Origin of the sequence: Paenalcaligenes hominis (genome assembly GCF_011927625.1) — a bacterium.
Classification (GTDB): domain Bacteria; phylum Pseudomonadota; class Gammaproteobacteria; order Burkholderiales; family Burkholderiaceae_B; genus Paenalcaligenes; species Paenalcaligenes hominis.
The window spans coordinates 515,491-572,295 of record NZ_JAATIZ010000002.1 but is presented as its reverse complement, the minus strand read 5'-3'; the positions used below and the strand labels follow the sequence as shown (position 1 = coordinate 572,295).

Below are 56,805 nucleotides of genomic sequence, written 5' to 3'. Positions count from 1 at the left end.
TTTCAGGGTAGGACTGAGGGCGCTGCCTAAAGCGGTGACGGCTAAATGCTGTTGATGCCATGTCACCCTTGGCAACGCAGCAAAAACTAAAATACCGAGCAAAAGCTCGTTACTTTCATAGGCACCATGCACAGGAGCATGTAATACATAGCGTCCCACCACGTCTACCGTGGTGATCACCGTCATTAACACAAGAAGGGTGGCACATAGGGCATCAAGCAGAGTCTCGACAAGGCGTATGAGGCCACCTTGGGAGCGTTTTAACTGCATACCGATTAAGTCGTTGTCCATGTGGTCTCCGTACGAGGACATCAGGGTTGTTTTTATGATAAAGAAGGCGTGTACTTACACGCCTTTTCATTGAGATGTTTTGTTTTAAATAGTTTAAGACTTAATAAATTCAAGTGAATAGAAAAAAACCCTTAAATCGCTTAGATTTTTAATGTACCAATGCTGGCACCGCCGCATACATACAGGGTTTGCCCAGTAACAAAGCTATTGTCTGGATCAGCAAAAAAATGGACAGCACGCCGGATGTCATCGACTCGACCTAAGCGTTTCACGGGGATAGCTTGGGCCAGTTGTTGTTCGCGTTCACTGCCGGCGTCCACGACGTCATGGAACATGGGGGTTTGAATCGGACCGGGCGCGACCACGTTCACGGTGATGCCTTGGTCAGCGAGCTCTAGCGCCCACGTGCGTGCCATGCCTATCATGCCAGCTTTGGTGGCGGAGTAAGCGCTGCGGGTTTCTAGCCCCAATGCGCCGCGAGAGGACATAAACACCACACGCCCAAATTGACGACTACGCATGTGTGGCACGAAGGCTTGCATCAGTTGAATCGCCGCGCCTAAGTGGATTTGCGTGAGCCCTTGGAGCTCGCTAAGACTGACGTCTTCGAGCAAGTTAGGCCAAATCACCCCAGCATTATGAATGAAGTGAGTCACCTGATGATGGGCCGCAATGGTAGTGGCAGCGGCGGCAGTAGCGGCCTCGTCTAATAAGTCCACTTGCATTTGCACAAGGCGTTCGTGTTCCCAATCTAGGGTTTTACGAGCCAGAGAAATGACGGTATAACCCGCCTCAATGTAATGGTGACAGAGATCAGCACCAATGCCAGTGCTGCCGCCAGTAATGACAACGGTATAGTCAGTTTGCATAATTATCCTTGATGGAGAGACGGTGCATAAGCCACCAGCACACCCACGTTTGCGGCGTCAAGTTCTAAACGCAGTTGGGTCGGGTCGCCGGTTTGCAACGCGTCTTTTAAATGAGCAATCACAACGGGGCCACAGTCCAAATGCACGGTACCAATACGCCAAGGTAGTTGGTCTTGAAAGTACGGCTCATTGCTATGATGCAACGTACTGGAAGCCACCACTACACCGTGGTTAGCAACGGTTTGCCACGGCAAGTCATCGTGCAAGCAGTGCCCACACACATCACGCGGAGGGTACTGCACCGTGTGGCAGGCTGAGCAGACTTGCAGAGCAAAGTCGCCGGCCTGAGCGGCTTGGGTTAGACCAGCGGCGGCAGGGCTACGGGCGTGGGGAGGAAGTGAGGAACTCATGCTTGACCTCGTTTTAGAATCGTGGCGGCTGTGCAAATACCGCGGTCGTAATTAATCATGCCAAAGCCGGACACCATACCGATGGTGGCATTTGGCACTTGGGTGTCAGCCGCGCTTAGCGTGAGCTGACGTAAGGCTTGAACTAAGCCCAAATAACCGCCAGCAGCTCCGGCTTGCCCCACAGAAAGCTGCCCTCCCGAGGTATTAAAGGGAAAACTGCCCTCGATGGTAAAACTGTGATCGCGGACAAACTGTGGGCCTTCGCCTTTTTTACAAAAACCTAAGTCCTCAAACTGCATGACATTAATCACCGGATAATCGTCATAGGTTTCTAAAAAATCAATATGTTCGGGCCGTACGTGGGCCATATCGTAGAGTTCGTCGATATCCATGGCCCAGCCACCTCGATATTGCACCGGGTCATCCACAAATGCATTATGACGCTCGATAGTGGATAAGATTTCCACATAAGGTAGCTGTAGGGTTTGAGCCTGTTCGCGTCGCATCACCAAATACCCCTCGGCACCGGCACAAGGCATCACACAATCAAACAGGTGGATCGGCTCGGCAATAGGCCGTGCCTCAAGGTATTGTTCTAGGGTTAAGGGCTTTTTCATCAGCGCATGCGGATTACGCAAGGCATTGTCACGCTGAGCCACGCACAGTTTGCCAAAATCAGCACGGGTGGCTCCGTAGTGCTGCATGTAATAGTCCGTCAGTAGAGCAAAACTCCCATTAGGGCCAGCAGCGCCATACGGGTACACGGCGTCTTGGGAAAACCGTGAAAAACCACTTACGGTATTTTTAAATGAATTGCGGTGATTGGTATCGCCTGCCAAACACGCTACAACGTTGGCGTCACCGCATTGCACGGCACGGGCGGCACGACGTAAGGCCACAATGCCGCTGGCGCCTCCCATTGGGATATGTTCTAAAAACCGTGGGCTCATTTGAAAGTGCTGCATCACACCCACGGCCGTGTCAGATCCTAAGGTAAAGCTCGACACACACACGCCATCGACGTCCTGCTTTGAGAGACCGCTTTGTTGTAATAGCTGCTTTAATGCGGTGCCAAGCCATTGGTGTGCGCTTTTTTCAGAAAAACGCTCGTAAGCCACCGTGACAGGGCACACAAGCACCACATCGGTATAGGGGATACGCTTCATGCGATTTCCTGTCTTTTCTTTAATGCATTGGTATTAATGCACTCAGGGTGCTCAACCAGCTCTAGGGCAAGCGTTTTGAGTTCACCACGTTGGATCTTATTGGTAGACGTTAAGGGCAAGTTTTCAATGAACATCACGTAGCCCGGCACTTTAAAATAAGCCAACTGGGTCAGGCCCCAAGTAACAATATCATGAGCCAGCTGTTGTTTTTGCTCGAAGCTAACCGGCGTTTGATGAGGCACAATAAGAGCCATCACTTCGTCACCACGGATGGCGTCTGGCACGGCAGCTACCGCAATGGAACGAATGGCGGGGTGCTGTTGCATTACGTTTTCTACCTCAACGGCAGCAATGTTTTCACCGCTACGGCGAATCACATTGCGTTTGCGGTCAATAAAATGCAAATAGCCGTTCGCATCGCGCTGTACGATGTCGCCAGTGTGAAACCAGCCATCAGCCCAGGCTTCGTCAGTGGCGGGCTGGTCTTTCCAATAGCCAGCAAAAAAACCGCGGCGTGGATTCGGGCCAGCGTGGCGTACTAATAGCTCGCCGCTTTCCCCGGGGCCTACGTCTTGGCCGGCATCGTCTACCAAACGAATAGCTACGTCTGGGCTTTCTTTACCAAAGCAGTTCGTGCCAATAAAACGCGGTTCTGTGTTGGCAATGACACAGGCTCCCGAGCCAGTTTCGGTCATGGCCCACGCTTCGAGTAGTGGGAAACCAAAGCGTTGCTCGAAAGGCTGATGCAGGCTGCCATCTACCCCTGCGCCAAAACCAAAGCGCACGCTATGCTCTAGGTCAGCAGAGCTGGCTTCAAGTTTCATTAAAATCGCAGGCATCACCCCTAGATAATGCACCACGGTTGCTTGGGAAAGGCGTACTGAATCCCACCATGTGCGAGGGTGGAAGCGATCTAACACGATTAAACAGCCGCCTGTTTTGATCATAGCCATGGCGGAAAAAGCCAATGCATTCATATGAAACAAGGGCAGCGGCGTGAGCATGCGCTCGGTGCCCTCGTGCAATATGGCTAGGCCGCCAATGCTAGCGTACCAATCGCCGGCATCATGAAAGTATTCATTCGGTAGCATGCAGCCTTTAGGGCGTCCAGTGGTGCCAGAGGTATACATCAGGGCGCATTCTGTTGCCAAGCTAAGCGTCTGCCCCGCACAGCGTGGTGCTTGGCTTGCTAGTGGTGGGGTTTGGTCGGGCGTGATTAACGCCAGGGGTTGCTGTGCCTGAGCGGCCGCTGCGGCCAAGTCCGCATGGCGATTTGGTGTTGCCACGGCCAATAGCATCTCAGAATGCCCAATGAGGTATTCAAGCTCTGCTGCCCGTAGGTCGGGGTTGATTGGAACAATGGAGACGCCCAGACGATTAAGTGCGAGCCAATGCAAGAAAAACACAGGGCGGTTTTCTAATAGCATGCCGACACGATGACCATGCCCATACCCGGCTTGCTCGTATAAGGCAGACAAGCGGTCTATTTCGAGCAACGCTTGGGCATAGCTAAGCGTGGTGGCTTCAATGCCGTAGACGGCAGCCGTTTCTGGCAACACCATCATAAAGTCATGGGTAGGCCAGCGTGTGGCGGTCTGTTTGAAGGCACTGTAAATCGTTGAACCCATCTAAATCTCCTACATGAACAGCTGAATATTGCCTAAAGGGGCATCGCAATTAAGTAGATCCACACGCTTTAAGCGCTGGCGTAATTGCCCGTTTTCTACGACTAGATGATGGGTGCTCCAGCCCACATACATGGTTTGTTTATCACCTCGGGTTTCTGTGTAATGAAAGGCGGTGCGAACCTGATGCTCTGAGGCATTTGCATCAAAGTTGATAACATGCGGCTGTTGCAGTAAGTGATGGCAACGACTTTTGGGCTGTTGAGAAAAAGTACGTTGACCTGCTAAACGCTCGATACGTACTTGTAGCAATAGCTTGTCCTCGTACATTAAAGAGGCCTCAAGGATGGGGTCCGTTTGATTATGTGTCAGCGGCATCCAGTAGTAACCGTCTTCAGTAAAAAGAGCTAACCACTGTTCAAAATCAAGCTCATCAAGAAGACGTGCCTCGTGGTAAACAAAGTCAACGAGGTCTTGTGCAGTAATGGCAGTCATAATGAATCCTGTATAGACAAAGGGTGGCCCTAGGCCTCGATACTCATGTATTTCAACCAAGCCCGGAATTGAGCACGCATCTGCATCTCACTGGTGCCATTTACCACGACATTTTTTTGGTCTTTTTCGGCAGGGTCATAAAGGCGACCGACATTCATCCAATCGCGACCACGACTATGCAAGGCTTCTTGGGCGCGCTCGTACATTTCTAAATCGTCGTGCCCCACGACAGAGGTGGGCGCGTTAATCAGACGGTTGTACATCAGCGTGCGCTCTAAGAGTTTGTCTGGCGCACCGACTAAGCGGAAAGTCCATGATTCCACTAAGGTTTTATCGGCGGCAATGGGTTTGAATAAACGCAGAGTTTGAATCGGCCCTTTGATCATGATGTTAGGGAAGTAGACCGTGTTGTGGCGCACATCACCGAGAATTTCTTTGGTGCGTTCCTCGCCATAGGCGGCGACCATTTGATCCCAGTAGCCATCAATATCGGAGTATTCCGCATGAATGGAGTCCGAGACGCCCGTATGACCGTGGCCATTTTCCCAAACACGAATGCCCATGTTTTCAAAAAACTCGTAGGGCGACATAAAAGGAGCGAAAAGCTCGACGGCCATGGGCTTAGGTGTGCCCTCGGGCGCATCTTCCCATACTTTAATGGCGGTGCCGGCTGAGGACTCGTGTGCCACCATGGGGTGACAGGTGTCGGTTTGGTTATCTACCAGCATTTTCCAGTTGCAGTGATGCATGTAGCGCATGACACCACCGGCGACTTCCAGCTTGCCTTCGGGAGAGCGGTCTACCATGTTGTCGATAGTGCTTAGCGATTCACCGAAAAAATCGCTAAAGCTTTCCCCTTCGGGGCTGAGACGACAAAATACAAAATCGCGATAGACTTCCACATTTTCTACCGGAGCCATGCCTTGGCTGGCTTCAGAGCATTCAAAACCGGTGTCTTCGTAGCCTTTTTTCAGTGGAATAGCTAAAAGACGCCCATCGGTACGGAAAGTCCAGGCATGATAGGGACAACGGAAAAACTTACCTGTATTGCCACAGGTTTCCCCCGCTACTTTCACGCCTTTATGGGGGCAGCGATTATAAAGGACTTTAATACTGTTGTCGGTATGGCGCACCATAATGACAGCTTCGGTGCCTATGGTGGTGGTGTAGTAGTCGCCCTTATTGGGAATTTGGCTGGCGTGGCCAACGTAAACCCATGTATTAGCAAATAGCTGTTCCATTTCCAGTTGGAACACCTCTTCATCAATATAGAGGTCTTTGTGGATTTCCGTCTCGCGTACTAGTTGGCGCAGAGCCGTGGGGTTATTCCGATAGTGATTCATAATGGCGTCCCTTATTACATATCAAGCACGAGTTTTGGGGATTTAGAGCGGGAGATACAGATTTGAATAACCTTGCCGCTTTGCTTTTCTTTGTCTGTTAAAAAGTAGTCACGGTGGTCAGGGGTGCCTTCGAGCACATCGACCGTACACACGCCACATTCGCCGCGTAAACAGTCGTACATGGGGTCTTCACCGGCTTCCTCTAGGACTTGCACAATGGTTTTGTCGGCAGGGACGGTAAAGCTGAGCCCGGATTGACGTAGTTCTACTTCAAACGGTTGATCGCCTTCCAAAGGGGCCGCGGTAATGAACAGCTCGAAATGAACGTGTTCGCGCTCCCATCCTTTTTCTTTGGCTAACGCGATGACGGCGTCAATCATGCCCTGAGGGCCACATACATACAGAGGTTGATTGGGGGTAAGGGTCTGGAACAGCTGAGTCAGATCAAAGTTATTTTGATCGTTGGTATAGCAAACGAGCTGTGAGTTAAGTAGAGCACCGAGCTCGTCGGCAAAAGCCAGTTGATCTTTGGTGCGTGCGCTGTAATGCAGACTAAACGCACGACCTTGCTGTTGAAGCTGCTGTGCCATGCTAGCAATAGGTGTAATACCAATCCCGCCTGCAATCAGAACCAGTTCAGGTTCGTTGGGCTGCGCGTCGTGCAAGGGAAAATCATTAACAGGGCCTTCTACATGCAGAACATCACCTGTTTGCAGCTGATGCATAAATTGGGAGCCACCTTGGCCGTCTTCTTCAAGACGTATGCCTAAGCGATACTGGTTAGGAGCCTGAGCCCAGTCATAGTCAGAGTCAGTCACGATTAAGGAATAGCAGCGATGATCGTTGAGCTCGGGAATATGGACCTTTACATGTGAACCTGCCGTAAAAGCGGGTAATGCCGCGGCCTTAGGTGCCTCTAGGATTAGCTCACGAATCAATGGGGAAACGAGCTTTGTTTCACGGACGATGAGTTCAAAAGGTTGCATAATTTGCCTCGTGTATGCGTGTAATGAACACAGACTGATCCGTCAACATAGACAAAGCGCTTGAACCCATGAGGGATTATGGGGGTAACGCTCTAGCGGGTCTTCGCCTTGGGATGAAAGTGAGCGCGTTCAGTGTGGTCATCACAAAATAGTTCTTAATATGTGAGTTATTCTATTGATGAATAGTTTAGTAATCAATATATTCCCAGGAATATAATGGAAAACCATTAGGACGAATGCACACGTTATAGGCAAGCCAATAGCAAGAAAAGTTGGATGCGGTTTGGTTTTGATCGACAAAAAAAAGAACCCCTAGTTAGGGGTTCTGTTAAATGACGCGATGTGATTTAGGCGGTGACTAAGGCCAAAACCCGTAAAGGGCTGCCAGAGCCGTCTTCAATTTTTAACGGGGCCGAGAGAATCAGAGCACCCGTAGCCGGTAATTGATCCAGGTTTTTTAAACACTGCAAGCCGTAGCGGTTGGCGCCATGCATTAATGAGTGACACGGATAAGGTAAGGGCCAGGCATAGGACTGACCCGCGTCGGTATTAATGGTTTCCACACCAAAGCCATGCACATCTCTTTCATTAATGAGCCATTCGACGGCTTCTTGAGATGGGCCGGGGGTGTTAGGACCGTTTTCTTTCATGTTGACATAGGCTTCCGCGCTTTGCTCTAAGCGCTTGGACCAATCGGTACGTAACAACACCCAGGAACGCGCAGGAATTTTGCCATGCTTGGCTTCCCACGCTTGGAGAAACTCGGGCGTGAGAATCCAGTTGTCGTCTTGCGCCACTTCTGCACTGGCGTCAATGACGACGGCAGGGCGAATAAAGTGTTCGGCTGGAATCGTATCTACGGTGTTTTCTGCATGCTCACGCCCAGAAATCCAGTGGGCCGGTGCATCAAAGTGCGTACCGGTATGCTCACCACAGGTGAAATTGTTCCAGTACCAACCTGGACCTTGCTCATCGTAATGGCTGATGCGCTGCTTGGAAAAACCGACGGTTTGACCAAATTGCTCGGGCAATTGCAAAGCCGGAAACGACTCGTTAAGTGTGTGGGTAAGGTCAATGACTTTAACTTCTTGGTTGTCTAGGGCTTGGGTAATTAGGTGTAAAACGTTGCTCATGGAGTCTCCTCGTCATGTTAGATGCAGGGAAAGAGGGGCGCGTACATCGCACGCCCTTTATTTTTAGTTAGACGTCAGTGTCACGACCAAAGGTAGGATCTGCGTCGTCGGGGTTGAGCTCATCGGCACAAAACTGATCGTTGGTAAACGTCGCTGCGCTAAGCGCACGGCGATTGACCTTTAAGTCAAACACATCAAATCGGTTGTAGTGACCGGTGATGTCATGCATTTGACGCGGTTGAATACAACGGTTTAGGTCGATGTCGGCATAGGCAATGCCTTCGTCGTCAATTAATGCTTCGCCTACGGTACGACCATCAGGGCCAATCGTGCCAGAAAACGCACTGTTTTTGCGTGCAAGTAGCTCGCGCGCTTCGGGGTGCGTCGCACTCATGAGCTCTACAATTTCTTCGGAAATGGTAGAACAAGACACGACCGTAAAGACTTTGCCCTCAAAACAATGCGCTGCTGCACGTAAACGAATGGCTTCGGCCATGTCGTAGTCTTTAGGGGCTACAGGAAGGGCAATATAGTTAGCGGTGTGGATCATTTCACCCTGAGCTAACAAACTAAACCGCGCCAAGGTGTTGGTGTTTTCACCACAAGCTAAGGAACCCAAGGGGCCAATATTGGTCTTGTGTACCCGCATCGAGGAGGCATCACCGGGCGCCCAAGTTAGCTTTTCTGCCCAGGTAGGCACTAGCTTGCGATGGCGGCCAATAATACGACCCTCGTGGTTAATCGTGACCAGCGTGTTATAGATGGTGGCAAAGCTGTTGGGATTGCGTTCGTTCACACCAATGACCACGTTGACACCACGTTGACGTGCTGTTTGTGCGACTTTTTGAATTTCAGGGCCCGGCACTTCGATGGCGGAAAGCACCAGTTTTTCAAACCAAGGGCTGGCCTCGACTGGGTTCATGACCCAGCTCCAGTAGGGGTACGCTGATACGAATACCTCGGGGAAGGCAACCAGCTGAGCCCCGTTGTCGGCAGCTTCATGAATAAAGCGGCATGCTTTTTCAATGGTGGCGTCGGTGTCTAAAAACACCGGCGCAGTTTGAACCGCGGCCGCTTTGAATTTAGGTAATTCAAGCACGCATTGCTCCTTATTTAGCAGGGGTAACGTCAACGATCGGGTTGCGTAGCGTACCAATGCCTTCGACAGTGGCTTCTACGACATCGCCTGGCCACATCCATTCTTGGGGATCGCGACCTGCGCCTACACCCTCGGGGGTACCGGTGGCAATGATGTCACCTGGTTCTAAGGTAATACCTGCACTGATGTCGGCCACTAACTCGTTCACATTAAATAGCATGTGTTTTGTGTTGGAGCTTTGCTTGGTCACGCCATTCAGTGTGAGGCTGAGGTTAAGGTTATGGGGATCAACGAGCTCGTCGGCGGTGACAATCACGGGACCAAAGGGGGCGTAAGTGTCTTGACCTTTAGAGTAAATCCACTGACCCGCACGACGGCAGTCGCGGGCGCTTACGTCTAGCATGACGCTATAGCCGAAAACGTAGTTGAGGGCGTCCTCTTTTTTCACGCGTTTAGCACGTGTGCCCATAATGACAGCCAATTCGACTTCCCAGTCCATTTGCTGAGTGATATTTTTGTTGTGCTCAATGGCATCATCGGGGCCTACTACAGTGGTAGGAGGCTTAGAGAAGATAACCGGCTGTTTGGGTAGCTCTTTAGAGGTATCTAGAGTGCGGCTGGATTCAGCTACGTGCTCTACGTAGTTCAAACCAATACCGAAGATGTTTTTGCGTGGACGGGGGATAGGTGCGAGTAGCTTCACGTTTGCTACGGGTACGGCTACGCCTAAAGGTAGCTCGTCAGCATACTCTTTCAGAAGTTGGCTGGTGGTTGCAACGGCACCTGGACCCATGTCGATAAAGTCCAACATGTTGTCGGGCAGAGGCTGACCAATAGCAAGACCAAATTCAAATAGATCAACAACGAGGTCGTCGACAAGAGCACCTAAACGAGCTGGAGCAGTCACATCGCTGCGGAAAGTAACAAGACGCATTTTTATCTCCGTTAGTACATGGCGCGCTGTTGCGGCAGCGCGTTAGATTCAGTAGTTATTCAGTAATGATTTGGTGACCATTGTTATCGACAAGCGCTTCTTCGAAATACAAATTAAGCGCGCGCATCACAGGCAGGTCATGGAATGAGAACAAGCAAGCGTCTTCGCTGCTAGAACCGTTGACGTGCTCGTGGAACATCCATGAGGGCACGCAGAAAATATCTCGCTCGCGCCAATCAAAGCGTTTGCCATTGATGATGGAGTAGCCTTCGCCCTTGGCCACTTGGTACATAATGCTACCTGTGTGACGGTGGGCTTTAGTGTGCTCGCCAGGACGCAGCATTTGCATGCTAGCCCCAATGGTGGCCATGACTGGTCCGCCGGTTAAGGGGTTGGTGTAGTCCATGATAATGCCATCAAACGGGCTGCCATCAGTGACTTTAGAGTAACGCAACAGGGCTTCGTAGGTAGGTTCCCACTCGTATTTCAAAAGCGGTGAGTAGGGCTTCTGCCAGTCGTGCAAGGTAGGCTTTAACCCCGGCCCGCCCCAGATATGGGACGCGTCATTGACGGGGTAGGTCACTGCCTGCGATAGATCTGGGTGCACGGCATAAAAACCGGCCTCCATGGCGTTTACCAAGGGAATATCCAAACCGTCTTGCCAAATGCAGGTGCTGCCTTCGGCGCTAACGCCATGTTCGTGCCATGCCCCATTGGGAGTCAATACAAAGTCATTGGCACCCAAGGTCATTTTATGGCCGTCGACCACAGTGTAAGCACCAGAGCCTTCCATAATGAAGCGCAAGGCAGAAGAAGAGTGAGAGTGGGCGGAAGCGGCCTCGCCAGGATGCATCACTTGTAAGCCCGAGTACAACCAGCCCACTGCGGCAGACACATCCTGACGGCCTGGGTTGTTTAAATAAATAACGCGACGACCTGCTTGTTCAGGGGTGACTAAATCGACGGAACGCAGTACGTAGTCACGTAAATCTCTGTAGCGCCATAGCACAGGCACTGACTGGGATTTGGGCTCCCACGGTTCAATTTTGTTGGCAACGTTCCATAACGCGCCGGCCTCAAATTGCTCGAGGTCTTTGTAATACTGCACCAGTTCGGGCGTATCGGTTACGTTAGCGCGGCCGATCACGTCTTCTTTATAGATGTCATAACGATCTTGAGTCATTACTTGTCTCCTTAGCCTTGTAATACAGGGCGATTTTCTTGTCTTTCGAGCCAGTCTTGACCCCATTGATATTGTGCTGGCCACTGGATGTCGTGATAGCCGAGCTTAGCAGCCTCGTGTAAGGGCCAGTTGGGGTTGGCTAAAAAGGCGCGGGATAACGCACACAAATCGGCGCGTCCTGCTGCAATAATACTGTTGGCATGGTCGGCCTCTAAGATAGCACCGACAGCCATACTTGCTATACCCACTTCGTTGCGAACGCGGTCTGCAAACGGGGTCTGATACATACGACCATAAATGGGTTTTTGTTCGCTGACAACTTCACCGCTAGAGACGTCCACGACATCAGCACCGGCCGCTTTAAAGCAGCGTGCAATCTCTACTGCCTCGTCGACGCTCGTGCCGCCTTCGGCCCAATCCGTAGCAGAAATACGCACAAACAACGGTTTGTGAGCTGGCCACACGGCCCGCATGGCGTTAAAGACCTCAAGGGGGTAAGCCAAACGGTTGCTTAGGCTACCGCCGTACTCATCACTACGCTGATTCGTTAAGGGAGAAATAAAGCTCGATAACAAATAACCATGCGCTGCTTGGAGCTCTAGGCAGTCAAAACCGGCGGCATCCGCCCGTTGAGTGGCCGCCACAAAAGCATCGCGAATGGTATCCATTTGGGCGCGCGTGATTTCAGTAGGACAAGCGCTGTTAGCGTCGTACGGTAAGGCCGAAGCAGACACCAGATCCCAATTGCCACTGGCTAAGGGTCGATTGGCTTGTTCCCAACCGACTTGGGTGGAACCTCTACGACCGGCGTGGCCCAGTTGAATTCCCGCTAAGGCTTGACCTGAGTGAATCGCCTTGACCACGTCAGACCACGCTGTGGTATGGTCGTCATTCCACAAGCCGGCGCAGCCTGGGGTAACACGCCCGTCGGGGGTCACCGCGGTCATCTCCGCCATCACTAACGCCGCTCCGCCCAAGGCGCGCGCGCCATAATGCACTTCATGGAAATCATTAACTACGCCATCTTTAGCGCTGTAAGTTAAAGTCGGTGAAAACACAATGCGATTTTTCAGTGTCAGATCACGCAGTTTAAAGGGCGTGAACATAGGGGGCGGTGGGGTTTGATCCGCGCCGAGCTGCATACCGGCTTGGGTAGCAAACCAACGCTCAAATTCGGTAATGCCTGCGGGGTCGCGCAAACGCAAGTTTTCATGAGAAATGCGTTGGGAGCGAGTCAGCATGGAATAGGTGAACTGCTCGGGCGCCATATTGGCATACCGTGCCACGTTTTCAAACCATTCCGTGGAGTTGCGCGCTGCATTTTGAATACGTAATACATCAATGCTGCGTTCTGCACTGTACTGTTCTAGCGCCTGCTCTAAGGACTCGTCTTGCTTGAGGTGATTGGCTAAGGTGATTGCGTCTTCAAGAGCGAGCTTGGTGCCAGAGCCAATGGAAAAGTGTGCAGTATGGGCGGCGTCACCCATCAAAACAAAGGGCACATTCTTGCCATCTATGTTTTCCCAATGCACCCAGTTGTTGCAGATGACGCGGGGGAAACGAATCCAAATGGCTGAACCACGTAAATGCGTGGCGTTACTGACTAATGGGTTGCCATCTAGGTAGGGGGCAAAGAGGTCTTCGCAGTATTTAATACCTTCCTCTTGGCTCATGTTTTCAATGCCGGCCTTGGCCCAGGTTTCATGCGGGGTTTCAACAATAAAGGTCGACATGCCGTCCTCAAAGCGATAAGCATGCGCTTGAAACCAGCCGTGTTCGTTTTCTACAAAAATGAAATTAAACGCATCAAAGACCTTTTTAGTCCCTAGCCATACAAAGCGACAGTGACGCTCGTCAATATCGGGTTTGAAGCTTTCGGGGTGTTTGTTGCGAATGCGACTGTTAATACCATCGGAGGCAATCACAAGATCGGCTTGATAGCGGCGAGCTATGTCTTGTTCGTCTTCCACATTGGTTTCAAAGACGAGCTCAACGCCCACTTCTTCGCAACGTGCTTGCAAAATGTTCAGTAGCTTTTTACGACCAATGCCAATAAAACCATGGCCTTTGCTGCGAATAGCGCGCCCTTTGAAATGGGTTTCAATATCGTCCCAATGGTTGAATGCATCGCCAATGGTTTGCGCTGAAACCGGATCGGCTTCACGCAAGTTTTCCATCGTGGCATCAGAGAACACCACGCCCCAACCAAAGGTGTCATAAGGGCGATTGCGCTCTACCACCACAATGTGGTTATCAGGATTTTGTAATTTCATCAGCAAGCCAAAATACAGACCTGCTGGGCCTCCACCTATACATACGATTTTCATAACTGTTCCGTATGGTTATGACACTTAGCTAATCAAATTCAGCTAAGTATATTTATTAATAAATAGTATACAGGTAAACTAATTGCGTAAATAAAAACCACAAAAAATATACCTGTTCTCCTGAATTAAGCCTGACATGAGTCCGCAGTTGCGGCGACCTGAGGTAGCAAGAAAGCTTGCATAGGCTCGCGTAAAAACTCGGGCACAGGGGCGGCTTGGTGGGTGATAAGGGAGGTCGTCACAATGACTTGGTTGACCTCCATGCGCAATACACCGTCATGACCAACACACTGCAAATGCAAATGCAATGAACGACTGCCAATTTTTTTAACGCCTAGGCTTAGGGTGACATCGTCGCCCATTTGGCTAATAGAACGAAAGTTGGCCTCTAGGTGCACAGTAGGCATGCCGATTTTGTGTTTAGCAATTAAGCCATTAAACCCACCAGGAATCATCGTATCGACCCACTGTTCCATTAGGTTGTTAAACATAACGAAATACTGAGGGTAGAACACAATGCCTGCTGGATCGCACTCAGAAAACCGAATGCGATGTTCTTTGGTATACAGCTTTGATCCCATGCTTGTCCCTTCGTAACAAGATGTGCGTGTCGCACTGTGAGTTAATCAAGGTTTGGGTTAAACAGACGGGATGCGCAAACCCAAACCAAAGCTTTATCATGAATTAGAGGGTGTCTTATTTGATTAAAGACAATAAATGCACACGTAACTGCGCCAGTTGCTGATGGATGTGTTCAACGGCATCGTGGTCCAGACCTTCGAAGAGCTCGGTAACCCATTGATTGTGCTGTTTCGCCATTTGCTCAAAGGTGCTTTTACCCTTTGGGGTAAGTCGCAATAACCAAGCCCGCCTGTCGGTAGGGCTGCTTTCGCGAGACACCAGCCCCTCGCGAGCGAGCTCATCGGTCAGACCGGTAACGTTGCCGCCTGTGACCATTAAATAGCGAGATAACTCACCCATTTTTAAGCCATCTGGATAGCGGTAGAGCTGAGCCATGTAGTCAAAGCGCGCTAAAGAGATGTCGAAGTTGACGCGTAAGCGACGACGAATTTCATCTTCTATTTGTTTGGTGCATGTCATGAGACGTAGCCACAAACGTAGACTAGCCGGGTCTTTAGGCCCTAAGCGGCCTTCGTAGCCACTGTCGTGATTTTGTTCTAAGACCTCGTCGTAGTGCGCTGCATTTTGCTTCATGGTTAAGTGTTCCTCTGCATCAACAGGCCATGTGGGCGATCTGTGACGGTTAACTGTAGTGACGGAATCATTCCGTTTCGCTGATCAATGCTGAAAGTTTAAAAAGTATTCTACTATAAATAGTTTAGTAGTGAAGCAATTAAACCCCTATCGTTAACCATAAGAAATCGCCTTTTGCTTAGATTAATGCATAAGCATTCAGCTGCTTCTCTAAGGCTTTGCCGTGCTCATCAGCCAATGCCGCATCACGTAAGGTTTCTAAGATTTGAGGTGAAACCCGGCTTTGATGCTGGTCTAGGGCCGTCATGACGGTGTGGAAGTTTTTCAGCCCACGTAAGTGCGTGTCGCCATAGCCTTTCACTAAACGCTGGGTACGTGCAATTTCGAGTGCTAACGCGGGGTGAGCAGTGGCATGCTGTTCAATGCGCTGTAACCACTGGCTGATACGCTCTTGTTCTACTTGGTATCGCAGCGATTTACGACGCCAGCGTCGTAGGCCGCCCAAGGTATTTAAAAGCAGAAACCCACGTAAGGAACTGGTCTGTATGACCCGGCCTTCTTGGGTGAACTTGCGCAGCAGCTTATGTCCCCACGATTTTGAGTTAAGTAGCCAACGACCTAGACGCACATTAGGAATAATTTCGCTAATCTCCTCGACACGAGGATGCATGTATTCATTGATGGTGAGGATTTGACCCTCATTCAAGCGGACTTCCTTTTGCACCCGCTCAAAGCGACTGGCTCGGGTTTTTAGTTCGGCTACGCGCACCGCGTCTTCAAATGACATCCACAAGGCCAAATAGCGCGCCGTTTCTTGCATGAGCTTGTGATCATCGGCATGGGCTTTTTGTTGGACGCTAAGAAGGCGGTCGACGTAGAGCTCGGCGTAGGCGATATCTTGGAAATCAATTAAACGTCGTACCCCTTCGGCCACAAAGGGCTGTACGGTTGGGGCAAAGTGCTGGCGTACTCGATCAATCAACGCCGCGACTTGAGGGTGTTTGGGCTGAATCGTCGCCATATTAGGCAAGGCATTGTCTTCGACGCTATCGGCTTGGTCACGATTACCTACATGCGCATAGGCGTTGCCAAAAGCACGTAGGCTGGGCTTTACCCCTACACCACCTCGCTCGATGGTTTGCTCGAACTGTTCGCGGCTAAAAGGCAAAACGCCCGATGCCGAGAGCGAGCCAAATAGGACCGCACTAATCACACTACCCGAGTCTTCTGCCACCTGAGCCATGTCAAAATGGATAAATTGTTTTGCCGCTGCACGGGTGTGATGGATGAGGCTATCGCTATCGACACGCCCATCACCCATCGCCATCTTTTCAGCAATAGAGTAGACACGGTGGGTAGAGGTGATCAGAGTGGTGCGATCTGGGGTGACTAGACCACGCTGAACCGCACGGCCGGCCTCCATAAGCTCGGAAGCTAAGACCACATCGACATCACCCGGCATCGGCATCAGCGCCAAGACGGGAGCCTTTTGGGTATTGGCCAAACTTTTAGGGAAAAGCTCTACATAGTAAATAGTAGCGCCCGTGCGTTGCGCGACACCCGGCACGGACGTGGTTTGCGCAATATAGCCATTGTTTTCCCCTAGGCTAACAATCCAGTTGGCGAGTACGCCCCCGCCTTCGCCACCCATGGCGAGAATAGCAATTTTGATGGGTTTAACTTGCATGATGCATCCTTTAGCGATTTAAAAAGCGTATTGGTCGCGCTTAGCGGCACTACGGCGCTGGAACCAGCTGATAATACGGCGACGCCATTTCTCTCGGAAGGAATCCATAGAGGTGGGATTGCTGATAATCTGCGCTCTGTAAAAAGACGGACATAAGATGGCGGCATGCGAGACTTCCCCACAGAGCCCACAGCCTACACAGCTATTCATTACTGTTGCCACGGGATCGGTACGTAAAGGATCGGGGTTAGGGCGAATAGACAAAGAAGGACAACCCGATAAACGAATACAAGAGTGATCGCCAGTACAGGTATCGGGATCCACACCAAAACGCTCACGTACGACGCGCTCACCGGCTGCCACCGCTTTGCGGACTTGGCCGCGCTCGCGACGTTGACGGTTCAACATACATTCACTTTGGGCAATCACTACCTTGGGGCCTTTAACCGAAGTGGTTAGGGCTTCTCGGAGTGTGTTGGTCATGGCTTTAAGGTCGTAGGTGCGTTTCACCGTTTGCAACCAATTGACCCCCACCCCACGAGCCGCTTTTTCAATTAAGTGGCCCGTGCTACGCGTTTCATTTTTAGCCTTAGAGGACAAAATATCTTGACCACCTGTGGCCGCGGTGTAACTGTTGTCCACCACAATCGTTAAGTTGTCGCTTTGATTAAAGACCGAGTTTGCAATGCCGCTGGTTAAGCCGTTATGCCAAAAACCGCCATCGCCCATGACAGAGATCGCCCGTTTTTTACTGCTAGTCGTATTTAATGCGGACGCTGCGGCCCCACCTAAGCCATAGCCCATCGTGGTGTTGCCTAGATTAAACGGAGGCAAAATAGAAAAGAGATGACAACCAATATCGGCACTGACGTGATGCTCGCCAAGCTCGCGCTCTACTAGCTTCATGGCCGTAAAGATGGGGCGTTCAGGGCAACCTGTACAAAACCCAGGCGGACGTGCATGCACGTTTTCATCGAGCGAACCCATCGGTTTGACTTCAGCGGCTTCAACCACGTCATTCAGCTGGGCTACCTCTACCTTAACGGTGCTACCAGTGTCTTCGGTGCGAGGCACGACACGCGGTTTGGGTGCAGGGATTGGTTCAATTCGGCCGTAATGCTCTAAGAAAGCACGAATCCCTTTCAACATGGTTTGGGTGTTGTATTCGCCAGCCATGGGCAAAAAGTCTTTACCGTGTAGCGCTACCTCTAAATCGGTGCGATTTAAAATCGCCGCAATATTTTGCTCGACGAAGTTAGGTTGGCCTTCTTCGAGGACCAACACGGCGCGTTTGCCCTCACAGAAGCGAATGAGCTCGGAGTCAATCAGCGGATACGCCACATTCATGACGTAAAGGGGGATTTTGGACTCGCCAAACACATCGGCCAGGTCCAGGTGCTCTAGGGCGCGAATAGCGCTGTTGTAGCCACCACCTTGAATAATTAAGCCGACGTCATCGTGTTCATCGCCAAAAAATTCGTTGAGCTGACGCTCTTCAATGAACTTAATCGCAGCAGGCCAACGTTGCTCGACTTTTTCTTTTTCGTGTAGGAAGCTTGCCGGAGGCAACACAATACGATCTACATCGCGTTCGGGGTGCTCCATGGCTTCTTTAAGGGAGAATTTCGCTGCTTTATTGTCGGAGGCCACAAACTGCCCATGAACGTGACAAGCGCGAATGCGTAGTTGCAACATAACGGGAGTGTTGCTAGCTTCGGATAAATCGAAACCATCTTTAACTGCTTGCACAATGCAAGGCAGGTTAGGGCGCGGATCCAGCATCCACATTTGGGATTTCATGGCAAAAGCATGGCTGCGCTCTTGCATGATGGAGGACCCCTCGCCGTAGTCTTCACCGACGATGATCAAAGCGCCGCCTTTAACGCCGCCCGAAGCCAAGTTGGCTAAAGCATCAGAAGCCACGTTGGTGCCTACTGTGGCCTTAAAGGTGACCGCACCACGCAAGGGGTAGTTGACCGAGGCCGCCAACGAGGCTGCTGCCGTGGCTTCGGATGCGCTGTTTTCAAAGCGAATACCGTGCTCGGTCAAGATATCTTGGGCGTCTGCCAACACATCCATAAGATGAGAAATGGGCGCACCTTGATAGCCAGCCACATACGATACGCCTGACTCTAATAAGGCTTTGGTCACCGCCAAAATGCCTTCACCACTAAAGACTTCGCCATCGCCTAGGCGCAGTTTTTTGACTTCCTCGACAAATGATCTTTCAGCCATGTTGTCCTCCTCATAATGCTTCTGATTCGATACCTATTATTTTCATATGAATATGTTTAGTTCTCAACATATGAATAGTAATGGTTTTCCCTAGGCGCATCGTTTTGTTTAAAAAAGAGCGAAATAGGCGTAGCTTAGGTATAGTGAACCCAATTTACAGTTATGCATAAGCAATTTTTAGATAGTTAGGGTGCGTGTGAATACCGAAGCGATTTTTGTAGATAATTACTTGCCAGCGTTACTGGCCCAAGCCAGTCAAATCATTTCGACTGAGTTTCATCAAGTGGTGCAGAAAAACGGATTATCGATTACCGAATGGCGTGTGCTATCCATTTTGTCTGGGGCAGGGGTGGTCAGCGTAGGCCAATTAGCCCGTATTGCCACAAGCAAGCAGCCAACGGTGACGCGAGTAGTAGATAAAATGGTAAATGCAGGTTATGTGCACCGTGTGGCACATAATGGGGATAGGCGCGTGTCATTAGTGGAAATTACAGAGCCTGGACGGGTGCTGATTTCAGGCTTGATAGAACAAGCTAAAAAACACGAATCCGAAGTTATAGAACGCCTCCAACCGTTAGATGTGGAGGCGCTAAAAGCGACATTGCGTCGATTGATTTTAGAAAATCGCGTCGACGAATAACTAGACCTTGAGTTGATGGTATTTGCGGCCGAACTCAACCGTAGCTTGAAAAAAGCCCTCTTTGCTCCCGCAATCGTAGCGCGTACCGTTGTAGTTGAAGCCAAACACCGGTTGTTCTTTTAGCAGGCTCGCAATCGCATCGGTTAATTGAATTTCGCCACCTACGCCGGGTGTGGTTTGGCGTAAATGTTCAAAAATTTCTGGTTCTAATACATAGCGTCCCACCACTGCCGAGCGGCTTGGTGCGACCTCGGGTGCTGGTTTTTCAACAATGCCATTCAAACGCATGGTCTGTCCGTTTACCGCTTGGCCTGACACAATCCCGTACTTGTCGGTGTGCTCTAAAGCCACTTGTTGTACCGCAATCACACTGCCATTGTTTTGATGTGCGGCCTCGACCATTTGCAACGAAACACAGGGCTCGGCGTCGATTAAATCATCGGCTAATAATACCAAAAAAGGTTCGTTGCCGACGATGGGGGCAGCGCATAAAACGGCGTGGCCTAAGCCTTTAGGTGTGGCTTGGCGTGTATAAATACAGCTAATGTGAGGCGGAAGTACGTTACGAACGATATCAAGCAGGGCGTGCTTTTGCTTGGCAGCGAGCTCGGCTTCCAATTCTGGCATACGGTCAAAATGGTCTTCAATTGCGCGTTTATTGCGACCTGTCACAAAAATCAACTCAGTGACACCGGCGGCAATGGCTTCTTCGACCGCGTATTGAATCAAGGGCTTATCCACGATGGGCAGCATTTCCTTGGGCATGGCTTTGGTAGCAGGAAGAAAGCGGGTGCCTAAACCAGCAACGGGGAAAACAGCTTTGCGAATAGGTTTCATACGAAAAGACCGAGTTAAGGTTGAGAGGAGCCAATATGAATGTTGGCATGATTAAAAAAAGGCTTAGGTGATGGGCTACGGCCTAATTCACTAGGCGCAACACCAAAAAAACCTTGACCATAAGCCAGTAAAAACAGGTTAACGATGACTAAAAATAGGGCAAAAGTACGCATACGAGATCCTTTTTAGCACTGCGTTGTCATATAGGCTAAACCATCTAAGACCGGAGTGGGTTGGTAGCGCAGCGCTTCGGGTGCCAGTTGCAGTTGGCGTTGGCGTTGCTGGTACGCTTGTTCCATTTCTGTTTGGATAAGCGCCCAACCGCCCCCGCTGCACACCAATAACGGTACACCAAGACCTAAGTCTAAGGCGAGTTGCCATTGCCGTAGCACGGCACCCGCTTGAGCGGCGGCAATTCCTGTGCTGATAGCGGCTCGGGTATGGGTCGGAAAATCTAACAGCCCCCCTGAGCCTTGCCCCAGTTTAGCTGTTTTTGTGGCCAGTGCCTCGTACATGAGCTGTGGGCCTGGCAAGATGAGACCGCCTTGGAAAAGAGCGGACTCGGTCGAAGTGGCGGCACGAATGGTATCTACTGTTGTGGCCGTACCAAAGCTGGCATGTACGATGGGGCGCGCTAAAGCATGATGATGTACGAGGACACCAATCAGTGATAGCCACCGATCGGCACCAAGCTGGCTAGGCTGATCGTAGCCATTGCGTAAGCGATCACAGGGCTGGGTGGCATCCAGCCAAATTATGTCGCACCCTATGCCCTGCAGCACCTGAAGCACTTGTTGTTCCACATCGGCTTTGGCGACAGAAATTAATAGGGCGCGCTTGGGTTGTAAGCCGTGGTGTTGCAGCCAAGGCACAAATTGATCTAGGTCTTGGGGAATGACGGCTAGGGTATGCTGTACACAGCGTTCCCCAGTAGCCAGTGCATAACCAAATTTAATGCGTGTGTTACCGATGTCTATCAATAAATTCATACCGTCGACTCAGGCTTAGTGGGGCGCACAGAAACCTCACCTACAGAAATCGCATGAGTTTGGCCCGAGCGCCGCAATAGCAACTGACCGTACTCGTTGATGCCTGCCCCCACCCCTTCGAGAAGAATTTGATCGTTATCGATAATGGACAAGGATTTGTCCCATAAGCCATCCACTTTCTTATAACGGGTGGGCAGATCCTTAAACCCATAGGCGGTGACATCATTCAGAGCTTGATACCAGCTTTTGGCAATCGAGGCCGCCAGTTCGGCGGCGCTGATGTCCTTTAGACTGGGGGATTCACTCACCACATCGGCCCAGTCTGCCACATGTCGATTCAATGCATGACTGAGCGCTTTGGCATCGTTAAGATTAACCCCAATGCCGATGATCACTACATGGTGATCCGCGCTTAATGGAGACGTACTCGCCCGGGTGACCTCGGTCAAAATGCCAGCGAGTTTGCCACCGCGCCACAAGATATCGTTAGGCCATTTCATGGTCAGTTTGTGTGCGTCTTGGATGGGTAGTAAAGCACGAAGTGCTTCGGTAGCAGCGACGCCAGCCAATGGTGATAAGGTGGCTAATTGCCGTGCAGGCAAGAAAATATCAAAGGCACAGGAAAACATGAGGTGCCCCCCACGGCGGTTTTCCCATGTGCGTCCGGCACGGCCTCGGCCGCGGTCTTGCAGATGGGCGCCAAGCAGCCAAGGGCGAATCAGTTGGCCCGAGCCAGCACGCGCTAGCTCTAAGAGATCTGCGTTGGTGGAATCAGTACGCTCGACCCAGCGTAGCGTAGGGAAAAAAGGAAGCAAGCTTTGAAGTTGTTGAATGATCATAGTGGGATCATCTAGACCAAGAGCGGCAGGGTAGGGCTTCGAGGGTAAACGGATGTTCACAGGCACGATACGTAGATTTAGTTAAAATAAAACACATTACTCCTATTATGGCATTTTAGACATGGAACGTATGCAGACTATTCAGTTCGAGGGCAAAGCAGGGCGCATTGATTGCGCAATGGACTGGCCCGAAACCCATCAACCTATTCGAGGTTGGGTTTTGTTATTGCATCCCCATCCTTTGCACGGGGGCGCACGGAATAATAAAGTCATTACCACCATGAGCCGCGCCGCTACGACTCAAGGCTTAGTTGTAGTACGGCCTGATTTCCGAGGGGTGGGCGCCTCTGAAGGCACCTTTGATCACGGTCATGGTGAAACGCTGGATATGTACGAGCTAGTCGTGCAGTTTCAAGCGCAATTTCCCGATATAGCACGCCACCCTTTCTTATTAGGTGGGTTTTCATTCGGAACCTCGGTAGCAGCACAGTTATATACTTTATTAAAACAGACAGGCTTAGCCACTCCACTGCATTTGGTTTTGGCTGGGTGTGCGGTAAAGCGTTTTCTGTTTGTGGATGCACTCGAGGTGCCGGCCCATACCTACCTAGTGCATGGGGCCGATGACGAGGTCGTACCAGTAGACGAAGCCATGGAGTTTGCCCAAACCCACGATTTAGCCGTCACTGTTATTCCTGCTGCCGGGCATTTTTTCCATGGCAAACTGATTTTGCTACGCGAATTAGTGGCGGCTCAATGGCAATTAGGTTTGATGCGTGCCGAGTCGTAGGGTTTTGTTACAAAACGTAGCGTACCAATTCCTCTTTAGCCATTCTTAGCACCGAATGCCGTGCCTATAATGGTACACACTTTCTTTTGCTCCTTATTAATGACGTCGAATTATGTTTAACAACGGTCGAATTTCCTTACGCCGCTACGTGGCGGCGCTAAGCCTAGCTTTTGTGCCTTTGCTCTCGGTAGCCCAAGAGCTAGCCTCAAACCCCACACTTGTCAGCGAGCTATCTACGATTCCTGCTCCCACCTTAGGCGCTAAGGCGTGGTTGAGCTTAGATGCAAATAGCGAGCAAATTATCGCGGCCCATAATATTGATGAGCGTATTGAGCCAGCCTCACTGACCAAGCTCATGACAGCCTATTTAGTCTTTGATGCGATCGAAGCCGGTCGATTAAGTCTAGATCAAGAAGTGACGGTATCTGAAAATGCGTGGCGTACTGAAGGGTCACGTATGTTTTTAAATCCTAATACACAAGTCACTGTCAACGAGCTATTGCAAGGGATGATTGTGCAGTCGGGTAACGACGCCACGGTGGTGTTAGCAGAAACCATTTCTGGTAGCGAGGAAGCCTTTGCTGCATTGATGAACGAGGAGGCTAAGCGCCAAGGGTTAAGCAACACGCATTTTGAAAATGGCAGTGGTTTACCGCACCCTGATCACCTCACCTCAGTGCGTGATTTAGGCATTTTGGCTAAAAATTTAGTCACCCGCTTTCCCCAGCATGTGCATTATTACAGCCAAAAAGAATACCTCTATAACAAAATCAATCAACCAAACCGCAATCGCTTGTTATGGTTAGATACCACTGTAGACGGCTTAAAGACCGGTCATACGAAATCAGCGGGGTATGGCTTAGTGACCACTGCCTTACGCGACGGTCGTCGAATTATTACGGTGGTGACGGGCACAGCCAATGATGCCGCTCGTACCGAAGACAGCTTAAAGCTTTTAAATTGGAGCTATCAGAACTTTGATACGGTAGAGCTTTACAAGCCTAACGAGCCGATTGTGAATGCTCGTATCTGGGAAGGCGAAACCGAAAACGTGGGTTTAGGTTTAAAACAGTCGGTATGGGTAACAGTCCCACGAGGTCGCTCTAATGACATCAAACCCACGGCACACTATGCTCAACCGTTAATGGCACCCGTCGCCCAAGACCAGCAAGTAGGCAATGTCACATTTAGCCTAGAGGATCACACACTAGCTAATGTGCCGTTATTGGCCTTAGAAAATGTGCCTCAAGCCGGCTTTGTGGGGCGTATGGTCGACAAGGTTCGCATGTGGTTTAACTAATTGACCGCTCTTTTCACTTTTTTATCATTGTTGTTACGAGGCAGACATGATTCCAAACGTAGATCCTGACACGATCGTCTACTTAAATGGCGATTACGTTCGTATTGCTGACGCCAAAATCTCTGTGCTGGATCGCGGTTTTATTTTTGGCGATGGTATTTACGATGTGGTGCCTGTGTATCAAGGCAAGCCGTTCCGTATTGAAGAGCATCTCGCGCGTTTAGAGCGCAGCTTAAAGTTGATTCAGCTTGACACTTCATTTACGCGCCAAGACTGGGAGCAATTAGTGCTTGATATGTTGGCGCGCGTGGGGCGAGGTCGCGACTGCCTCGTGTATTTGCACGTAACGCGTGGTGCGGCCAAACGCGATCATCCTTTCCCTGAAGGCAGTACACCTACTATCTTTTGTATGGTGAACCCTTTTGAGCGTCCTACCGAAGCACGTGAAAAGGGGTTGACGGCGGTAGCGACTCAGGATTTACGTTGGCTCATGTGCCACATTAAATCTATCTCGTTATTGGGTAATGTGCTGGCGCGTCAACAGGCCGTCGAAGCCGGTGTCGACGAGGTGATCCAGTTCCGAGACGGCTTTTTAACCGAGGGGTCTTCGACCAATATCTGGGTAGTTAAAGACGGCGTATTGCTTGCGCCACCACGCAATCACTTAATCCTTGAGGGCGTCCGCTATCGTTTGCTTGAAGAGCTTGCTGCCAGTGCCAATATTCCCTTTGAAGCACGCCCTATTTCAGAGGCAGAAGTGGCTGATGCCGATGAGCTTTTAATTACCTCTGCCACCAAAGAAGTGCTGCCTATTTTGCAGTACAACGGTAAAGCGGTTGGCAATGGGCAGCCCGGGCCTATTTACCAAGCGCTCAGAGCAGGGTACGATGAACGTATTGCGCAATTAGAAGGACACTAACATGGAAATCAAACCCGAAGATTCCCTAATTGAATACCCCTGTGTGTTTCCTATCAAGGTCATGGGTAAAGCCGTCCCTGAGTTCGAAGAGGTATTAATTGAGGTGGTCCTAGAACACGATCCTGATTACGACCGTGATACCTTAGTAAGCCGTCCTAGCGAAAAAGGCAATTACACCGGGCTCACCTTTCACATTAATGCGGTGTCACGCGAGCAGCTTGATGCGTTGTACAAAGCCTTGCATGGTCATCCTCTGGTGTCCATCGTGTTGTAATCAGGTAGGTGGTAGATGACGATGCAGTTGCGGTGGTTAAATGGCCAACCCGATTACACGCTGATTTGGCAGGCCATGCAGGACTACACCAATACACGGCATGCCGATAGCCCAGACGAAATCTGGTTACTCGAGCACCCTGCAGTCTATACGTTGGGTCAAGCTGGCAAAGCCGAACATATCCTCAATGCCCACGCTATTCCTATTGTTAATACAGACCGTGGTGGGCAGGTCACCTACCACGGGCCGGGTCAGCTTATTGCCTATTGTTTAATTGATTTACGCCGTCAAGGTCTATACGTACGCGAGTACGTGGCCAAACTGGAAACGGCCATTATTCAGACTTTGGCGCATTTCGGCATTGCTAGCGAACGTAAAGAAAATGCACCGGGGGTGTATGTACGTGGCGATTCCGTACGTAATACCCATTATGCTCCTGATGAATTCGTTAAGATTGCTGCCCTCGGTGTTAAAATACGAAATGGTCGCAGTTACCATGGTTTGTCTTTAAATGTCGATATGGACTTACGCCCCTTCGATGGTATCAATCCGTGTGGGTATGCGGGTCTAGGCACCACCGATATGCGCTCATGTGGCCAGACGGTCAGTCTGGAGCAGGTAGGTCAGGTCTTGTCTTTACAGCTAAAACACCAATTTAGCGCTACTACTGAAAAAGCTTATGAATAACGTGAATACTCCCAAACCGACAGTGCGTCCTCGTGAATACGACCCGATGCAAAAGCAGAAAGCAGAAGACAAAACCTCACGCTTGCCCATCAAGATCGTTCAAACCGAGCGTTTGAAGAAACCGGATTGGATTCGTGTTAAAGCTGCTGCGCCTAGCTCGCGTTTTTACGACATTAAAACCATTTTGCGCGAGCGCAATCTCTATACGGTGTGCGAGGAAGCCTCCTGCCCTAACATTGGCGAATGTTTCGGTAAAGGCACGGCTACCTTTATGATCATGGGCGATAAATGTACCCGTCGCTGTCCGTTTTGCGATGTGGGGCATGGTCGCCCCGACCCGCTCGATACCGACGAGCCCATTAATTTAGCCAAAGCCATCGGCGCGATGCGTTTGTCGTACGTTGTGGTTACCTCTGTAGACCGCGACGATTTGCGCGATGGCGGGGCGGCTCACTTTGTGGAGTGCATTGACAAGGTGCGCGAGCATTCACCTCATACGACTATCGAGGTCTTAGTGCCTGATTTCCGTGGTCGTTTAGATCGTGCCTTAGATATTTTCGAGCAAAGTCCGCCTGATGTCATGAATCACAACCTTGAAACCATTCCACGCCTATACAAGCAGGCGCGGCCTGGTGCAGACTACGAGCACTCATTAAAATTGCTTTCTCAATTTAAAGAGCGCTGCCCCACTGTGCCGACTAAATCTGGCTTAATGGTGGGTCTAGGTGAAACCAACGAGGAAATTCTCGAGGTCATGCGCGATCTACGAGCCCATAACGTCGATATGCTCACCATTGGTCAGTACTTGCAGCCTTCTGAACACCATTTACCGGTGTTGCGTTACGTCACGCCGGACGAGTTCAAAGAGCTAGAGCAAAAAGCCTATGAAATGGGTTTTACCCATGCTGCGATTGGTGCCATGGTGCGCTCGTCCTATCATGCCGATCAGCAGGCCGAGGCGGCTGGTGTGGCCTAGGCTCAAAGCCTCTACCCACTAAAAAAGGGCCATAGGCCCTTTTTTATTTTCTGTTGTTTCTAAGAGGGGGCAATCCATTGGATGGGGGTTTGACCATGAGCCTCGAGCCAAGCATTACATTGCTTAAATTGCCCACTGCCTATAAAGGGCGTAGGTTTTCGTTTAGCAGCTAAAGGCGAGGGGTGGTTTGAGCGTAGAATTTCAATTGGACCCGTTTTATGGGCGTTGATCAGCTCGATTTTGGCTTGCGCATGATTGCCCCACAGCATAAAGACTTTGGGTGTGTCTAAGGTGAGTAAATGCTGCAAGATGCCGTCGCTGATGTGCTCCCAGCCTTTGTTGGCATGCGACGCTGCCTTGCCGTCTTCGACGGTAAGCGAAGTATTTAAAAGCAGCACCCCTTGCTCTACCCAAGGGGTAAGGTCGTGGCGTGGCGGGTAATTGGCGTACTCGGGGTATTCCAAATGCAGTTCTTCGTAGATATTGCGCAAGCTAGGCGGACACGGTACATAGTCGGGCACCGAAAAGGCCAAGCCCTGAGCTTGGCCTGGGCCGTGGTAGGGGTCTTGGCCTAAGATAATGACCTTGATGTCAGCCGGCTGACACAAAGTTAAAGCATAAAAAGGATTGGATGGATAAATAACAGCCCCTGCTGAGAGCCGTTGTTTTAGCCAGTAATCAAGCAGTTGTAGTTTGGTTTGTAGAGGTTCTTGTTGAAGTACAGACTGCCATTCAGGAGACAATGCCGCAACCAAAGGCTGAAGAGAGCCAGTTAATTGATTAAGCGTTTCTGGCTGATCTAACAGCCCTAGTTGTTGCATGTGCATAAAAAATAGGTGTGTTTAGTTAAAAAACAGTTGCTCTAACGCCACCCCGGGGTCGGGCTGGCGCATAAACGCTTCGCCCACTAAAAATGCGTTTACCTGATGATCGCGCATCGTTTTCACATCATCAGCATTAAGAATACCACTTTCTGTGATGATCAGCTTGCCTTCGGGGATTAAATCAAGTAAATCAATGGTGTTTTGCAAGCTGGTTTCAAAGGTACGCAAGTTGCGGTTATTAATGCCAAGCAAAGAACTTTTGAGTTGTAAGGCGGTATCCAGCTCGTCTTTGTCATGAACCTCGACTAATACGTCCATGCCTAATTCGTGGGCTAGGGCTTCCAGTTCAAGTAACTGGTTAAGGCTAAGGGCGGCCACAATGAGCAAAATACAATCGGCGCCAATGGCGCGCGCATGGATAACCTGATAGGGGTCCACCATAAAGTCTTTGCGCAGCACAGGCAATGCGCAGGCCGCACGGGCTTGGCGGAGATGGTCGTAGGCCCCTTGAAAATACTGCATATCGGTTAATACCGATAAGCAGGCCGCGCCATGGGCTGCATAACTGGTGGCAATTTCAGTGGGGTTAAAGTTTTCGCGGATTACGCCTTTAGAGGGCGAGGCTTTTTTTACCTCAGCAATGACAGCGGGTTGCCCTTGGCTAGTTTTGTAGTTCAATGCACGCACAAAACCACGCACATCTTTACGACTTTTAGCTTCGCGTAATAAATCGGCTTCGCTGCGCAACTGACGCGCTGCGGCGACTTCTTCTTTTTTGGTTTGGAGAATTTTAGCGAGAATATCGTTCATGCTGTTAGTTTCCGAGTATACGTACAAAATTCATCAAGCTTAGCGCGTGCTGCGCCCGATGCAATCATATCAAATGCAATGCGCAAACCGCTTTCAATCGAGTCAGCGCCATTGCCAGCATAGATAGCTAGGCCCGCATTAAACGCCACAATGTCGCGAGCGGTGCCTTCGATGTTATCCAGGGCTTCTTTGATCATTAACGCGGACTCTTCTTTGGAGTCCACGCGAATTGAGCGGTTGGAGCTCATGGTCATACCGAAATCTTCGGGATGGATCTCGTACTCAAAGACTTGATCGTTTTTGAGTTCGCCTACTAAGGTAGAAGCCCCTGTCGAGGCCTCGTCCATTCCATCCTTGCCGTGCACAATTAAAACATGTTTTGCGCCAAGCCGTTGCATGGCTCGGACCTGAATGCCCACTAGGTCAGCATGAAACACGCCCATGAGCTGATTTGCGGCGCCGGCAGGGTTGGTTAGTGGCCCAAGTATATTAAATAGTGTGCGTACGCCCAACTCTTTACGAACAGCGGCAATGTTTTTCATGGCACTGTGATGGGCGGGGGCAAACATGAACCCTATGTTGATGTCCTCAATGCTTTGAGCGACTTGCTCGGGGTGCAAGTCTAAGTTTGCGCCCAATGCCTCTAAGACGTCCGCACTGCCTGACGAGGAAGACGCACTACGGCCACCGTGCTTTGCGACTTTGACGCCTGCGGCTGCCACCACGAACATGGCGGCGGTAGAGATATTAAAGGTGTTGCTGCCATCGCCTCCGGTGCCACACATATCAAGCAACTCGTCTGGGTTGTGAGTGATGACCGGAGTGGCAAACTCACGCATGACCTCAGCCGCAGCGGCAATTTCCCCTATGGTTTCTTTTTTTACCCGTAGCCCCATTAATAGCGCACTTGCCATGACGGGTGACATTTCGCCTCGCATTAACATGCGCATTAAATGCAGCATTTCATCATGGAAAATTTCACGGTGCTCAATGCAGCGTACAAGGGCCTCGCTAGGCGTAATGGTCATGCGTTCTTTTTTCATCGTTGTCTCTTAAGCTTCTAAAAAATTTTTTAATAGTTGGTGGCCATGTTCGCTCAGAATGGATTCAGGGTGAAACTGCACAGCGCTGATAGGCAACGTTTTATGGCGTAACCCCATAATTTCCCCATCCTCTGTTTGCGCTGTAATAGCAAGGCAGTCGGGAAGGCTGTCTGCTTCGACGGCTAAGGAGTGATAGCGCGTGACGTTCATTGGATTAGGTAGATCTTTAAACACATCGGATCCGTCATGACGAATGGCTGACACTTTGCCATGCATGATTTGCTTGGCATGCACAACCTTGCCGCCGAAAGCTTGAGCAATGGCTTGGTGCCCCAAACACACTCCTAGCAAAGGCACTTTGCCTGCAAAGTGTGTAATCACATCCAGACTAATGCCCGCATGGTCTGGGTTGCTAGGGCCAGGAGAAATACAAATATAGGACGGGTTGAGGGCTTCAATATCGGCGAGCGTGCACTGATCATTGCGGCGTACCTCAACGCTTTGACCAAGCTCTTGGAAATAATGCACCAAGTTATAGGTAAATGAATCGTAGTTGTCGAGCATAAATAACATGAGAGGTCCTTTAAAAAACAGAGCGCGTACAAATTAAAATAAAGTGCGACTAAATAGGTTCATCCAAACCAAATTGGACTTGTTCTGCAGCGCGCAACATGGCGCGCGCTTTGGCCTCTGTTTCTTGCCACTCGAGTTCGGGGACGGAGTCGGCCACGATTCCCGCAGCGGCTTGGACGTAGAGCTGGCCGTCTTGAATAACACCAGTACGAATGGCGATCGCTAAATCCATTTCACCACTGTAGCTGAGGTAGCCAGCGGCACCACCGTAAATACCACGCCGTACTGGCTCGAGTTCATCAATAATTTCCATTGCACGCACTTTGGGTGCACCCGTTAACGTACCGGCTGGAAAGCTGGCTTTCAATACATCCATACTGCTCATTTGCTCTTGAAGCTCACCACGCACGTTCGACACCAAATGCTGCACATGCGAATAGCGCTCAATGCTCATGGTGTCAGTGACTTCGACCGTACCGGCTTTAGTGATGCGTCCTAAGTCGTTGCGGGCTAAATCAATCAACATGACATGTTCTGCGCATTCTTTGGGGTCGGCTTTAAGCTCAGCAGCCAGTAGTTCGTCTTCCTCAGGCGTGGCACCACGGCGGCGTGTGCCCGCAAGAGGACGTATCGTGACATAGTGTTTGTCTTCACCGTGAACGGTTTGCTGCTCTTGGCGGACTAAAATTTCAGGTGATGATCCAACCACTTGGAAATCATCAAAGTTCCAGTAGTACATGTAAGGGGAGGGGTTTAGCGAACGTAGCGCACGGTATAACGAGAGAGGGGAATCTCGGAACGGCTTCGTGATGACCTGACCAATTTGTACCTGCATGATCTCGCCATCGGTAATGTATTGCTTGGCTTGTGCCACTGCCTCTAGGTAGTCCGCCTTAGCAAAGGTACGCTGCTCAAAGGTTTCCATGCTAGCGTAGGCGTAGGGAATCGTCACCGGGTGACGCAGTTTTTCTCGCAGTTCGCGCAAACGACGGCGTGCATGGGTAAAGCTTTCAGCGATATTTGGGTCGGCATAGACAATCAAGTACGTGCGACCTGCTAAATTGTCCACAATCACCAGCTCATCAATATGCAACAGCAGTAAATCGGGGGTGCCGGTTTGGCCTTCAGGAAAGGGGTTCACCGCTGGGCCTAAGCTGGTCTCAATATGGCGGACGGTATCATAGCCAAAGTAACCCGCCAAACCACCACAAAAACGGGGCATGCCTGGACGCAGGGCGACATGAAAACGTTTTTGATAGCTTTCTACAAAGTCGAGGGGGTTGCCTTCGTGGGTTTCAACGACTTTGCCTTCATGCACGACTTCCGTTGTGGTGCCTGTGGCACGAATAATCGTCTTTGCTGGCAAGCCAATAAAAGAATACCGTCCAAACTGCTCGCCACCGATAACCGACTCCATCAGGCAGCTATTGGCGCCGTGTGCGGTACTGGTGTGAGCCAGCTTCAGGTAGATGGAAAGAGGGGTGTCTAAGTCCGCATAGGTTTCTACAATCAGAGGAATGCGGTTAAATCCCTGTGCTGCAAGAGCTTTAAATTCAATTTCAGTCATGGTATGAGGCCTTTGATTCCATAAAGCGATCAAGGAGCCGGACTGATTGGGTAACTAAAAAGCCCGGCTCTGTGAAGAGTTCCGGGCTTTTAGTGCACGTCGTGTAAATGAAAACTATAAGTACAGTTACACGGCGGCCTTTAGTACAGACGACCCGGAACCCAAACGCCACCAGCGCCAATAGGCGCCATAGATGGAATAAGAATTGCGGTTCGTTTGCATGAATGTATGGGTATTAATGAGTCGTATTCGGTTGGGCTGCCCATTGAGCTGCCTCGACAATACTAAAAACTATACCATCACAATCTAAATCTTGCACATCTTTCCCTTCGTTATAACCGTAAGGTACGAGCAAGACATCAATTCCGGCCTGACGCGCAGCAATACTGTCATTACCCGAGTCGCCAATAACTAAGGCGTCTGCTGGGCTAACCCCCAGTTTTTCACACGCATACAGAAAAGGCATAGGGTGTGGTTTTTTTTCTGCACAGGTGTCGCCGCCCACCAGTAAATCAAAGTAATGATCTAGGTGCATAAGGCGCAGTAGGTCGGGTACAAATTGCATGGGTTTATTTGTGACCACGGCTAAGCGACAGCCAGCTTGCTGAAAGCGGTCTAACCCTTCAGTAACCCCAGGGAACACCTTGGAAATGCTGTGTTTAGTCTGATGGTCGTAATGGTGAGCAAATAAACGCCGTGCTTGCTGTTGAAGTGTGGGGTCAATGGAGGCTTGTTGGGTGACTTCTTTAAGGCAGAGATCAATCAGATGATGGGTGCCTTTACCTACAAACGTGCTGATTTGCTCGACAGATAAGGCAGCAAAGCCCAAATCGTGCAGCATTAAATTCGCCCCTTGGGCAATATCAGGGATGGAATCAACTAAGGTACCATCTAAGTCAAACAAAACCGCTTTATAACGCATTTAAGTGCTCCGGCTGAGTAAATAAGGCTAAGTGTAGCGTGAGAAATGAACGGTGTACGTCTTGTAATGAATGATACCTTTATGACAACAGTTGTTTAAATTGTCACAATCCTATATAAATGTAGACGATTCTTTTTCCTTTCACAAAACCTGCTGCTCCACAAAGTAAAATAATGATGAAGGCTGCTTTTGAAGATGTACTGCGCCACCAGCGGTTAACTCCTTTGTTTCAACCTATAGTAGACATACAAAACCAAAAATTAGTGGGGTATGAGGCGCTGATTCGTGGCCCTCAGGACAGTCATTTTGCTACGCCTTTGGTGTTGTTTAAGGTAGCACGAAAATTAAATAGGCAACGTGAATTAGAACAGTTATGTTGTCGCTTACAGATTGCTGAGTTTTGCCGTCAGGGGCTAGAGGGATGGTTATTTTTAAATCTCAGCCCGCAGCTTTTCATTGAGCTATCGCAATTGGAAGAGCATCAAAAGCCATGGTGTAGTGCTGGAACGCAGCAGCCTCGTGTGGTGATCGAACTCAGTGAGCAAGAGCTCAGTCGAGACTATGTGCAGTTGCGTATGGCGGCAGAGCGTTGCCGCCGTCAAAATGTGCGTTTTGCTATTGATGATTTAGGCGAAGGCTATGCATCGCTGCGCCTATGGTCAGAGCTGCAGCCAGAGTTTGTGAAATTGGACCGCTATTTTACGCAGCACCTACATCGGCATCCGTTTAAGCAAAAGCTGATCGAAGCCATTAGTCAGGTGGCCCAAGCGCATCAGACCTATGTGATTGCCGAAGGCGTAGAGCAAAAGCGTCAGCTTGATGTATTGCAAGCGCTTGGGGTAAGCCATGCTCAGGGGTATTACTTTGGATACCCACAGGCGACCCCCAAGCGCGAATGTGAAATGGGTTGGTCGGCCTAAGCGGATAAGCTATCAGCGGTGGCGATTTCGGCCCGCATTGCCTGAATTTCATTAGCATAATCGCTTTTACCAAAAATAGCGGACCCAGCCACAAACGCATCAGCCCCCGCAGCACGGATGCTTTGGATATTTTGGGCTGTCACCCCGCCATCGACTTGAAGATGGATAGGGTGGCCGCCTTGGTCTATCCAGCGATCAATGCGTGCGCGCGCATGGCGTAGCTTATCGAGTGTGCCCGGGATGAATTTTTGCCCCCCAAAACCGGGGTTAACCGACATTAATAGAATCAAGTCGATTTTATCCATGACGTAGTCGAGATAGCTAAGCGGTGTGCCAGGGTTAAACACCAACCCAGCCTTGCACCCGTGTTCCTTGATAAGACCTAACGTGCGGTCAATATGACGTGAGGCCTCGGGGTGAAAGCTAATAAAGTTGGCACCCGCTTTAGCAAAAGGCTCGATCAAGCTGTCTACCGGCTCGACCATCAAATGCACATCAATAGGCGCTTGGGTATGGGGGCGTAGCGCAGCACACACCATGGGGCCAAAGCTAAGGTTAGGGACATAATGATTGTCCATCACGTCAAAATGAATCCAGTCTGCGCCGGCCGCGATCACATCGCGTACTTCTTCGCCTAGACGGGCAAAATCAGCAGCCAAAATACTAGGGGCAATAAGAGCAGGTTGTTTGTGAGACATAACAATAAGAGCTAAGAATGGGGGGTACAATGCGCACAACAAGTGAGTAATTCTCAGTGCTGTGGTGTAATACATAATGGCATTGTAATCAGCTATTAGATCTGGAGCGAACTTATTTCTATGCAGTCTAACGATATGGTGGTGGTTGTTACACCTAGTTACCTTCCCGAACAGTCGGAACCAAATCAACACCGATATTTATTCTCCTACCACGTCCAAGTGCGTAATAATAGTGCCCAAGCGGCGCAACTCATTAGTCGTCACTGGGTGATCACCGATGCCGAGCAAAACGTCCAAGAGGTAAAAGGCCTCGGTGTAGTAGGCAAACAACCTCTAATTGGGCCAGGCGAGGTTTTTGAGTACAGCAGTGGCTGCCCCTTACCCACGCCGTTTGGCACGATGAAAGGCTCTTTTCATTTTGTGGGTGAAAACGGCGTGCCCTTTGATGTGCGCATTGATGAGTTTGTGTTATCTATGCCGCGAACTTTACATTAATTTGAGGGTAGTAATGACTGCATTACGATATTTAGGATTCGGTGTAATGACCGCTTTTATTGCGGCATGCACTGCACCAGGCACTCATGTAGCCACTCCCATACCCGGAGACAGCGCCGTCCCAGCCAAAAAAGAAGACGTTGCGTTAAAGCCGCTACAGGTGCCCAGTCTAGACCAATTACCTGAAACGCCTGCCCGTTCTCTGGCTGCAAAATATCAAGCAGTGCAATGGGGCGCTTTGCCGGGTTGGAAAGACGATAACTTAGACCATGTGTGGAAAGCGTTTGTTAATAACTGCAAGGGGCTAATGCGCCCGGTCAGCGGGTCTCTCGCTATGCCAGCGCGTGCTACTCCCCGCGCTTGGCAGCCAGTCTGTTTAGCTGCTCAAAACAGCGGTCTGGGGACAGAAAGCGCCGACACAGCAGCCATCCGTCAGTTTCTAGAAACCCACCTGCAGCCTTGGCGTTTATTGGACGAGAAAGGGCGCGTCGCAAAAAACACCGTAACGGGTTACTACGAGCCACTATTACAGGCTTCTAAACGTCAACACGGCGTCTACCAGTGGCCGTTATATGCGGTGCCTAGTGATTTATTAACCGTCGACTTAGGCGGGCTATATCCCGAGTTAGCGGGTAAACGTATCCGCGGTAAATTAACGGCAGATAATCGTGTTGTGCCTTATGATACGCGCGGCGAAATAACCAGCAACCCCCAACGTCAACCAAAAGTTTTAGTGTGGGCTGCGGATCCAGTGGAAGCCTTTTTTCTACAAATTCAAGGCTCAGGCCGTGCTGTCTTAGATAATGGCAAAGCCGTACGCCTTGCTTATGGCGACCACAACGGCCACCCTTATAGTTCTATAGGTAAATGGCTGGCCGACAAGGGTGAGCTACCCCTAGCTCAAACGTCTATGCAGAACATTAAACAATGGGCCAAAGCCAATCCGCATCGCGTTAATGAAATGCTCAATGTGAATAAAGCCATGGTGTTCTTCAACGAGGAAACCATCGTAGACCCGCAACTGGGGCCCAAGGGTGCCTACGGCATTCCTTTAATCGCAGAGCGCGCTGTGGCCATCGATCCCACCTTTGTGCCGTTAGGCACACCAGTTTATTTGGCAACCTCTTTTCCCGCTTCGCAGTCGCCATTACGCAAATTGGTGTTTGCCCAAGACACCGGTGCAGCCATTAAAGGCGCTGCACGCACGGATTTCTACTGGGGAACCGGGGACCAAGCCGGTAACCAGGCCGGACGCATGAAGCAAAATGGTGAGATGTGGTTGTTATGGCCTAAAGACGCCGGAGCCCCTACAGCACGATGAACACACACGAATCTATTGTGGTCTGCGGGGGTGGCTTGGCCGGTATGGCCACCGCCCTCGGGTTAAAAAAAGCCGGGTTTGCGGTGCGCATAGTAGCACCTGCTTACCAAGCCATGACCTTAGCCCCTCATCATTTTCATCCCCGCGTGTATGCGCTTTCTGCCGCTAGCCAAGCCTTTCTAGAGCAATTAGGGGTGTGGAGGCTGATGCGCTCCGAGCGCATTACCCCTGTAACGGGCATGGAGCTATTTGGGGATGGCGATGGGTTCGTACAGCTTGATGCATGGCATAATGCGCAATCCAATTTAACTTGGATTGTCGAGTCCGGCGAGATGGAGCATGCGCTTTACCAAGCCTTACAAGTGTTTAATGTACCGTGGCATGATGATTTATTCGCTGAGCTCACTGCCACAGGACTCAAAACACAGCGTGGCGATGTCTTATCTGCCGACTTAATTGTGGGGGCGGACGGGGCGCGTTCGTTGGTACGCGCCAAGGCGCATATCGAGCATCACCAAAAGCCCTATCACCATGATGGGGTAGTGGCTCACCTCCACACAGAGCTCCCCCATCAAAACCGAGCCTATCAATGGTTTACCGGCGATTCCGTGCTGGCGTTGTTACCTATGCCTGATACCGATCAAGGGCCTCAAGTGTCTATGGTGTGGTCCGTTCAAGCGCAGCAAGCGCAAGCGTTTATGGCCTTAGACGCGCCGCAGCAACAGGATCACGTCCAACGCGTGTTAGGTGCCCTAACTCAGCACCGTTTGGGGCAGTTACAGCTGCGTAGTCAGCCCTTTGCTTTTCCTTTAACTCTAGAACGCAGTGCCATGATTGCCCCGCGCGTGGCGTTGGTGGGCGATGCCGCGCACCGCGTGCACCCTTTAGCAGGCCAAGGGTTAAATTTGGGTTTAGGCGACATCCAGGAACTTATCCAGGTCTTAACAGACAAACCCAGTTATCAACGCGTTGGCGAGCTTCGTGTATTGGAGCGTTATCGCCGCGCCCGGCTTGAGCCTATTTTGGCCATGCGTTTAATGACTCATGGCTTGCACCAACTTTTCGTGAGCCAAGCAGCCCCCATTGCGTTAGCACGTAATGTAGGCATGAAACTGGTTGATAAATTGCCGTTTATTAAGCGTCAGCTTATCCAACGTGCTGCAGGCAAATAGGTCTCTCACGCTAAATTTTTACTTTTTATAGGTGGTAGTGACGGTTTGGCGTCATCTCAGGAGATAAAATGAAATTGCGCATTGCGGCCAGTCTGACCGCATTTACTCTATTGGTTAGTGGGGCAGCCACGGCAGCTGAAACTTCTGTCTCAGTAGCCCCCGAGGTATTAACTCAGGCCAAAGAACGGTTCGAGTCTCAGTTTGACGGTATAGTGGTTGATGAGGTGTCCGCTACGCCGTTTGATGGCATCCTAGAGCTACGTTTAGGCAAAGATGTCCTTTATACCAATTCATCTGTGGATTTTATTTTGCAGGGGTCATTGGTTGATGTGGCCAGTCGTACTGATTTAACGGCTCAGCGCCTCGAGCAACTGAATCGGGTCGATTTTTCTAGCTTGCCACTCGATAAAGCCATTAAAACAGTAAAAGGTGACGGTTCACGTCAATTAGTGGTTTTCGAAGACCCCAATTGTATTTACTGCAAAAGACTGCACCAGAGCTTTGCCGAGATCGATAACCTAACCGTGTACTCGTTGCTCTATCCTATTCTTTCACCTGACTCAAAATCAAAGTCCGAGCACGTATTATGTGCCGAGGACCCAGCTGCTGCGTGGAGTGCGTGGATGGTGGATAACAAAACGCCCACAGTGAAAACCTGCGACAACCCTATTGATGAGTTATTACAGTTGGGCTTGTCATTAGGTGTGCAGGGCACGCCTGCGCTATTTTTTGAAGACGGCTCTAGGGCAAACGGTTGGTTGCCCCCCGAACAGCTCGAGCAGCGCCTACAAAATGCTGCCAAAAAATAATGTTAAGAACGTTAATAATTACAAAGCTTAACTATTAAAACAGCTTTATTTCAGTGACAATAAGTAGCATATCTGTTGCCATAATGTTGCAACTAGGGTGAATACTTATTGTCTATGAAATATGCCAAACAAACTATCGTTTTGTTTCAGAGTGCCACAGACAGTGCACGTGTTTGTGATGATCTGAAACGACACCATATCCTTTCCTATCGACTGGTTGAGTCCATCAGCGACTTGCCTGCGTTGCTGGAACAAGATCAGGTGCCGTTGCTTTTTGTCAATGCCCCTCAGTTACCGCTTAGCTTAACCGTAGTGAATTTACGTACCCTCGTTGGTTTGGGGGGCTTAGTGGTGGCCATCAGCTTCAATCAACCTGAACAAGTCACAGATTTATTACTTGCTGGTGCTGATAGCGTGGTGGTGGGGGGTACAGTGACCCATACCGAGTTATTGGCGTGGAAGTCGGTCTTATTACGCCGTGCAGAAGGTTTTTTACGCTTTCAAGAGCTTCGATCGGAAAGCAAAGAGGAGTTTGATCAATCCGTCCACAATGCGGTCAGCGAGCTGCAAGTCATCTGGCGCTTAACGGATGGCGGTTGGCGCTTGATTAGTCCGTCAGGGGTAGGCATTAATCTGACATCCAGTGAACGGTTTTTTCTCGAACATTTTGCAGGCCAGGTAGACAAACGATTAAGTCGCGAAGAGCTACTAGCAAAAAATTCCACCCTGACTCAAAATAGCCGCGCCATTGATTCGCTTATCAGTCGCTTACGCCGCAAAATGATGCAAAAAAATCTGCATTTGCCGATTAAGTCTGTACATGGTTGGGGCTATAGTTTTACGGGTTTGCTCTTGACCGAAGATAGCAATGTAATCCAAGCTTTAGAAAAAGCGTCGCAACCCCACCCAACACAAACTGCTTACCTAACCGAATTAATGAGTCGTGCTCAGTTTGAAGAACAGCTTCAAAATGACCGGTTTGAGTTTGTTTACAGTCCTATTTGCGATACGGTAGAAGACCGCATTGTAGGGGCATTTGCGGTATTGGTTTGGAAAGATTCTGAAGGCCGACAAACCCGTGTTGAGCATCTAGTGCCCCATCTTGAGGCTCTTGGCTTGCTTGAAGCGTTAGGTAGCTGGGCCATCGTCAAACTCAATCGCGAGCTAATGGCGTGGGATATTGACTACGATGTAACCATTCCTATTTACGTAGGTATGCCTGCTTCGATGTTGTTGCAAAAGCATACCAAACTCGAAACCTACGCGCAGGCCTCTATTGCAAAACAACTTACCGTTATTATCCAAAGTATAGACCCCACGATGGACGTGAACTTGTTGAAAGCGGCTATCCAAAAGTTAAAACAAAACGGCATGGCGGTGTGGGCGCGCTACGAGGATAAAAGTGTGTTGCCTATGTTAAAGACAGAGATGGGCTTTGAAGGGGTTAGCTTTTGGCGTCTGACAGATGGGGTAATTCGTGGTCATAGCAGTCAAAGCATCAGCCACGCCTTGGGCTATGCTAAGCAGCATCATTGGCCTACGCTTGTGGTGGATGTCGATAAGCCAGAGCAGCGCCGTCTCAGTCAGTTCTTAGAAATTCGTTACGTGGCCGGGAACATGATCTCCATGGAACTGTCCCGAGATGGGTTGTTATTGGCTTGGGCTAGCCACCATATAGATCATTAAGCATCTAAGGTAGCACCACCATCAATGCGTAAGTCATGCATACAAATGTGTGACGCCGCATCACTCAATAAAAATAAGACCCCTTGGGCAATGTCAGCTGGCGTCGCGATTTTTTGTAAAGGGATACCCAGACGAAAATCTGCTGCCGAACCGTAAATAACGGTGTCTTTACTGCTGCCCATCTGCCACATGGATTGCTGCATCGGCGTATCGGTAGAACCAGGCGATACACTATTCACTCGAATGCCAAGTGGCGCAAGCTCCAACGCTAAACAGCGTGCAAAGTGTGTGGTTGCCGCCTTAGATGCTGCGTAGGCACTCATATTGCTGCGAGGGGTGGCGGCAGCGTTAGAACTAATAATGACAATGGCTCCTTGATGCTGAGCCCGCATATGGGCCGCAAGGGGCTGGCATAAATTAAATACACCTTCTGTATTAATGGCAAACGTGCGTTGCCATGCGGCTGGGCTGAGCTCATGCACATAGCCCATTTGAAGTACACCAGCTGCACATACCAGCTCATCAATACGGTGGCTAGCCAGCACAGGCGTAAGCCACGCATTCACCGCCTTAAAGTCACTCACATCCAGCGCTACCCTATGTAAGTGCTGAGGGTATTGAATGGCTAGCTCTTGTAAAGGGCCGATATCTATGTCTACCGCCCAAACTTGGTGCTGTTGAGCCAATAATGCATCACAAATCGCCAAACCAATGCCTCCCGCTGCCCCAGTAATAATCGTATTTTTTTGCATTACTTGGCCTCAGTTAGTGCAGTTAAAAGCTGCTCTGTGCTTAGACATACCCCACACCGTTGCGACACATGCTGAATCGCCATGTGATGCGCTTCAGCGCTAAAGTCGGCTGTCGCGTCTGTAATAAAAAAAGGTTGGATGTCTTGCATAAACGCATCCAGCGCGGTGGTCATACACCCAATGTGCGCATAAATACCGGTAATAATCAGTTGGTCACGTTGTGCGGCGCGTAATTGCTCGGCGAGCGGCGAGCGCACAAAAGCGCTATAGCGCCATTTAGTTAATACAGTGTCATCGTCGGCAGGCTGCAAGGCGTCGATAATGGGTTGTTCTGCTTGAAAATTCGGTGCTGTAACGCCTGAGCCCCAAAAGTCGTTTAATAAAGCGCGATCGGTTGCACTTTGTACTTTGGGCTGGGCCGTGTAATACACCGGAATGCCTGCCGCTTTGCAGGCAGCATAAATGGCCTGAGTATGCCGAATAAGCGCGGGAATAGGCGCTAACGCCATGTCGTATTTTTTTAAAAAATAATACTGCATATCATGGATCAGCAAGGCCGCCCGTTGCGGAACCACTTGCCAGTTCACTCGATTTGCCACAGGGTCTGTAGGCATGGGATAACTGGGCAAAGCAGCAATAGTGCGTTCAGAAAGACTCATGCGGTAATACCTTCTTGGATCATAGTGGGGTCAGTGTGTAACGCATTAAGCAAGGTGCGTAATTTATTGCCTGTTTCAATGCGTTCTGCTTGGGGGTCAGAACCGAGGACGACACCGGCTCCGGCCGATAGGGTGAGATGATTCTGTTCATAGTGGGCGCAACGGATGGCAACCGCCCATTCGCCGTCACCGGCTTGGTTCATCCAACCTACGGCACCGGCGAAAAAGCCACGATCTATGCCTTCAATACGTTCAATTTCTGCTCGAGCCTCTAGCGTAGGATGGCCGCAGACAGCTGGGGTGGGGTGAACCGCTAAGGCAAGTTGCAATGCATCCGCATAGGGGGCTTTAAGTTGGGCATGAATCTCGGTGGAAAGATGCCAAAGCGTTGCGGTTGCTACCAAACTAGGGGTGGGAGCGGCTTCTACCACATCACAAAAAGGACGCAGCGCCGCCACAATGTTTTCTATTACCACAGCATGTTCGCGCTGATCTTTGGCCGAGGCTAAGAGGTGTTGGGCACGCGCCTGATCCGTAGCGTGGTCTTCAAGATGGCGCAAAGCGGTGCCAGCAAGCGGGTTTAAATACACAGTACCCCCTTGTTTACGCAACAAAAGCTCAGGACTAGCACCTAAAAAAGTCGCTGGGTCGGCTTCGTCGTCTAAGGCAAAACTATAGGTATAACCATGTGGGTTTTTTGCCCAGAGTTCACTCAGTAAAGCGCGGCGGTCTAAGCCGTGTTTGAGTTGTGCCGTTAAGTGCCGTGCCATCACAAGTTTTTTTAACGTCGTAGGTGGGGCTAAGCACTGAAGGGCTTCACGCACCCATTGTTCAAATTCGGCGGCGCTAGGTTGTGGACGTAACGAGAGCAGGGGGTTAGCGTCAGAATGAGACTCAGCGTCTGGGCGCTGCGTGGCGGGGTACTGCGCTATACGTTCAGGCACAATAAGCTGCGCAGCACGATCCGTATGAAAAGGAATCACCCCAAACACCAATGGAGTCAGGGGGTGCCGTGTCAAAAGATCCTGCGCCTTGCCTCTTAACTGTTGATCTTGGTTTGAGCTGTGCACACGCTCTAGGCAACCGTGGCCCATAACCGTGCCCTGAGGGCTAGCAAAAAGATGGCTGCTAGGTTGGTAATGATGAAGCATGTTCATAGTCAGAGCAGGCTGGTGCACAGAAAAGGCACCAGCACAGAAACTTATTTCAGTTGAAGACGGGTAATGAAATCGGCGCTGTCATCGTTTTGACCGCGGGCTTTATTCACAAAAAACACATGCCCGTTGTGATCGGTTGCAATGTGATTAGGAAAGCTGCCGACTTCTAAATTGGCGATTAAGTTGCCGTCACTATCAAGCACGCTGAGGGTGTCAGAGCCACGGTTAGCCACATAAGCGGCTTGGGTTGCGTCATCCCACAGCACATTTAATGATCCCGCGCCTACTTGCACCACATGGATCAGTTCGCCTTTATTTACGTCCACAATGCCGACGCTATCAGAGCCTTGTCCCGTGACAAAAACCCGATTTTTATCGGCCGCCACCGAAACCCCTGCGGCGCCTTTAATGCCTGGCAAAGCAATTACCTGTTCAACACGTAAGGTTTTGGTGTCAATCACCGCTAATTCGTTGGTACGTAAACTGACGGTGTAGAGCTTATGATTTTTTGGATCCAACGACAGGCTCATTGAACTGAAATCTTGACGTGTCTTAGAATTTAAGGTGATGGGCTCTAGTGCCTTAAGGGTTTTGGTATCAAATACATAGAGTTGGTTCGAGGTAGGCGACGAGGCAAAAGCCCGTTGATGGGTGCCATCTACCACCACATCTCGGGCATGAACCGCACTGCCATGGGGAAACTGTTTGACTAGTTTAAGGTCTTTTTGGTCATACACCGATACGGTGTCAGCACGAGTATTTGTGACCCAAACCGTATTGGCTTCGTCATCCACCGCCACACCGTATACCGCCATTACCTGGCCTTCACGCTCGGTATCAGCGGTAGGGGTGACAGCGTTGAGGGTTTTAAGTGTGGTCGGATCCAGTTGGCTGAGCTGAGATTGTTTTACCGGTGGACGACCTACAGATGAGGTCACGTACAGCGCATTGTTTTTAGCGCTATAAGCCACTTGGTATAAACCATTGGTCACAGGAGCTTGGTCTAACACATATAACTCGGTTCCTTTGGCAGGCACCACCGGTGAGACCTTTAGATCAAATACCGTCGCAGCAGAGGGCTTAGCTACCTGCGCCACAATGGGGTGTAAACCAATAGCGGCATCGGCGGGAATAGTCAGTTGTGTGCGAATTTCGCCTTTGTCATCGGCCACTAGGGGTTTAGTACCGCTCAGCACGTTACCGCTGCGTATCAGCTGTACTTCTTGACCAGGGGTAAAACCTCGCCCCCAGACTTCCGCCTGTTGTCCCGGGTAAACCACTCCTGAGACACCAAGTGTGCCCGTAAAATTTGGGTCGGGCTGATCAAAAATAGGGTTAGCCCAAGCCGCTGCGCTTAATGCAAGAGCAGAGAGGCCCAAGCCTAAACGCTGCCATGATTTGTTTTTAATACTGAGATTGATTTGCATTACAGACCTTACAAAAAAAGAAGGGATAAACAGGAAGGAAGCGTCATAAGGGGGAGTCGTCAGATTGGGTTAAATCGCGCAAACTGCGATTGCTTAGAGCAAATAAAGAACTCAACATAAAACACAGACCGCCACCAATAAAGAAAGCCGTGCTAGGGGAATACCAACGCGCCACCACGCCCATCTGCATATTGCCTAAAGCGGTCCCTAGCGAGGATTGCGTCATCCACAAACTGGACATACGACCAAGTAAATGATCCGGTGTGTGTTTTTGTACCAAGGCCATACGCAGTATTTTGGATAAGGTGTCGGCGGCGCCCATACAAGCCAGACACAGCAAAGACCAAGGCAGCCATATCCACTGCGCCAAGGCCCACACAGCCAGCCCCCATACCATGACGGCACCTATAATGAAGCGCCCAGGGTAACGAAGATGCTTAGTCCAACCAGAGCTAAGCGCCATGACTGTGGCCCCAAAAGCCGGCGCTGAATACAGTAGGCCAGTGATTTGCGCCCCTTGGTTAAGCACGTGTTCGCCCCATTCAGGCAACAGCGCCAAGGGGGTAGCGAGCACCACGGCAGTTAAGTCAATCAGCAGCAAGGCGCGTAACAAAGGGTGCTTTGCCATGTACACAAAGCCATCCACAAAGGATTGAAACATGGCTGGGTGTTGTGTTGATGCGCCTTTGGGCGGCAAAGCAGGTAACTGCTTTAAAAAGAAGGGCGTGGTGATAACCGCTGCCAGAACGATGACATAACAAAAAATCAGACCTGGCCCGGCAATCAGTAAACCCGCTAACGAGGGGCCAATAACGCCCCCAATTTGCATAGATAGCCCTGATAAAGCCGCCGCTGCCGCCAAATGCTCGCGTCCTACTAAGGCGGGCGTGGCAGACATCATGGCGGGAACACTAATGCCGCCAGCGGCGCCGCCTATCCCTGCTGCGAGATATATCAACCAAACGGATGGATTAGGTAATAACGCATTAATTAAAAAAAGCCCTACACTCAGCACATACACAGTGCGTGAGTAAAGCATGAGCTTACGTCTATCCATCCGGTCAGACAGCACGCCCCCGATCATTAACGCCACCACCATAGGGATGGCGAGGGTGGCGTTGAGTCCGGCCACTGCCAAGCTGGAACCGGTAATTTGAAACAGTTGAATGCTGGCGGCAACCATCAGCATACCAGTCACTAACACCGTAGCCGTGCGTGCTGCGTAGGCGTAACGAAAGGCACGACTTTGTCGTAAGGGGCTAATATCTAAAAACAAACGACTCATAGGTCTACCGTTATGACAGGTTGTTGTTCTACTGCAGTCAGCGCAGCACGTAATACGGGCGCCCAAAGCGCGGTGGCCTCGGGACTAGTTAAATGGGCATGTAAAAAGGGAAAACTGTGCACCGTTAGGGTGTGCGCCCACGGTTGCCACATGTGTGGACTTAGGTTGGTCTCTTTATGGTCTAATCCTGCGTGGATATACAAGAGCGGTCCATTAAAAACGGCCTCGTTGTGATCCCGTACGGCTTGGTTATTGATAGCGACCGCATTAAATACCCCATTAAGCTGGGTGTCTGCTAATGCCCCTAAAGGGTGGTTCTGCTGCCGTAAAAAATCAATCACGCTTTGGCGCTCGAGCTCCACGTCAGGCAGTTCGTTAGGGTCATAGCCAGCAATATGCAATAAGGCTTTATAGATGGCGTTGGCCTCGGGCACAGGCTGAGCGCGCCAGGCGGCACTGGGATAGGCATCGACTAAACACACGACGCCTACCTCGGCCTGACGGTGCTGCAGTTCCACCGCAATCGCATGCGCTAAAATACCGCCGACTGACCAGCCTAATAGATGATACGGGCCCTGCGGTTGGGCGCTTTGAATGGCATCCGCATAGGCATAGGCCATGGCCTCAACCGTTGTAGGCTCAAGCGTCTCGTTATGAAAGGTCGAAGATTGCAAACCATACACAGAGCGCTGATCCAAATCAGATCGCGCCAAAGCGCCATAACACCAACTGAGCCCACCAGCAGGGTGAATACAAAACAGAGCCGGTGTGTGTGCGCGCCCTTGATGCAAAAGCAGTAAACGCTCAAAACCTGCGCTAGGCCCTGCAACGTGTGCCGATTGATTTTCTAGGTATTGCGCCAACTGACTAACAGTAGGGTAAGCAAAGATTGCACCCAAATTGAGCTCGTAGCCTTGATCGCGTAGGTGCGCCACCATACGCGCTGCAAGCAAGGAATGCCCCCCTAGACTAAAAAAATTGTCTTCGCTATATACAGGGGTGCTTAATTGCAGGGTCTGGCTAAATAGCATGGCGACCTGTCGCTCTAGCGCAGTGTGTGGAAGGGTACCCATGGCATGGCTGCGCTGGGGTGCGGGCAAGGCTTTTCTATCGAGTTTGCCACTGCTATTTAATGGAAATTCCGACAGCACACTAATGGCGTTAGGTACCATGTAATCAGGCAAATTGTCACGACATTGCGCAAATAATGGCTCAATAGCAAGGTGTGGGTTAGGGCTGAGCACATAGGCCACCAGTTGTTGTTGGCCGGGTTGGTCTTCGCGCACGAGGGCAACAGCTTGTTGTACCTGTGGGTGTAAAGTTAATACCTGTTCAATTTCACCCAGCTCAATGCGAAGGCCGCGCAATTTCACTTGAAAGTCGGCGCGTCCTAGGTATTCGACGGCTCCATCGGCACGCCAACGGGCTTTATCGCCGGTTTTGTACATCCGTCCTGAGGCAAACGGGTTAGCCAAAAAGCTAGCCTCGGTAAGGTCGGGCCGGTTCAAGTAGCCTTCGGCTAATTGCACTCCACCTAGATACAAATCGCCAGCCACTCCAACTGGCAAGGGGCGTAACTGGGTATCTAGTACATATAAGGCGGTATTCCATACAGGAAAACCAATGGGCACCGGGTGGCTGTGGTCATTACGTGCTGCGTGCCAGTAACTGACATCCACAGCCGCCTCGGTGGGGCCATAAAGATTGTGCAGTTCACCCTGAATGCGCGTATAAAAGCGATCACGTAAGCTCGCACTCAGCGCTTCGCCACTACAAAATACCAGAGGAATAGTTAAGCCCTGACTGGTTGCGTCGGCCAAAAAAGCGTCGAGCATCGAAGGCACAAAATGAATCACTTCAATCTGTTGCGTCTGAATCAGTTGCGCAAGCCATTGAGGGTCTTTATGAGACTCGGGAGGAGCCACATACAACTGAGCCCCACTGATAAAGGGTAAAAAGAGCTCCCAGACGGACACATCAAAGGTGTAAGGCGTCTTTTGGATAAAATGCGTTAAAGGGGTGATGGCATAAAAGTCACGCATCCACATCAAACGGTTCACAATCGCTTGGTGACTGATCACGACCCCTTTGGGTTCTCCTGTCGAGCCGGAGGTAAATAAGAGATAAGCGCGATCGCCAGGGCTGGGGTAGGCTAATTCCGCGGGCTGAAGCAGAGGCTCTGGTAACTGATTTAACTCATAATGAGGCACTGAAAGCGTATGTATTGCTGGGAAGTGTGCGTCGCTAAGGATCAAACGGGGCTGGGCCTGTTGTACCACACGCCGCAAACGAGCCGTGGGTTGCGTACCATCAAGGGGTAAATAGGCCGCGCCTGCACGCAAAATGGCATGCAAAGCCAACACCATATCTACCCGCCGTTCTAACGCTACCGCAACGCAATCACCGCGGCGCACACCGGCTGCGTGCAGTTGTACTGCCAAGCTTTCTACCCGTGACTGATAGTCGGTATAACTAAGGTGCTGCGTATCATCACTGATGGCGGGAAGCGTTGCGTACTGCTGTGCGGTTTGGGCACACAGATGACTCAATGTGGTCGCTGGCACGGGGTGGGCCGTCTGATTAAACCCCTTTACAACGAGCTCGTGTTCGGCAGCGGTGACGGTAGGGACATCAGCCAACCGTTCGGCGCGTAACGCATGCGTAATAAAGTGCAGCAAGCGGGGGATATGGGCTTGAATTTGATCCAACTGATAAAGCGTGGGGTTTGCTTCAATTTCCAAGCGCATGCCGTGGGCTTGGGTGTCAGAGCGAAAGCTAAAATTAATGTCCTCGACCGGACCTGCACACACCACATGCGAGCTTGCCTCTAAACCAGTGCCCGCATAGGGGGTGTCAAAAGGCAAAATATTAATTAACGGCCCATGCAAACGGCGCATACCATGGAGCAACCCCAGATCACGTCGCAGCTGCTCGCTGCGATAACGCCCATGGCGCCGTGTCAGCATAAGCGCTTTAGCCCCTTGTTGGATGAACTCGTGCACAGGCAGATGTTCTTGGATACATAGAGGCAAGGGGGCGACATTCATTACCGTGGCAATAGTCAACGCGCTGCGTTGACCCAGCCGACCCATGTACGGTACCCCGAAAACGGAGTCGTATTGACCGGTATGACGTGCGATATAGGCAGCAGTCAACAGGGTGAGCACATCTGCCCAACTGCAGTCATGGCGTGCAGCAAACTCAAGCAGCGCAGTGCTGAATGCTGGGTTGACATGTTGTTGAGCGTATAAAAAACGATGATCTGTTAATGCCGTCGTGGGACTTAGGCTCAACACTTCATCGTAAGTGCTGAGTTTTTCTAACCAAAAAGCGCGGTCTTTATTGTGTTTTGGGCTGTGTAAATAGGCCTGATCTTCAGCTAGGGTGGCTTCGATAGCACCCAATGCTTGGGGTGGCGTAAGACCACGACACCGAGCTAGGTAATGCTGAATGCAGCGCGCCTCAAGCAAATTCATGGCATACCCATCGGCAGCCAAATGGTGGATGCGGCTATAAAAAATGAAATGCTCGGGGTGCAACTCGTACAAAATAAAGCGTGCACACGGATCTTGATAAAGATCTACAGGGGTTTGTTGGTCGCTACGAAGATGCTGCAAGACCGCCTCTTTACTGCGTAAATGCGTGATCCGCTCGACCCGCGGAGTCGGTACATCAAAGCGTTGTTGGGTGTGTCCCGCCTGGTCTTCTAAACGCAGTGTCAACACGTCGGCTTGAGCCAGCACCGTGTCCACGGCCTCGATAAAAAGGGGCACGTTCAAGGCGTGACGTAGCTCGGTATAGTGCGCCGTATTAAAAATAGGGTTCGTCGGATCAACGTTTTGAGCGAACCATAAGCCCTGCTGCGCAGAGCTGAGGTCATAGAGAGCAGCGTGTGTAGACATACAACCAACAAAAAACGAAATTAAGCAGCGTGGCGCTGAATGACGGCCCACCAGTGCGCTAAGGTAGGCTCAACGGCCATATCAGCAAATTCAATAACAGCGCCAGCTTGACGCCACCGCGCGGCTAAGTTCATAGCACGCATAGAGTCCAAGCCCCATTCCATCAGATTGTCATCATCTTGAATGGCACTGGGGTCTTCGTGCAGTAATTGCGCCACATCAGCGCGTAGCGTGTCTAAGGTTAAGGGCAAAGGGGTAGAGTTAAGCGTCATGGGAAGCGGATAAAGATTGACTAAGTTGAAGACGTAATTGTTTGCGGCTGACTTTGCCGGCTGCCGTAATGTCAAAGCTGTCTACAAACACAACTTGATCAGGCACTTTAAAGTCGGCCAGACCACGTTGACGGATCCAGCGTTTAAACTCAATGGCGCGTGGTGCGGCGTGCGCTTTTTTGATAATAATAAAAGCACAACTGCGTTCACCTAAATAGTCATCGGGCACGGACACCACTGCCGCATCAAAAACGGCTGGGTGCGCTAAGAGGTGATCTTCGATTTCTTCGGCAGAGATTTTTTCTCCGGCTCGGTTGATATGGTCATTGGCGCGCCCTTGCACCACTAAATAGCCGTCTGCGGTACGTTGCACAATATCGCCAGTGCGGTAAAAGCCGTCTTGGGTAAAAGAACGCGCATTGGCTGTCGGGTTATTGTGATAAGCACGGATGGTATAGGGGCCACGCGTTAATAAATGACCCGTGGCGCCTGGGGCGACCGGCTGATCGTGATCATCCACAATGCGTAGTTCATCATCTGGGCTAATCGGACGGCCTTGGGTGCCCACAACGAGGTCCTCACTGTCATCCAAGCGGGTGTAGTTCACTAACCCTTCTGCCATACCAAAAACCTGCTGGAGTTGGATGCCCAAGACCGGACGCACCCGACGGGCTACCTCGGGAATCAGTTTTGCCCCACCGACTTGGATGGTTTTCAGCGAAGTGATGTCATGGTGACTGTGGGGCGCGAACTCGAGCCACATCAACAGTAGAGGCGGAACCAGGCTGGTAAAGCTAACGTGGTGCTGGGCGATCAGGGCAAAACAGCGCTCTGGCTCGGCGCTGGTGCTAAGCACCACACATCCGCCTGCGTACAAGGTTCCTAAAAAACCTGGCGAGCTCATGGGGAAATTATGGGCCATGGGCAACGCGGCTAAAAACACCGAGTCTGCGGTGACATCACAAATTTTGCAGCTTTCACGTAAGGTATAGATGTAATCGTTATGCGTACGCGGAATCAGCTTAGACAAACCGGTGCTACCACCGGAAATTTGTAAAAAAGCCACTTCGTCGGCCGTGGACACCGTCGAAGGGATGGTATGGGCTTGATCATGCTGTTCTAAAGCACTGAGGGCATGAAACTCGTGCGCGTCACCCACCACCACAATGTGCTGAACCTGAGGACAGCGCTGTTGGAGTTCGCGAGCCTGCGCTACGTAATTAAACCCCTCGAATTGGTCTGCACAAATATACGCATCTGCGGGGGCGTGGGTAGCAAAGTGTTCCAGCTCGGTAATACGATGTGCTGGCAAAGCATAAATAGGAATCATGCCTGCACGAAACAAAGCAAACACCACACTGACAAACTCAGGAATATTGGGTAGCTGCACCAATACACGGGCGCCTTTTTTGAGGCCAATGGATTGAAGCCCTGCAGCGAGCGCGGAGGCTTTTTGGTTTAGCTCGGCATACGTCCATTGGTGTTCGCTTCCTATTACGGCTGGACGGTGCGCATACTGTTGAGCACGTTCGGCCAGTAATTCACCAAAAGTTTGACCGTCCCAGTAACCGGCTGCGGTGTATTTTTTGACGAACTCGGGCGGCCAGACTTGTTGTAATGGAATTGGATTCGGCATGATAATGAGAATGATTATTAGTTGGTTTTAGTGTATTACTGTATCATGATCTGCATTGAATAGCACACCCATCGTGTCGTTTTAATGAGGTGAACGGGTGTGGCTGCGCAAGAACACAGAGCAGGTTGGCCATGAGAAGCTCGGTGTGGAGGTAATAGGTATGCTCAAACAGGCTGGCTTGACTCTGCGTCAGCAGAATATGGCGTGGGTCAGTCTGCAACCCTGTGCCATAGGCTTTGAGGACGGCTTCTTTGCTGCACCAGTGTCTATACAGCTCGGCTGAATTGCTTGCTATAGGGAGTTCGTGTGGGTGTAGCAGCAGGGGGGCAAGGGGCGCAGGAAAGGGGGTATCGGTGTGCTCAATATCCACGCCCACGACATGGGGGGCGAGCGCTAACACGGTAATATCACGACTGTGGCTTAGGGAAAAGTGCCAAGGCGCGTGCGTTAACAGCGGCTTTTGATAGGCCCCTAGCGTGATGGTAACGGCCAAGGGCGCGATCTGTAGTCGTTGCCCGATGTGGTGGCGTAAAAAAGCGCGACTGGCAAGGTAGCGAGTCTGTAATAAGTGGGTACGGAAACCTTGGGCATGCACCCATTCTGCCTCGGTCACAGCGCTGCGCAGCTGTGCTAAGGACGGAGTCTGTCGCCTATCGAGCACATACAGCTCTACCATCACTACGCCGCGAACTCTCGTAAAGCAAACGCCGTCGCCAGGCCCAACATGGCGCCGTGGTCAGCGTCTGGGAACCTATGTCGTTGTGTTTTTAACTGACTGCAGTAGGGCAGTTGATCCATAAACGCATCCAAAAAACGTGAGGTAGGAATACCTGCAGGGCGCGGAGCGGTGGGATCAGCCGGTTTTGGGCGCCACTGTTCCTGGTCACCAATCAATACATTCAATTGCGTGCTGCGCTGCAACGGAGGCAGGTGCACGGCCTGATTTTGCATAAACGGGTGATACCACCACAGCGAGGGACTGGCGGCAATGTAATGTTTAAATAAATTGGGGTACGTCAAAAGCGTATAAAGCGTGAAGAGTCCCCCATAGGAATGCCCAAACAGCCCCAGACGGTTCAGATCAAGTGAAACCTGTTGCTGCAGTTGCGGCAGCAGCTGGGTACGTATGAATTGCACTAGCTCATCGGCCCCCCCAGCGGCCCAATCGGGCATGCGCGGATCAACTGGCGCGTGCGGTGGGGGCGGCACTGGTGTGTAGTCATAAGAGCGCCGTTGTCGTGCAGCCTGACGCGCTACATTAAAACCAATGCTAGCTATCGCAAAGTTGATAGGACGTGGTTGGCATTCTACAAAACTTTCTATATGGTGTTGGATCCAGTCACCGTCCAACATAACAAGCAAAGGAAAGCCCTGTGTCGGCGCGGGGCTTTCCGGCACCCATAGTCTGCACAAATACGGGCGTTGCGTGGCAGAGATTAAGGTCGATTGCCACTGACGCATTACGGTTCCTTGTCGTGCAAATCAATGAAATAGGTGCCTTCCATGGGCACAGTCAGAAAGCGCTCATTGATTTCCTCTAAGGTGCGTTGTGGCGAAATGCCCTGCATACGCTCAGGGTGAGTCCAAGTGGCTAACGCCTGAATAAAAATCATATGTAAAGGGGAGTCATTAAACGCATGCCAAATGCCATGAGCATTCTGCTGTTGGACCGCATCAATGTGCTGGAGGCGATTGGCTTTAATTAGGTTTGCTAGGCTTTGGCGCGCGGCATCAGCCGAGATGCCTGTACCAATAGCCAACCCGCCGGCTTGATTGCGTCGTGTGGCGCCCGTGCCCGTCGCAATGTAAACAGCGGGGTTACGCGCATTAATGTATTCATAATTCACGTTACCTGTAGGGGTTTTTAGCAGGTCGGCCCCAATATTGTGGCCTCCGGCAAAGCGGATCATGTCATTAAAGGTGCCGGTTCCTGGCGAGCTGCAACAATCCGTGCTGCCAGCATGGGCATGCACAAAGACAGGAGGAAAAGACGCGGGGTCAAAGTCTTGTAGCCGTGTTTGCACTTGTGCCATCTGCGACTGATAGAACTCAATAAAAGCGTCTGTGCGTGTCTCAGCGCCAATAGCGCTGCCTAGAGCTTGCAGACTAGGCACGGTATTTGTTAGCGGGTCCATAAAGAAATCCACAATGAGTACCGGTACCCCAGCCCGCTCGAAACGGCGGATCAGTTCTGATTCGTTTGGGTCTTGGCCGGGTAAGAGCCCAGCAAACCGCGAGGTCAACACCACTAAATCAGGCCGCAGCGCCAAGCTTTGCTCTACAGAAAAGCTGTCAGCGGTGTGACGGCCCACCACGGGTATGTCACGTATGGCGGGAAAATGGGCTTGGTAAGCTTCGTACTCGTTGGCGAACGAGGTCTTAAACTCATCAGACCACCCTGCTAGTAGACTGACGGGGTCAGGGTGCAGCAAAGCCAAAACGGGCATATGGCGCGCCTGCGTCAAAATAATGCGGTGTGCAGGCTGCTCTAGGGTGACTTCCCGTCCCATGACATCCGTGACCACAATGGGTGCAGCCATTACCTGACTCACACAAAACCACGTCAGCACACTTAATAACAACCGTTTCATAGTAGGCCTTCTGTTTGGGGGGTTAAGCCATCAATAAACACATGAAGCTGGCGTTGACTGCAGGCTTCAATACGTGCGGCTACACCATAGGCGTGCGCTAAATGCGGAGCGGTGATGACCTCGGCCACTGGACCTTGGGCGTGGACCTGACCTTGGCTCAGTAAAAGGCATTGATCACTATGTTGTAAGGCCACATTTAAGTCATGCAGCACAATAACGCTTAACATTTGATGGCGTTGCGTTTGCTCTTTAAGTAATTCCATAACGTGATACTGATAATTTAAGTCCAAGGCAGAGAGTGGCTCGTCCAACAATAAAAGGGTGGGGCGGCGAATCAGAGCCTGTGCTAAACCCACGAGTTGTTTTTGCCCACCCGAGAGCTCATCTAAAAAACGCATGGCTAAGTGCTCAATGCTGAGTCGCTCCAGTAACGCCATAATTTGTTGGGCATCGGCGCTGCTGTGTTGCGTAGGGGTGAGGGTGGCATTAGCTGCTACCAGTACCGATTCAAAAACCCGTAAATGAACCGCAGCCGGCAAGGATTGCGGCAAGTACACGACGTGTTGCGCTCGCTGTTCAAAATTTTGTTGGCGTAAGTCCACGCCATCCAACAAAATGCGGCCTGCTTTAGGTGCGATTAAGCCTGCCAGGCTTTTTAACAACGTCGACTTACCACAGCCATTGGCACCAAGTAATGAGACCACTTGGCCAGTGGCCAACGGCTCGATATCAATCTGACTCAGAATGGTTTTTTTGCCGTAACCAACGTGAAGGTCTTGAATTTCTAGCATCACAAATACCGCTTAATGGGCTTGGCGACGAAGCACAATGGATAAGAAAAAAGGCACGCCTACCAACGATGTCACAATGCCTACTGGCACGATGACTCCGGACACGATGTTCTTGGAGGCAATAGAGGCTAAGGAGAGAATTAAGGCTCCAACTAAAGCGCTGCCTGGTAAATAAAAGCGATGATCTTCCCCAAACAAACGCCGCGCAATGTGGGGGGCGATGAGGCCAATAAAGCCGATGGTGCCTGCAAAGGAGACGGCCATGGCGGCCAAAAAGCTAATGCGCAGTAATGAGGTCAGGCGTAAGCGTTGTACATTAATGCCAAAACTAAGCGCACGCTCTTCACCTAGACGCAACGCCGTCATTTTCCACGCATCGCGCATGGAAAGAGGAAATAAGACCAACACAGTTAAAAACATGAGCCCGACGGTGCCCCATGTGGCACGAGATAAGCTGCCTAAGGTCCAAAAAACCAGCCCCTGTAAGGCTTCGGCACTGGCGACAAACTGCATGAGGGACACCAGCGCATTAAATGAAAACACCAATGCAATGCCAAACAGCACAATGGACGAGGTGCTGAGCGCACCCCACCGTGCCACCGCATCCAGTAGTAAAGCGGAAATCATGGCAAATAAAAACGCATTGATAGCAATCATCCACGCCGGCGGTACGCCTGGAATAGAAAGGTTCAGCACTAAAGCCAACGACGCCCCAAAGGCAGCGGCTGAAGAAATGCCTAAGGTAAATGGACTGGCTAAGGGGTTATTTAAAATGGTTTGCATTTCAGCCCCCGACAAACCTAGGCCCATACCAATAGCAATCGCCATTAAGGCATACGGCAGACGAATGTCCCAAACAATGACGCGCGTTGTGGCATCCACCTGACTAGGCGTAAAGAGGGCAGCAGATAGCTCAGACCAAGCCAGCCCTGAAGGGCCCAACATAAAATCGGCAATCAGACTGAGTGCAATGGCAAGCAGAAGGCCAGCAAGAATAAGGAAGCGCTGACTTAAGACCTGTTTATAGGCCGTAAGCGTAGCGGTAGTTGCCATCATAAATACAAATGAGAATAGTTATTACTTCGTATAGTATAGAGGATTTTCTGTTGGCTTGGCTATGCTTATATAATGGACATTTACTTGGGGGATTTATGGCAAACCAAACGATGGATAATCAGTGGCTGACCTTAGATGGCAGCGATCCAACACTAAAAATTAAGCTTCAAAGTCATCATTTTGGCTTTGCGCGAACGATGAATGCTATGCCGTTGGCACAAAGCGAGTACGAGCTAGCTTGCAAATATTATCCTATTGTTTTTATTGCGGCCGATAGCGCTGCCACGCGTTTACAGTCCGTGGTTTTATTTGGGTTTCAGGCGGAACAAAACCTCTTTGTTAGCCCCGAGGGCGGCTGGGAGGCCTCTTACTACATACCGGCATATGCACAACGTCATCCCTATCAATTGCAGTGGGATACCGCAACGCAGCAGCCCGTGGTGCAGGTGGACGCCCATTACCCAGGCCTAAGCCATGACGAAGGCATGGCATTTTACGAGGCGGGCGCACCCAGCGCTTACCTAGAGCAATTAGGGCATGCCTTGCACACCCTAGAGCGCGAGCTAGAGCAAACTCAACAATGGGTCATGCGTCTCAAGGAAAAAGGTTTGCTGATAGAGCAAAGCATTAATTTAACCCTAGACGATCAAACCCAGAGTGTGGCGGGGGTGTGGGTGGTAGATTTTGCTCAGCTCGACCAACTCGACGATACAGAGCTGGCTCAGATGTATCACAACGGCACGTTATCTTTGATTGAGCAACATCGCATCTCTCTCAGTAACTTAGATGTCTTGGCGCAGCGCGTAGGCGGCTAATCATGGCTTCTGCACCGCGCTTTATTCCGCGTTCGATCACCCCTACCTCAGAGCAGGTAGCGATTCAGTGTTCGCAGCATCGCATCACTTTAATCGAAGCCAATGCCGGGGCAGCAAAAACGACAACCTTAGCATTGCGCATTGGCGAGGCTTTAGCGCGGGGCCTAGCGCCAGAGCAGATTTTGGCGTTGGTGTTTACCGACGAGGCCAAAGAGGTGTTGCACGAACGCCTTAAAGCGCTGGGTGTGGCGCCTTTTATCGTCAATAAATTAGCACTTTATACCGTTGAAGACTTTGCGCACCATGTTCTGCACTTTTGGGAAGAGGAAAACCCACCGCGTCTAAGCTCATTGCACGAGTTGAAGCCGATGGC

56 protein-coding genes (2 of these 56 cut by a window edge) are annotated in these 56,805 nt (G+C 50.7%); 15 read left to right on the top strand and 41 right to left on the bottom strand.

What is annotated here, in order from left to right; translation table 11 throughout:
• From GGR41_RS06775 to GGR41_RS06695, 17 genes are all read right to left on the bottom strand, one after another.
• Window positions 1-312, bottom strand: partial view of a TRAP transporter small permease gene (locus GGR41_RS06775; protein ID WP_244951439.1) — the 5' portion only. The gene continues 222 nt to the left of window position 1, outside the view; the window shows 312 of its 534 coding nt (coding positions 1-312); the start codon lies at window positions 310-312; its stop codon lies beyond the left edge, outside the window.
• A gap of 119 nt (window positions 313-431) precedes the next feature.
• Window positions 432-1,160 (bottom strand): SDR family NAD(P)-dependent oxidoreductase, encoded by a 729-nt coding sequence (locus GGR41_RS06770; protein WP_167661178.1) that lies wholly within the window; start codon window positions 1,158-1,160, stop codon window positions 432-434.
• A 2-nt stretch (window positions 1,161-1,162) separates the two neighbouring features.
• Window positions 1,163-1,570, bottom strand: coding sequence for a Zn-ribbon domain-containing OB-fold protein (locus GGR41_RS06765; RefSeq protein WP_077734292.1), 408 nt, complete (start codon window positions 1,568-1,570; stop codon window positions 1,163-1,165).
• A complete protein-coding gene (locus GGR41_RS06760; RefSeq protein ID WP_167661177.1) occupies window positions 1,567-2,736 on the bottom strand; it encodes a thiolase family protein in 1,170 nt (389 codons plus the stop codon). Before GGR41_RS06760 ends, GGR41_RS06765 begins: the two co-directional genes overlap by 4 nt.
• Window positions 2,733-4,364: an AMP-binding protein gene (locus tag GGR41_RS06755; protein WP_167661176.1), complete on the bottom strand. Its 1,632-nt coding sequence runs from the start codon at window positions 4,362-4,364 to the stop codon at window positions 2,733-2,735. Before GGR41_RS06755 ends, GGR41_RS06760 begins: the two co-directional genes overlap by 4 nt.
• Before the next feature lie 9 nt (window positions 4,365-4,373).
• Complete coding sequence (locus tag GGR41_RS06750) at window positions 4,374-4,856, bottom strand: aromatic-ring-hydroxylating dioxygenase subunit beta (protein ID WP_167661175.1); 483 nt, start codon at window positions 4,854-4,856, stop codon at window positions 4,374-4,376.
• A 29-nt stretch (window positions 4,857-4,885) separates the two neighbouring features.
• Window positions 4,886-6,199, bottom strand: a complete 1,314-nt coding sequence (locus tag GGR41_RS06745; protein WP_167661174.1) for an aromatic ring-hydroxylating dioxygenase subunit alpha — start codon at window positions 6,197-6,199, stop codon at window positions 4,886-4,888.
• Between the two features lie 14 nt (window positions 6,200-6,213).
• Window positions 6,214-7,185 (bottom strand): PDR/VanB family oxidoreductase, encoded by a 972-nt coding sequence (locus tag GGR41_RS06740; RefSeq protein ID WP_167661173.1) that lies wholly within the window; start codon window positions 7,183-7,185, stop codon window positions 6,214-6,216.
• Between the two features lie 347 nt (window positions 7,186-7,532).
• The gene (locus tag GGR41_RS06735; RefSeq protein ID WP_167661172.1) at window positions 7,533-8,318 is read right to left on the bottom strand and encodes a cyclase family protein; all 786 of its coding nucleotides are present in this window, start codon (window positions 8,316-8,318) and stop codon (window positions 7,533-7,535) included.
• Between the two features lie 67 nt (window positions 8,319-8,385).
• On the bottom strand, window positions 8,386-9,417 hold the full coding sequence (locus tag GGR41_RS06730) for a carbon-nitrogen hydrolase family protein (RefSeq protein ID WP_167661171.1): 1,032 nt from the start codon (window positions 9,415-9,417) through the stop codon (window positions 8,386-8,388).
• A gap of 10 nt (window positions 9,418-9,427) precedes the next feature.
• Entirely contained in the window at window positions 9,428-10,351 is a 924-nt protein-coding gene (locus tag GGR41_RS06725; protein WP_167661170.1) for a fumarylacetoacetate hydrolase family protein, read from the bottom strand.
• A gap of 55 nt (window positions 10,352-10,406) precedes the next feature.
• Complete coding sequence (locus tag GGR41_RS06720) at window positions 10,407-11,534, bottom strand: cupin domain-containing protein (RefSeq protein WP_167661169.1); 1,128 nt, start codon at window positions 11,532-11,534, stop codon at window positions 10,407-10,409.
• A gap of 11 nt (window positions 11,535-11,545) precedes the next feature.
• On the bottom strand, window positions 11,546-13,861 hold the full coding sequence (locus tag GGR41_RS06715; RefSeq protein ID WP_167661168.1) for a bifunctional salicylyl-CoA 5-hydroxylase/oxidoreductase: 2,316 nt from the start codon (window positions 13,859-13,861) through the stop codon (window positions 11,546-11,548).
• A 125-nt stretch (window positions 13,862-13,986) separates the two neighbouring features.
• Window positions 13,987-14,442: an acyl-CoA thioesterase gene (locus tag GGR41_RS06710; RefSeq protein WP_167661167.1), complete on the bottom strand. Its 456-nt coding sequence runs from the start codon at window positions 14,440-14,442 to the stop codon at window positions 13,987-13,989.
• A 115-nt stretch (window positions 14,443-14,557) separates the two neighbouring features.
• Window positions 14,558-15,076: a MarR family winged helix-turn-helix transcriptional regulator gene (locus GGR41_RS06705; protein ID WP_077734304.1), complete on the bottom strand. Its 519-nt coding sequence runs from the start codon at window positions 15,074-15,076 to the stop codon at window positions 14,558-14,560.
• Window positions 15,077-15,254: 178 nt separating this feature from the next.
• A complete protein-coding gene (locus GGR41_RS06700; protein ID WP_167661166.1) occupies window positions 15,255-16,763 on the bottom strand; it encodes an indolepyruvate oxidoreductase subunit beta family protein in 1,509 nt (502 codons plus the stop codon).
• Window positions 16,764-16,781: 18 nt separating this feature from the next.
• Entirely contained in the window at window positions 16,782-18,998 is a 2,217-nt protein-coding gene (locus tag GGR41_RS06695) for a thiamine pyrophosphate-dependent enzyme (protein ID WP_167661165.1), read from the bottom strand.
• Window positions 18,999-19,194: 196 nt separating this feature from the next.
• Between GGR41_RS06695 and GGR41_RS06690 the strand changes: the two genes are divergently transcribed.
• Window positions 19,195-19,638 (top strand): MarR family winged helix-turn-helix transcriptional regulator, encoded by a 444-nt coding sequence (locus tag GGR41_RS06690; RefSeq protein ID WP_229711033.1) that lies wholly within the window; start codon window positions 19,195-19,197, stop codon window positions 19,636-19,638.
• On the opposite strand, the gene galU is transcribed toward GGR41_RS06690, so the two are convergent.
• From galU to GGR41_RS06670, 4 genes are read right to left on the bottom strand one after another with little or no spacing between them, the layout of a single operon-like run.
• Window positions 19,639-20,475 (bottom strand): UTP--glucose-1-phosphate uridylyltransferase GalU, encoded by an 837-nt coding sequence (gene galU, locus GGR41_RS06685; protein WP_167661164.1) that lies wholly within the window; start codon window positions 20,473-20,475, stop codon window positions 19,639-19,641.
• 14 nt (window positions 20,476-20,489) lie between these two features.
• Window positions 20,490-20,648, bottom strand: coding sequence for a hypothetical protein (locus GGR41_RS06680; protein ID WP_167661163.1), 159 nt, complete (start codon window positions 20,646-20,648; stop codon window positions 20,490-20,492).
• Between the two features lie 12 nt (window positions 20,649-20,660).
• A complete protein-coding gene (locus GGR41_RS06675; RefSeq protein ID WP_167661162.1) occupies window positions 20,661-21,464 on the bottom strand; it encodes a type III pantothenate kinase in 804 nt (267 codons plus the stop codon).
• Window positions 21,461-22,363, bottom strand: a complete 903-nt coding sequence (locus GGR41_RS06670; RefSeq protein WP_338112422.1) for a biotin--[acetyl-CoA-carboxylase] ligase — start codon at window positions 22,361-22,363, stop codon at window positions 21,461-21,463. The genes GGR41_RS06675 and GGR41_RS06670 overlap by 4 nt, the downstream gene beginning before the upstream one ends.
• Before the next feature lie 61 nt (window positions 22,364-22,424).
• Here GGR41_RS06670 and GGR41_RS06665 point away from each other — a divergent pair, with 61 nt between their 5' ends.
• The 6 genes from GGR41_RS06665 (at window position 22,425) to lipA (ending at window position 27,249) form a co-directional block, all read left to right on the top strand.
• Window positions 22,425-23,093 carry an alpha/beta hydrolase gene (locus GGR41_RS06665; protein WP_167661161.1) on the top strand — a complete coding sequence of 223 codons (669 nt, stop codon included), beginning with the start codon at window positions 22,425-22,427 and terminating at the stop codon, window positions 23,091-23,093.
• Window positions 23,094-23,205: 112 nt separating this feature from the next.
• Window positions 23,206-24,393 (top strand): D-alanyl-D-alanine carboxypeptidase family protein, encoded by a 1,188-nt coding sequence (locus GGR41_RS06660; RefSeq protein ID WP_167661160.1) that lies wholly within the window; start codon window positions 23,206-23,208, stop codon window positions 24,391-24,393.
• 46 nt (window positions 24,394-24,439) lie between these two features.
• Window positions 24,440-25,312: a D-amino acid aminotransferase gene (locus tag GGR41_RS06655; RefSeq protein ID WP_167661159.1), complete on the top strand. Its 873-nt coding sequence runs from the start codon at window positions 24,440-24,442 to the stop codon at window positions 25,310-25,312.
• 1 nt (window position 25,313) lies between these two features.
• Window positions 25,314-25,586, top strand: coding sequence for a DUF493 family protein (locus GGR41_RS06650; RefSeq protein ID WP_077734311.1), 273 nt, complete (start codon window positions 25,314-25,316; stop codon window positions 25,584-25,586).
• A 15-nt stretch (window positions 25,587-25,601) separates the two neighbouring features.
• The gene (gene lipB, locus GGR41_RS06645) at window positions 25,602-26,273 is read left to right on the top strand and encodes a lipoyl(octanoyl) transferase LipB (RefSeq protein WP_167661158.1); all 672 of its coding nucleotides are present in this window, start codon (window positions 25,602-25,604) and stop codon (window positions 26,271-26,273) included.
• Window positions 26,266-27,249, top strand: a complete 984-nt coding sequence (gene lipA, locus GGR41_RS06640) for a lipoyl synthase (RefSeq protein ID WP_077734313.1) — start codon at window positions 26,266-26,268, stop codon at window positions 27,247-27,249. Before lipB ends, lipA begins: the two co-directional genes overlap by 8 nt.
• 59 nt (window positions 27,250-27,308) lie before the next feature.
• Here the strand turns inward: lipA and GGR41_RS06635 are convergent, their stop codons facing one another.
• From GGR41_RS06635 to GGR41_RS06610, 6 genes are all read right to left on the bottom strand, one after another.
• Entirely contained in the window at window positions 27,309-28,076 is a 768-nt protein-coding gene (locus GGR41_RS06635) for a uracil-DNA glycosylase (protein WP_229711034.1), read from the bottom strand.
• A 15-nt stretch (window positions 28,077-28,091) separates the two neighbouring features.
• Window positions 28,092-28,883: an indole-3-glycerol phosphate synthase TrpC gene (trpC, locus tag GGR41_RS06630; protein ID WP_167661157.1), complete on the bottom strand. Its 792-nt coding sequence runs from the start codon at window positions 28,881-28,883 to the stop codon at window positions 28,092-28,094.
• Window positions 28,880-29,911 (bottom strand): anthranilate phosphoribosyltransferase, encoded by a 1,032-nt coding sequence (gene trpD, locus GGR41_RS06625; RefSeq protein WP_077735012.1) that lies wholly within the window; start codon window positions 29,909-29,911, stop codon window positions 28,880-28,882. Before trpD ends, trpC begins: the two co-directional genes overlap by 4 nt.
• A 24-nt stretch (window positions 29,912-29,935) precedes the next feature.
• Window positions 29,936-30,499, bottom strand: coding sequence for an anthranilate synthase component II (locus GGR41_RS06620; RefSeq protein ID WP_167661156.1), 564 nt, complete (start codon window positions 30,497-30,499; stop codon window positions 29,936-29,938).
• A 49-nt stretch (window positions 30,500-30,548) separates the two neighbouring features.
• Window positions 30,549-32,066, bottom strand: coding sequence for an anthranilate synthase component I (trpE, locus tag GGR41_RS06615; protein WP_167661155.1), 1,518 nt, complete (start codon window positions 32,064-32,066; stop codon window positions 30,549-30,551).
• Window positions 32,067-32,301: 235 nt separating this feature from the next.
• A complete protein-coding gene (locus GGR41_RS06610; protein WP_167661154.1) occupies window positions 32,302-32,988 on the bottom strand; it encodes a phosphoglycolate phosphatase in 687 nt (228 codons plus the stop codon).
• 173 nt (window positions 32,989-33,161) lie between these two features.
• Here GGR41_RS06610 and GGR41_RS06605 point away from each other — a divergent pair, with 173 nt between their 5' ends.
• On the top strand, window positions 33,162-33,908 hold the full coding sequence (locus tag GGR41_RS06605) for an EAL domain-containing protein (RefSeq protein ID WP_167661153.1): 747 nt from the start codon (window positions 33,162-33,164) through the stop codon (window positions 33,906-33,908).
• Here GGR41_RS06605 and rpe read toward each other — a convergent pair.
• On the bottom strand, window positions 33,905-34,606 hold the full coding sequence (gene rpe, locus GGR41_RS06600) for a ribulose-phosphate 3-epimerase (RefSeq protein WP_167661152.1): 702 nt from the start codon (window positions 34,604-34,606) through the stop codon (window positions 33,905-33,907). The genes GGR41_RS06605 and rpe overlap by 4 nt on opposite strands.
• Window positions 34,607-34,726: 120 nt before the next feature.
• Between rpe and apaG the strand changes: the two genes are divergently transcribed.
• The 5 genes from apaG to GGR41_RS06575 all read left to right on the top strand — a co-directional run bounded on the left by apaG (window position 34,727) and on the right by GGR41_RS06575 (window position 40,089).
• Window positions 34,727-35,101 carry a Co2+/Mg2+ efflux protein ApaG gene (apaG, locus tag GGR41_RS06595; protein WP_167661151.1) on the top strand — a complete coding sequence of 125 codons (375 nt, stop codon included), beginning with the start codon at window positions 34,727-34,729 and terminating at the stop codon, window positions 35,099-35,101.
• 13 nt (window positions 35,102-35,114) lie between these two features.
• Entirely contained in the window at window positions 35,115-36,422 is a 1,308-nt protein-coding gene (gene mltA / locus GGR41_RS06590; protein WP_229711035.1) for a murein transglycosylase A, read from the top strand.
• The gene (locus GGR41_RS06585; RefSeq protein WP_167661150.1) at window positions 36,419-37,594 is read left to right on the top strand and encodes an FAD-dependent monooxygenase; all 1,176 of its coding nucleotides are present in this window, start codon (window positions 36,419-36,421) and stop codon (window positions 37,592-37,594) included. The genes mltA and GGR41_RS06585 overlap by 4 nt, the downstream gene beginning before the upstream one ends.
• 68 nt (window positions 37,595-37,662) lie before the next feature.
• The gene (locus tag GGR41_RS06580; protein ID WP_167661149.1) at window positions 37,663-38,403 is read left to right on the top strand and encodes a DsbC family protein; all 741 of its coding nucleotides are present in this window, start codon (window positions 37,663-37,665) and stop codon (window positions 38,401-38,403) included.
• A 114-nt stretch (window positions 38,404-38,517) separates the two neighbouring features.
• Window positions 38,518-40,089, top strand: a complete 1,572-nt coding sequence (locus GGR41_RS06575; RefSeq protein ID WP_167661148.1) for an EAL domain-containing protein — start codon at window positions 38,518-38,520, stop codon at window positions 40,087-40,089.
• On the opposite strand, the gene dhbA is transcribed toward GGR41_RS06575, so the two are convergent.
• The 13 genes from dhbA to GGR41_RS06510 are packed head-to-tail and all read right to left on the bottom strand — an operon-like array spanning window position 40,086 to window position 55,614.
• Complete coding sequence (gene dhbA / locus GGR41_RS06570; RefSeq protein WP_167661147.1) at window positions 40,086-40,841, bottom strand: 2,3-dihydro-2,3-dihydroxybenzoate dehydrogenase; 756 nt, start codon at window positions 40,839-40,841, stop codon at window positions 40,086-40,088. The genes GGR41_RS06575 and dhbA overlap by 4 nt on opposite strands.
• Window positions 40,841-41,500: an isochorismatase family protein gene (locus GGR41_RS06565; protein WP_167661146.1), complete on the bottom strand. Its 660-nt coding sequence runs from the start codon at window positions 41,498-41,500 to the stop codon at window positions 40,841-40,843. Before GGR41_RS06565 ends, dhbA begins: the two co-directional genes overlap by 1 nt.
• Complete coding sequence (locus GGR41_RS06560) at window positions 41,497-42,657, bottom strand: isochorismate synthase (protein WP_167661145.1); 1,161 nt, start codon at window positions 42,655-42,657, stop codon at window positions 41,497-41,499. Before GGR41_RS06560 ends, GGR41_RS06565 begins: the two co-directional genes overlap by 4 nt.
• Window positions 42,658-42,701: 44 nt before the next feature.
• Window positions 42,702-44,084: a YncE family protein gene (locus tag GGR41_RS06555; RefSeq protein ID WP_167661144.1), complete on the bottom strand. Its 1,383-nt coding sequence runs from the start codon at window positions 44,082-44,084 to the stop codon at window positions 42,702-42,704.
• Window positions 44,085-44,127: 43 nt separating this feature from the next.
• Entirely contained in the window at window positions 44,128-45,369 is a 1,242-nt protein-coding gene (entS, locus tag GGR41_RS06550; protein WP_167661143.1) for an enterobactin transporter EntS, read from the bottom strand.
• On the bottom strand, window positions 45,366-49,271 hold the full coding sequence (locus GGR41_RS06545; protein ID WP_167661142.1) for a non-ribosomal peptide synthetase: 3,906 nt from the start codon (window positions 49,269-49,271) through the stop codon (window positions 45,366-45,368). The genes entS and GGR41_RS06545 overlap by 4 nt, the downstream gene beginning before the upstream one ends.
• Before the next feature lie 20 nt (window positions 49,272-49,291).
• A complete protein-coding gene (locus GGR41_RS06540; protein ID WP_167661141.1) occupies window positions 49,292-49,543 on the bottom strand; it encodes a phosphopantetheine-binding protein in 252 nt (83 codons plus the stop codon).
• Window positions 49,533-51,179 carry a (2,3-dihydroxybenzoyl)adenylate synthase gene (locus GGR41_RS06535; protein WP_167661140.1) on the bottom strand — a complete coding sequence of 549 codons (1,647 nt, stop codon included), beginning with the start codon at window positions 51,177-51,179 and terminating at the stop codon, window positions 49,533-49,535. The genes GGR41_RS06540 and GGR41_RS06535 overlap by 11 nt, the downstream gene beginning before the upstream one ends.
• A 43-nt stretch (window positions 51,180-51,222) precedes the next feature.
• Window positions 51,223-51,855, bottom strand: a complete 633-nt coding sequence (locus GGR41_RS06530; protein WP_167661139.1) for a 4'-phosphopantetheinyl transferase family protein — start codon at window positions 51,853-51,855, stop codon at window positions 51,223-51,225.
• A 2-nt stretch (window positions 51,856-51,857) separates the two neighbouring features.
• A complete protein-coding gene (locus tag GGR41_RS06525; RefSeq protein ID WP_167661138.1) occupies window positions 51,858-52,640 on the bottom strand; it encodes an alpha/beta hydrolase in 783 nt (260 codons plus the stop codon).
• Window positions 52,640-53,770: an ABC transporter substrate-binding protein gene (locus GGR41_RS06520; RefSeq protein WP_167661137.1), complete on the bottom strand. Its 1,131-nt coding sequence runs from the start codon at window positions 53,768-53,770 to the stop codon at window positions 52,640-52,642. Before GGR41_RS06520 ends, GGR41_RS06525 begins: the two co-directional genes overlap by 1 nt.
• Window positions 53,767-54,561 (bottom strand): ABC transporter ATP-binding protein, encoded by a 795-nt coding sequence (locus GGR41_RS06515; RefSeq protein WP_167661136.1) that lies wholly within the window; start codon window positions 54,559-54,561, stop codon window positions 53,767-53,769. Before GGR41_RS06515 ends, GGR41_RS06520 begins: the two co-directional genes overlap by 4 nt.
• Before the next feature lie 12 nt (window positions 54,562-54,573).
• Window positions 54,574-55,614: a FecCD family ABC transporter permease gene (locus GGR41_RS06510; RefSeq protein WP_149026200.1), complete on the bottom strand. Its 1,041-nt coding sequence runs from the start codon at window positions 55,612-55,614 to the stop codon at window positions 54,574-54,576.
• A gap of 98 nt (window positions 55,615-55,712) precedes the next feature.
• Between GGR41_RS06510 and GGR41_RS06505 the strand changes: the two genes are divergently transcribed.
• Window positions 55,713-56,432: a SapC family protein gene (locus GGR41_RS06505; RefSeq protein WP_167661135.1), complete on the top strand. Its 720-nt coding sequence runs from the start codon at window positions 55,713-55,715 to the stop codon at window positions 56,430-56,432.
• A gap of 2 nt (window positions 56,433-56,434) precedes the next feature.
• Window positions 56,435-56,805, top strand: the 5' portion of a protein-coding gene (locus GGR41_RS06500) for a 3'-5' exonuclease (RefSeq protein ID WP_167661134.1). Its footprint extends 1,783 nt past the window's final position; the window shows 371 of its 2,154 coding nt (coding positions 1-371); it begins with the start codon at window positions 56,435-56,437; its stop codon lies beyond the right edge, outside the window.

What these genes read in the sequence shown, in the direction of transcription:
- GGR41_RS06770 (WP_167661178.1), bottom strand. Translation starts at nt 1,160, where the DNA reads ATGCAAACTGACTATACCGTTGTCATTACTGGCGGCAGCACTGGCATT.
- GGR41_RS06765 (WP_077734292.1), bottom strand. Translation starts at nt 1,570, where the DNA reads ATGAGTTCCTCACTTCCTCCCCACGCCCGTAGCCCTGCCGCCGCTGGT.
- GGR41_RS06760 (WP_167661177.1), bottom strand. Translation starts at nt 2,736, where the DNA reads ATGAAGCGTATCCCCTATACCGATGTGGTGCTTGTGTGCCCTGTCACG.
- GGR41_RS06755 (WP_167661176.1), bottom strand. Translation starts at nt 4,364, where the DNA reads ATGGGTTCAACGATTTACAGTGCCTTCAAACAGACCGCCACACGCTGG.
- GGR41_RS06750 (WP_167661175.1), bottom strand. Translation starts at nt 4,856, where the DNA reads ATGACTGCCATTACTGCACAAGACCTCGTTGACTTTGTTTACCACGAG.
- GGR41_RS06745 (WP_167661174.1), bottom strand. Translation starts at nt 6,199, where the DNA reads ATGAATCACTATCGGAATAACCCCACGGCTCTGCGCCAACTAGTACGC.
- GGR41_RS06740 (WP_167661173.1), bottom strand. Translation starts at nt 7,185, where the DNA reads ATGCAACCTTTTGAACTCATCGTCCGTGAAACAAAGCTCGTTTCCCCA.
- GGR41_RS06735 (WP_167661172.1), bottom strand. Translation starts at nt 8,318, where the DNA reads ATGAGCAACGTTTTACACCTAATTACCCAAGCCCTAGACAACCAAGAA.
- GGR41_RS06725 (WP_167661170.1), bottom strand. Translation starts at nt 10,351, where the DNA reads ATGCGTCTTGTTACTTTCCGCAGCGATGTGACTGCTCCAGCTCGTTTA.
- GGR41_RS06720 (WP_167661169.1), bottom strand. Translation starts at nt 11,534, where the DNA reads ATGACTCAAGATCGTTATGACATCTATAAAGAAGACGTGATCGGCCGC.
- GGR41_RS06715 (WP_167661168.1), bottom strand. Translation starts at nt 13,861, where the DNA reads ATGAAAATCGTATGTATAGGTGGAGGCCCAGCAGGTCTGTATTTTGGC.
- GGR41_RS06710 (WP_167661167.1), bottom strand. Translation starts at nt 14,442, where the DNA reads ATGGGATCAAAGCTGTATACCAAAGAACATCGCATTCGGTTTTCTGAG.
- GGR41_RS06705 (WP_077734304.1), bottom strand. Translation starts at nt 15,076, where the DNA reads ATGAAGCAAAATGCAGCGCACTACGACGAGGTCTTAGAACAAAATCAC.
- GGR41_RS06700 (WP_167661166.1), bottom strand. Translation starts at nt 16,763, where the DNA reads ATGCAAGTTAAACCCATCAAAATTGCTATTCTCGCCATGGGTGGCGAA.
- GGR41_RS06695 (WP_167661165.1), bottom strand. Translation starts at nt 18,998, where the DNA reads ATGGCTGAAAGATCATTTGTCGAGGAAGTCAAAAAACTGCGCCTAGGC.
- galU (WP_167661164.1), bottom strand. Translation starts at nt 20,475, where the DNA reads ATGAAACCTATTCGCAAAGCTGTTTTCCCCGTTGCTGGTTTAGGCACC.
- GGR41_RS06680 (WP_167661163.1), bottom strand. Translation starts at nt 20,648, where the DNA reads ATGCGTACTTTTGCCCTATTTTTAGTCATCGTTAACCTGTTTTTACTG.
- GGR41_RS06675 (WP_167661162.1), bottom strand. Translation starts at nt 21,464, where the DNA reads ATGAATTTATTGATAGACATCGGTAACACACGCATTAAATTTGGTTAT.
- GGR41_RS06665 (WP_167661161.1), top strand. Translation starts at nt 22,425, where the DNA reads ATGGAACGTATGCAGACTATTCAGTTCGAGGGCAAAGCAGGGCGCATT.
- GGR41_RS06660 (WP_167661160.1), top strand. Translation starts at nt 23,206, where the DNA reads ATGTTTAACAACGGTCGAATTTCCTTACGCCGCTACGTGGCGGCGCTA.
- GGR41_RS06655 (WP_167661159.1), top strand. Translation starts at nt 24,440, where the DNA reads ATGATTCCAAACGTAGATCCTGACACGATCGTCTACTTAAATGGCGAT.
- GGR41_RS06650 (WP_077734311.1), top strand. Translation starts at nt 25,314, where the DNA reads ATGGAAATCAAACCCGAAGATTCCCTAATTGAATACCCCTGTGTGTTT.
- lipB (WP_167661158.1), top strand. Translation starts at nt 25,602, where the DNA reads ATGACGATGCAGTTGCGGTGGTTAAATGGCCAACCCGATTACACGCTG.
- lipA (WP_077734313.1), top strand. Translation starts at nt 26,266, where the DNA reads ATGAATAACGTGAATACTCCCAAACCGACAGTGCGTCCTCGTGAATAC.
- GGR41_RS06635 (WP_229711034.1), bottom strand. Translation starts at nt 28,076, where the DNA reads ATGCACATGCAACAACTAGGGCTGTTAGATCAGCCAGAAACGCTTAAT.
- trpC (WP_167661157.1), bottom strand. Translation starts at nt 28,883, where the DNA reads ATGAACGATATTCTCGCTAAAATTCTCCAAACCAAAAAAGAAGAAGTC.
- trpD (WP_077735012.1), bottom strand. Translation starts at nt 29,911, where the DNA reads ATGACCATTACGCCTAGCGAGGCCCTTGTACGCTGCATTGAGCACCGT.
- GGR41_RS06620 (WP_167661156.1), bottom strand. Translation starts at nt 30,499, where the DNA reads ATGTTATTTATGCTCGACAACTACGATTCATTTACCTATAACTTGGTG.
- trpE (WP_167661155.1), bottom strand. Translation starts at nt 32,066, where the DNA reads ATGACTGAAATTGAATTTAAAGCTCTTGCAGCACAGGGATTTAACCGC.
- GGR41_RS06610 (WP_167661154.1), bottom strand. Translation starts at nt 32,988, where the DNA reads ATGCGTTATAAAGCGGTTTTGTTTGACTTAGATGGTACCTTAGTTGAT.
- GGR41_RS06605 (WP_167661153.1), top strand. Translation starts at nt 33,162, where the DNA reads ATGATGAAGGCTGCTTTTGAAGATGTACTGCGCCACCAGCGGTTAACT.
- rpe (WP_167661152.1), bottom strand. Translation starts at nt 34,606, where the DNA reads ATGTCTCACAAACAACCTGCTCTTATTGCCCCTAGTATTTTGGCTGCT.
- apaG (WP_167661151.1), top strand. Translation starts at nt 34,727, where the DNA reads ATGCAGTCTAACGATATGGTGGTGGTTGTTACACCTAGTTACCTTCCC.
- mltA (WP_229711035.1), top strand. Translation starts at nt 35,115, where the DNA reads ATGACTGCATTACGATATTTAGGATTCGGTGTAATGACCGCTTTTATT.
- GGR41_RS06585 (WP_167661150.1), top strand. Translation starts at nt 36,419, where the DNA reads ATGAACACACACGAATCTATTGTGGTCTGCGGGGGTGGCTTGGCCGGT.
- GGR41_RS06580 (WP_167661149.1), top strand. Translation starts at nt 37,663, where the DNA reads ATGAAATTGCGCATTGCGGCCAGTCTGACCGCATTTACTCTATTGGTT.
- GGR41_RS06575 (WP_167661148.1), top strand. Translation starts at nt 38,518, where the DNA reads ATGAAATATGCCAAACAAACTATCGTTTTGTTTCAGAGTGCCACAGAC.
- dhbA (WP_167661147.1), bottom strand. Translation starts at nt 40,841, where the DNA reads ATGCAAAAAAATACGATTATTACTGGGGCAGCGGGAGGCATTGGTTTG.
- GGR41_RS06565 (WP_167661146.1), bottom strand. Translation starts at nt 41,500, where the DNA reads ATGAGTCTTTCTGAACGCACTATTGCTGCTTTGCCCAGTTATCCCATG.
- GGR41_RS06560 (WP_167661145.1), bottom strand. Translation starts at nt 42,657, where the DNA reads ATGAACATGCTTCATCATTACCAACCTAGCAGCCATCTTTTTGCTAGC.
- GGR41_RS06555 (WP_167661144.1), bottom strand. Translation starts at nt 44,084, where the DNA reads ATGCAAATCAATCTCAGTATTAAAAACAAATCATGGCAGCGTTTAGGC.
- entS (WP_167661143.1), bottom strand. Translation starts at nt 45,369, where the DNA reads ATGAGTCGTTTGTTTTTAGATATTAGCCCCTTACGACAAAGTCGTGCC.
- GGR41_RS06545 (WP_167661142.1), bottom strand. Translation starts at nt 49,271, where the DNA reads ATGTCTACACACGCTGCTCTCTATGACCTCAGCTCTGCGCAGCAGGGC.
- GGR41_RS06540 (WP_167661141.1), bottom strand. Translation starts at nt 49,543, where the DNA reads ATGACGCTTAACTCTACCCCTTTGCCCTTAACCTTAGACACGCTACGC.
- GGR41_RS06535 (WP_167661140.1), bottom strand. Translation starts at nt 51,179, where the DNA reads ATGCCGAATCCAATTCCATTACAACAAGTCTGGCCGCCCGAGTTCGTC.
- GGR41_RS06530 (WP_167661139.1), bottom strand. Translation starts at nt 51,855, where the DNA reads ATGGTAGAGCTGTATGTGCTCGATAGGCGACAGACTCCGTCCTTAGCA.
- GGR41_RS06525 (WP_167661138.1), bottom strand. Translation starts at nt 52,640, where the DNA reads ATGCGTCAGTGGCAATCGACCTTAATCTCTGCCACGCAACGCCCGTAT.
- GGR41_RS06520 (WP_167661137.1), bottom strand. Translation starts at nt 53,770, where the DNA reads ATGAAACGGTTGTTATTAAGTGTGCTGACGTGGTTTTGTGTGAGTCAG.
- GGR41_RS06515 (WP_167661136.1), bottom strand. Translation starts at nt 54,561, where the DNA reads ATGCTAGAAATTCAAGACCTTCACGTTGGTTACGGCAAAAAAACCATT.
- GGR41_RS06510 (WP_149026200.1), bottom strand. Translation starts at nt 55,614, where the DNA reads ATGGCAACTACCGCTACGCTTACGGCCTATAAACAGGTCTTAAGTCAG.
- GGR41_RS06505 (WP_167661135.1), top strand. Translation starts at nt 55,713, where the DNA reads ATGGCAAACCAAACGATGGATAATCAGTGGCTGACCTTAGATGGCAGC.